Here is a 56,804-nt window from a genome sequence, read left to right on the forward strand (position 1 = left end):
CCCCCGCCGGTGCCGGACAACGCCCTGCCCCCTCGCGGCGGGACGGGGGCCACGGCGCCGGTTCCGGCAGGCGCGCCTCCCACGACGACGGGGGCCACGGCGCGTCCCGCGCCGGTGGCGTCGCGCTTCGGGCTGGCGGTGATCGCCGGGACGACGCGCGGCCAGCGCTACAAGCTCCCGGTGACGGGCTGCGTGGTGGGCCGCCAGCGCGGCGCCATCCTCTTCCCGGACGACGTCTTCGTGTCGCCGCTGCACGCCACCTTCCTCGTGAAGGACGGCGCCCTCTTCGTGCGCGACGAGTCGAGCGCGTCGGGCGTCTACGTCACCTTCGCCGGCACGGAGCCCCTGGCGCCGCGCGCCCTCTTCAGCGCCGGCCAGCGGCTGTTCCGCTTCACCGGCCGCGTGGAGGCCCCAGCGCCCGTGGCGGGCCGCCCCACCCCGTATGGTTCGCCCGTGCCGCTCGGCCAGGCGCTGTACGGCGTGGAGGAGGTGCACATGGGTGGCAGGGCGGGCCGCGCGGTGGTGACGGCCGCGGCGCTGCTCACCATCGGACAGGCCCACTGCGACCTCGCGTACCCGAACGACGAGGGGCTCGCCGGCCGTCACTGCGAGCTGAGCCCCACGGCGACGGGCGCGATGCTGCGCGACCTCTCCGGCGGCCTGGGCACCTTCGTGCGCATCCCGCCCGCGACGGAGCGGCAGTTGCGTCCGGGCGACCGCGTCCGCCTGGGCCAGCACGTCATGCAGGTGGAGACGCTGGGTTGACGGGAAGCGCCCCGCGCGTCTCCGAGCCGAGCCGAGCCGGGCCGGGTGCTACCGGCACTCAGGGCGACGAGGGACGCGCCACCGGGCTGCCGAGCCGGACCTCGATGTACGCACGCGCACGCGAGTCAGGCATGTCGGTCAGGTGGCGCACCCACCAGCCGCGGGCCTCGTCCGTGTTGTCGCGTTGCCAGTACAGCTCGCCCAGCTTGAGGGCCAGCTCCGCTTCCGGGTTGAAGTTGAAGGCTTCCTTGTAGCTGGAGGTCGCGCGGACCAGCTCCCCGGCCATCACGTCGCGGTCGCCGTCCTGCGTCAGCTTGCGCGCCTTGTCCACGTTGCGCGCGTTGCTGGGGATCTGCCGCAGGTAGTCCGGCTGATCCGACCCGGAGGTGAGCAGCCGGGGCGCGTTGGGCGGCGCCACGTACTGGTTCCCCTCGGAGCCGCTGCCCGCGCCAATGCCGAAGTAGTAGACGAAGAAGCCCACCGCCCCCAGCACCAGCACGGTGGTGAGCGCCTTGAAGAAGAGGATGATGCCCTCGCCGCCACCGGAGGCGGGCGCGACCACGGAGGTCTGCGTGCCCTCGGGCGCGAGCGTGGCCTCTTCGGAGATCGGCGTGCGCGAGTGGGGCAGGCCCTGCACGGTGGCTTCCACCGTCACGTCGTTCCAGGCCGTGTTGTTGCGCGCGGCGTTGTGGGCGGCCTGCGACTTGCGCGGGATGGGAGCCAGCACGCCGGAGGCCTGGGGACGGCGCCCGCCCGTGTCGTTGGCGGCGGCCCCTCCGCGACGGCGCTCCTTGTCGGCCGCGAGCAGCTCCGCCTTGAAGGCCGCGGCGTTGGCCGGCCGGTCATCCGGGTCCTTGGACAGGACGCGGAGGATCAGCCGCTCCATTCCCGGGGAGATGCGCGCGTCCGGACGGCGGCGCGTGGGCGGGGGCGGCTCCTCGGTGAGGTGCTTGGTGGCGAAGCCCACCGCCGAGTCGGACTCGAAGGGGAGCAGGCCCGTCATCAGCTGGTAGAGGATGACGCCCACCGCGTACAGGTCCGAGCGGTGATCCAGCACCGCGCCCCGCGCCTGCTCGGGCGACATGTACTCGGGGGTGCCGCACACGAAGCCCGCGCGCGTGAGGGCCGGGCCCTCGTCCTGGGAGTCGGTGATCTTCGCGATGCCGAAGTCCAGCACCTTCACGAAGTCCGGCTCGTTGCGGCGCTGCTCCACCATGATGTTCTCGGGCTTCAGGTCCCGGTGGATGACGCCCGCGCCGTGCGCATCCGACAGCGCGCTCAAAATCTGCAGGGCGATGCGCACCACGCGTGCCTCGCCCAGCGGCCACTCGCGGCTGAGGATCTGATGCAGGTCCTGCCCGGCCACGTACTCCATCGCGATGAAGAGCGCGCCGTCGTCCGCCTGACCGAAGTCCAGCACGCTGATGGAGTTGGGGTGGTTCAAGCGGCTGGCGGCCTTGGCCTCGCGCTGGAAGCGCGCCACGGTGCGCTCGTCCGACAGCAGCGTGTGGCGCAGCACCTTCAGCACCACCATCTTGTCCAGCGCGAGCTGACGGGCGCGGTACACCTTACCCATGCCGCCCTCGCCGATGAGGGCTTCCACCCGGTACTTGGAGGCAATCGTCTTGCCCACGTATTCGTCGCCGCCCTCCGCCGTGCGCAGGAGCGTCGCGCCGCAGGCGGGGCAGTAACGGGAGGAGTCTTCGGCGTCGGCGCCGCAGGAAGGGCAGTACACGTCAGCGTCCAGTCAGTGGGGCCGGGACTTCACCATGCCCCTCGGGTGGGAGCAAGCCGTGCGCTGTCGGGCCCCCCAACGCGGCGCGGGCCTGCTAGAAGGGACGCTCGCATGGACGCCGTGGACTATTGCCCCCGCTGTGACACCGAGAATTCCCGGGATGCCACTGTCTGCCGAGCTTGCGGCTCGGCGCTGCGCTCCGGGACCATGGTGATGGCCGTGGCGCACATCTCGTCGCGCCCCCAGGTGTCCATCCGCGTGGTGCGCGCGGACGGTGGCCCGGAGGCGCTCGTGCGCATGCAGCGCGACACCCTCACCTGCGGCCAGCAGGCGGACATCGCGCTCAACGACGACCCGTTCATCATGCCCGTGCAGGCGCGCTTCTTCTTCTCCGGCGCCCGCCTCGCCATTGAAGACGTGGGCGGTGCCAACGGCGTCTTCGTGCGCTTGCGCAACGAGCGCGAGCTGCCCGCCGGCGGCGAGCTGCGCCTGGGCCGTCAGCGCATGGTGCTGGAGCCCATCCCCGCCGCGGCGCTGGGGCCCGGCGGCACGCAGGTGTGGGGTTCGCCGGATCCCGGCTACCGGCTGCGGCTCATCCAGTTGCTGGAGGGCGGCCTGCGCGGCGCGGCCTTCCCGCTCAAGGACGGCGACAACCTGCTGGGTCGTGAGCAGGGCGACATCGCCTTCCCCACGGACGGCTTCGTGTCCGGGCGGCACGCGCTGCTACAAGTCAGGGGGGACCGGCTGATGGTGCGCGACGTGGGCTCGTCCAACGGCACCTTCATCCGCCTGGCGGGACCGACCTTCGTCGACAACGGCGATCACTTCCTCATCGGCCGTCAGCTGCTGCGGGTGGAGATCCAGCCCGCGGCGGCCTGAAGCGACGGTCCTTCGCTGGAGCAGCACGGACCGCACGGGAGCACCGTGCGGTCCGGTGAAGCCACGGCTTCAGCCGTAGGACTTCTCCTTCTTCTCCTGCTCTTCCTTGCAGCGGATGCAGAGCGTCGTCACCGGACGTGCATCCAGGCGCTTGGGGGAGATGTCCTCCTCGCAGCGCTCGCAGATGCCGAAGGTGCCGTCCTCCACGCGCTTGAGGGCGCCGTCGATCTTCTGCAAGAGGAACTTCTCGCGGTCCCGAAGACGGAAGACCATGGACTGGGTGTACTCGGAGGCGGCCTGGTCGATTTCGTCAGGCAGGTCGTCCGTGTCGAAGGACGATTCCTCCACCAGGGTCTTCTTCGCGCTTTCGAGCAGGCTCGCTTTGCTGTCCTCGAGCATCTTCTTGTAACGCTTGAGATCTTTCTGGTTCACAGCCTGCGGCTCCGTTGGACGGGTAGAGGGGGCCTGCCCCCGAAAAAAAGGGCCCGAAAGCTTTATTCATGCAGCTGCCAGTGTCAAGCTGACCTGCTCTAAAACGAAGGGTGCACGAGGGGCGCCTTGAGCGACAACACGAAGTTCGATCGGGAATTCTTGCGCTCGGCGCTCTCCCTGGCCGCCAAGAGCGAGGTCGACCACTTCCTCTACATCTGCGACACGCCCATTGCTCCGGAGGACCTCCGGGGTAAGCCCGCGCGCAAGAAGCTGGTGTACGCGGTGACATTGGAGCCGCTGGCGCAGGAGCTCCTGCGCAAGAAGCTGAGCGCGCTCGTCATCCCCGCGTACGACTACTCGCGCACGGAGAGAGTGAAGGTGGCGCTCGTGTCCGCGCTGTCCCAGGGCGCGTTCAAGGAAGGCGACCTGGTGCTCTGCATGACGGGCAAGGTGGGCCGCGCGCCGGACACGCTGATGCAGATGCGCATCGGCGGGTCGCTGGACGACCGGCTGGCCATCGAGGGCGTGAAGCTGGGCGAAGAGTTCAATTCGCAGGTGGTGGACGCGCTGATCCAGCTGGCGCTGCAGATTGGCCAGGAGGGCTTCGAGGGCCATCCCATCGGGACCATCATCACGATTGGTGACCACACGAGCGTGCTGGAGAAGAGCCGGCAGCTCACCATCAACCCGTTCCAGGGCCTGTCGGAGTCCGAGCGCAACGTGCTCGACCCGAAGATTCGCGACGCCATCAAGAACTTCTCCGTGCTGGACGGCGCGTTCGTCATCCGCGAGGACGGCGTGGTGCTGTCCGCGGGCCGCTACCTGTCCGCCAACGACGACACGGTGAAGATTCCCCTGGGCCTGGGAGCGCGCCACGCGGCCTCCGCGGGCATCACGTCGTCCACGCACTGCATCGCGCTCACGGTGAGCCAGACGTCCGGCGCGGTGCGGCTCTTCAAGGGCGGCAACATCGTGCTGGAGCTGCACCAGACGGCGCGGCGGACCTGAGAAGCGCCCTGCCCTACTTCACGCGCTCGGGCGCGGCGTGGGGCTGGTGCTCCTCGCGGTAGATGTCCGCCAGGGCGTGCGCCTTCTCCACCTCGTCGCGCGCCGCGTCCAGCGCCATCACCCGGTCGAAGCGCTCCACCTGCTCGCGCAGCGCTTCCGTGACGACGCCTCCCGCGGCCATGCGCGCGGACGCGCTCTCCCGCTCGATGCGCAGGTCCGCCACGCGCTCGCCCAGCTCGCCTGCCGCGCCGAGCAGCAGCTCCGAGTCCCGCTCCGCGCGTCGCAGCGACTCCCGCGTGGATTCCAACAGGCGCTCGGTCTGCACGCGGTCGCGCTCCAGCACGCCCACGCCCTTCGCGTCTCCCCGGTCATGCGCCGTCTGCCGCCGTCCGGCGATGTCGCCCAGGCGGGCGGTGTAGCGCGTCACGCCGCGGGAGAGCTCGCCCTTGAGGGCCAGCAGCGTGGCGGCGGACTTGCGCACCTCGGCCGCCTGACGCTCCAGGTCCTCGATGAGCCGGTCGAACGTGGCCAACGGGTCCACGGGCGCCGCGGGTGTCTTCTTGCGTTTGAGGAAGCCGAACATGGCGCGAGCCGAAGCCTACCCGAACGGGCGGCAGAGCAACCGCACGCGTTCCAATGCCTCGGCCACCGGGCGCCCGCCGCCGGACAGCACGGCCAGGTAGCGCGCGGGCGTAAGTCCGTAGACGGACAGCAGGTGCTGCAGGAGCACCACGCTCTCCGTCGCGCGCCGGTCCGCGGAGGCAAGCGACGCGGCCTCGCCCACCGCCTCCAGGATGTCCGTCACCCGCGCCACGAGTTCCGCGCCGGGCGCCTCCGGCACGGGGGACGCCGCGGGCGCGGCTGGGAAGAGCGCGTCGAAGGAGGCCTCCACCGCCACGCCCGACCCGGGAGCGCGGCCCGCCGCCACCGCCTCCAGCGCGTCCAGGTGCGGGGCCAGGGCCTCCAGGGCTTCCAGTGAGGCCGGCACGTCGCGAGGCAGGAGCGTGCGCCAGGGCGTGTCGAACTCCGTGCGGGCCCAGCGGATCTCCTCGTCGGAGAGCGGGTGGTAGAAGGCGCGGCCTCCAGCGGCGCGCTGCTCCAGCACCAGGGACTTGAGGTCCGGGTTCTCCTCGCCCAGCGAGATGAAGCTCAGCGCGATGTCCAGGGCGCCCATGGGCGCGCGCGTGCGGCGGATGAGGTCCAGGTCCACGCGGTCCTCGCCGTCGGTGATGAGCACCACCGTGGCGCGCGCGAGGTACGGGTCGCGCCCCTGCGCGGCGCGGATGGAGTCGAAGGCGGACAGCAGGGCCAGGGAGATGTCCGTCTGCCCTTCCGCGGGTGAGTCCCGGAAGAGCTTTTCAATCTGCCGGGTCGCCTCCGCGGCGGTGTCCACGCGGGCCAGCTCCGTGGGCACGTCGTTGAAGAAGCTGAAGTAGAGCGGGTCGAAGTTCTCTCCGCGCCGCGCCTTCACGCGCAGGTTGTTCAGCTCCGCGATGATCAGCGCGTCACGGAAGCGCGCCCGCGCGCCGTGCATGGAGCCGGAGGCGTCACAGACGTAGACGCGCACGGCGGTGCGCTTCACCTTGCGCGGCTTGGGGGGCGGCGCGTCGTCCAGGTACGTGCGCACGAGCTGCCGGTGCCCCGCGAGGTCCTGGAGCAGACGCCGGGGGTCCGTGATGACGAAGTGGTGGACCTCGTCCAGGCTGCCCGTCGTGGCGAACGACATCGTCTGCGTCGGATAGGGCACCTGCCGCGGGACGGCCCGCACGGCGGCGGCGTCCTTCTCGACGATCTCCTCCGACAGTGCGTCCTCCACGTCGAAAAAGCGCGCGCATCCCGCCGCCAGGTCGAACGTGGCCAGCTGTTCCGGCTTCAGGGAGAACGCCAGGTCCGCGAGCTGCTCGTCCGGCGAATCCTCCGCTTCGCGTCCGGACTCCGCCTCGGCATCCGCCTCTCCCAGCCACTGGAGCCGCGTGCCCGCCTCGGCCTCCTCCACCATCCGCGTCAGCCGGGACTCGGGGGGAAGCAGCGGCGTCAGCGCGCGCCGCGCCGCCGAGGCCAGCTCCGCGTCGCCCGCTTCGATGGCGCGCTCGTAGAGGCCCTGCAACGAACGGTAGGCGCCCCGGGGATCCTTCTGGGCAGTCTCCCGCACACCGCGCACCAGCGCCTCCAGGGAGCGCGTGGGTGGAACCTCGCGCACCCGCTCGCGCGCCTCCGCCACGTCGGTGCGCAGCGCCATGCTCCGCGCGCGGTCCGCGTCCGTGGTGCCCAGGCGCAGCAGCATCTCGTGGGCCAGGTCCAGGTCGCGCCGCTTCTGCACCAGGTCGATGACGTTGTCCCGCGCGCGAGCGGCCAACAGCTCCGCGACGGCCAGGCGCGCATTGGCTGGCGGCCGCTCCCGGGTCGTCCCAGGCGGGCGTTCGAAGATCTCGAACGGCGCGTCCTCACCGCCCTGCGCTTCCAGTGGACGGCTGAAGAGCTCCGCCACTTTCACCGCGCGGGCCAGCCGCACGAAGCCGCGGTCCAGCGCGGTGAGGGCCCCCGAAGGCATCTCCCCGGAGCGGTGCGCCTTCTCCACCAGGCGCAGGCACTCCTCGTACTCCTCCAGTGCCTGGTTCGCGCGCGTCGCGAGCCCCTGCGCGAGCGCCCCCGCCCTGCCCCGCTGGGTGCCCAGCGCGAGCAGGAGCCGGGCATCCGCGGCGGTGTGGATGCCCACGCGATCCAGCTCGCGGTCGAGCGCCACGAGCACCGGCAGGCCCAGGTCCTCCGGTCCCTTCAGCTTGCGGCCGAAGGGCCAGGACCACGCGCCACCACGGGCCACCACGGGCTGGCGGAGCGCATCCAGGCGCTGCCGCAGGGGAGTGAGCCGACGCGCCAGCACGTCTCAGCGCCGCCTTCCGGACAGGGCCCCCGCGCTCACGGCGCGGTCCGCCGCTCCAGCACCTGACGGCTGAAGCGTCCGAAGTCCTCGTCGATGCCGCGCAGCTGGGTGGACAGCTTGCGCGCGCGCTCTCCCAGCTCGCCCGGGAGCGTCTCCAGCATGCCCAGCGTGGCCTTGAGCCGCACCAGTTCACCCTCCTTGAGCGCGAGCTGGGGGAAGCGGCTGCGAACCAGCCGCTCGAAGGTGCGCTCCGCGTCCGCACGGCCGTTGAGCGCCTCGGGGGCGGGCAGCGCGGACAGCAGCTGCGTCAGCCAGCTGCGCAGGTACTTGATGCGCGAGAGTAGGAAGGACAGCTCCGCCTCGGCCACGGCCGCGCGGACCGTGTCGGAGAGGAACGCGGACGCGGACGGGGGACGCGCCGCCATCAGCTGTCCGTCCAGGCCCACGAGCGCGGTCAGCTCGCCGTCCGGGGCCTGCGCGGACAGCTCGCCCCGGTAGTAGGTGTACGCGTCGCCATTGAGCACGGCGTTGGGGGCCGGAGGCGGGCTGGCCACCTCGCGAGACAGCACGCTGGCATGCTCCCGGAGGCGGTTCTCCATCAGGTCGCGGCACTCGGCGAGCACCGGCTCCGCCGTCACGCCCTCGCGCCGCAGGTTCTCCGCAACCGCCTGCACCGCGCGGCCGTACTGCTCGATGCGCTCGAACGGGGTCGCTCCCAGCACCTCGCGCGCGTACGCCACGCTCAGCGGCCGGAGCAGCTCCTGCTTCAACCCCGCCTGGGACGGATCCAACGCCGTCAGGGCGTTCTCCAACTGGGTGAGCCGCCGCGAGTCCGCGGACAGCGCGTCCAGCGGATCCTTGCGGCCCCGGGGCGCCTGCGCAGGGAACGCCGCCGCCACCCGGCGCCGGAGCGCGGCCACCACCCGGTGGCGCGTGTTCCGGTCCGCGTCGCGCAGCCGCTCGTGGAGGGATGGCACCGCCTCGCTGAGCATCGCCGCCAGCGAGCCCATCACGCCCAGTTCCTCCTCCAGGTTCTCCGCGAGCCCGACCAGCCACTCCATCTTGACGGTGTCCTCGAACGCGAGCCCCTCCGCCGCGGACGCGCTCATCTCCAGCGCCTGCTCCAGGAACCGCGCGGCCGACTCGCACAGCGCGGGGTAGCCCGGCTTGAGCTCCGGCACCGACCGGCTCAGCTCCAGGACGTCCCGGATGGCGATCAGCAACGCCACGCCGCCGCGCCCCTCCCCCTGCCCCGCCGCCATGCCCCGCGACAACCGCTGCTCCAGGGCCGCCACCAGCGCACGCGCCGCCACCAGCAGCGGCGCCCGGTTCTGGCCATGGCGAGGCCCGGGCACCAGCTTGCCCAGCACGCCGCGCGCGGTGGTGGACACCACGCCCGCCTGCCAGTTGCGGCTCAGGCCCTCCGCGGCGTTCACGTCGTCGGCGGCCGCGAGCGTCGTCGCCTCGCGCTCCACGCCGCCGCCCAGCTCCTGCCGGACCTTGCCCAGCACCTCGTCGAAGGTGCGCTGCTCCAGCCGGACGATCTCCAGCTGCGCCCGCTCGCGAGGGTCCACCGCCGCCTTGAGCAGCGCGTCCGCCTCCGCCGCGGGAGGACCTCCCAGGAGGAAGAACCAGCGCAGCGCGTCCAGGTCCTCGACGGTCGCCTCGAGCGGCCGGTCCGGACGGCGGTAGATCTGATCGCGCACCACCGCCGCCTTCAGCGTCCAGAGCGCCTTCACCACCGAGCGCTGGGAGAAGTACTTCGTGGGCACGTAGTCCGGCAGCTTCGACACCTGCGCCACGAGCGCGCGCTCCAGCGCGTCCGTGAGCATCTCCACGCCCTCCAGCACGTGGCCGGGCACTTTCACCTGGGCCACCGCGTCCTGGAGCAGGTCCAGCTGCTGGAGCGTCAGCGTGGCGCGCAGGTCCGGCCGCGTCCCGTGCACGAAGCGGTGCAGCATGGCGGCCCGGCTCTCCCGCCGGGCGAAGGCCTTGGGCACGAAGCTGATGAAGCTCAACCGGTCCGCGAACGCCAGGAGCAGCTCCGGCGAGCGCGCCAGCACCTCCGTGAGGTACCGGTTGCTCGTCATCACCACGCACTCGGTGCGGCCGGCCGTCACCTTGCGGCCGTGCTTCAGCTCCCGCTCGTACATCACGTTGAGGATGGAGCGCAGCAACATGTCCCGGCCGTCGAAGACCTCGTCCAGGAACGCGTGCACCGCGCCCAGCATGCCCTCGTCGGTGAGGTACTCGGTGCGCCCCGTCTCCGTGAGCACCTTGAAGTCCACCGGACCGATGAGGTCCGTCTGCAGCGTCGTCTCCGCGATCTGCTTGGAGAACAGCGACGGCAGGCCGGACACCTCGTCCGTGATGCGCCCCAGGACAGCGCTGGCGACCGCGCTCTTCGCCGTCCCGGGCGGCCCCACCACCAGCACGTGCTCGCGGCAGAGCAGCGCCAGCTCAATCTGCGTGAACAGCGTTTCCCGCTCCAGGTACGTCTCCCGCAGCTCCCCGAAGAAGCGGCGAAAGGACTGGGCGGCCTGCAGGTTGGGAGGAGGCGAAGTCACGAAGGGGCCAGAGGAGGATGCGGGGAAGGCCGCATGCTACCCGCGCCCCTCCCTCTATTTGAAGTGCACCGCGCACGCCCCGTCGGGGCAGTTGCGACCCGCGATGCGGAAGCGGTAGCGGGCCACCACCCCATACACCGCGTCCGCCAGCTGCCGCAGTCCGGGGACGTAGTACACGTAGAGCAGCCGCCCCAACGGCCGCCGGCCCAGCGCGCGGACAATGGCCTCCGCTCCCTCCAGGACCCGGCCATCCGCCTGGATGAGCTGCATGGCCTTCTCACAGCGCTCGAAGCTCACCCCCGGGAAGGCGGCCAGGACGCCCTCGTCGCGGAACGAGAGCAGCTGCGTGCCCTGCCCTCCCACCAGCTTGCGCATCTCCCGCGCGGCGCCGCTGCAGACGCGGCAGTGGCTGTCGTAGAGCACCACGTCATGTCCCGGCGGTGTCGTCTGGAGCGTCGTCATGGGTCACCTCCCCCTTGCCCCCAGTATGTCAACGCGGCTTGAGCATCTCATGCAGTTGCCCGTGCACGCTGCGCCAGATGTCGTGCTGCCGTTCAATAGGATCCATCAGCGCCATGCCTACCGACGTCGCCGGGGAGCTGCCCTGGAAGGCCGAGTACTGTCGGATGCGCGTGCCGCCGCTGCCGTCGTCGTCGAAGACGAACTGGTTGGTGCCGCGCAGCGGGTGTCCGTCCAGGGTGGTGATGTGGACGACGCGCTCCGTCTCGTTGAGCTTCACGGTGATGGGCGCCCACACTGGAGGCGGGCCCTGCTCCTCCAGGAACAGCCGGGCGCCGTCCGTCAGCGCGCTCGCCGCCGGCCGCAGGGAGATGCCCGCCGCGCCGAAGAGCAGCTCCGGGTTGCTGACGAAGGCCTCGAAGGCGTCCCTCGCGGACACGCCGGGGATGGTGCTGGTGTAGTCGGTGAGCGCCGTGGGAGCGCCCGCGATGGGCGGGCTCGGGTCCAGGTGCCCCAGTTGCTTGCGCGCATAGGCATCCATCAAGGCGCCCTTGTCCAACGTCACGCTGAACGCGGCGGCCTGGGTCTGCTCCAAAAGCCGCGCTCCCTGCTTCAGCTGCTCCTGGATGGAGCCAGTGGGCTTCGGCGGGAACGCGCCCCCCACGCCGAAGTCGAAGCCGTTGCCCTCCCGCGCCCGGGGCGCCACCTGCGGCGCCCGCGCGGGAGCCGTGGCCTGCGCGCCGGTCCCCCGAAACACCTCCACGGAGTTGGCCGGAGCGGCCGGCGTCCGTGAAGGCGCCTCCGAGCGCGGGGCCAGGGGAAGCGCTACGCCTTCGGGCGCGGCGAGGTCGGGGAGGACGCCGGACAGCAGGGAGTCGATGCGGGACATGGCGGGACACCTTCGGAGTGGACAGCGAGGAACCCACCCGCCCCTTGCAGTGCCTCCGCCACGCGCGCCCGCGTGAATTCGCGGGGTTGCTCCCGGACCTCATCCCGCGTCCGGCACACCCGTCCACCGCCTCGGAAAAAAGAAGGCCGGCGCCCCTCGTCGGAGCACCGGCCCTTGGGACTTCAGCCCCCGCCGCGGGGCGGGTGGCTCACGGAGTTACGACTGGCGGAACTCGGCGTCCACCACGTCGTCCTTCGCGGACGGCTGGGCGCTGGAGCCCGGAGCCGCGGAGGGCTCGGCGCCCGGAGGAGGCGTGGCGCCCGGCGCGCCGCCGGTGGCCCGGTACATCTCCTCCGCCGCCTTGTAGCTGGCCTGCTGGAGCTTCTCGAGGGCCGCCTTGATGGCGTCCTTGTCCTGCCCCTCGCGGACGGAGTTCAGCTCCGCGACACCGTCCTCGACGGCCTTCGCCACCTCGGGGGTGAGCTTGTCCTTGTTCTCCTTGATCATCTTCTCCGCGGCGTAGGACTGGCTCTCCGCCTGGTTCTTCACCTCGACCAGCTCGCGGCGCGCCTTGTCCGCGGCCTCGTTGCTGCGCGCGTCGTCGACCATCTTGGTCACTTCGTCCTTCGACAGGCCGGACGAGTGGCTGATGGTGACCTTCTGCTCCTTGCCGGTCGCCTTGTCCTTCGCGTTGACGTTGAGGATGCCGTTCGCGTCGATGTCGAACGTCACCTCGATCTGCGGCACGCCGCGCGGCGCCGGGGGCATGCCGGTCAGGTGGAAGCGGCCGAGGCTGCGGTTGTCGCCCGCCATCTCGCGCTCACCCTGCAGCACGTGGATCTCCACCTGCGTCTGGCCGTCCGCCGCCGTGGAGAAGGTCTCCGACTTGCGCGTGGGGATGGTGGTGTTGCGCTCGATGAGCTTCGTCATCACGCCGCCCAGCGTCTCCACGCCCAGCGACAGCGGCGTCACGTCCAGCAGGAGGATGTCCTTCACCTCTCCGGAGAGCACGCCCGCCTGCACCGCGGCGCCCACCGCCACGACCTCGTCCGGGTTCACGGAGCGGTTGGGCTCCTTGCCGAACAGCCGCTTCACGGCCTCCTGCACCATGGGGATGCGCGTGGAGCCGCCCACCAGCACGACCTCGTTGAGCTCCTTGGGGTCCAGCCCCGCGTCCTTGAGGCACTTGCGGCACGGCTCCAGCGAACGCTCCACCAGCGGGCCAATCATCTGCTCGAACTTGGCGCGCGTGAGCTTCACGTTCAGGTGCTTCGGACCAGAAGCATCCGCCGTGAGGAACGGCAGGTTGATCTCCGTCTGCGTCGCGCTGGACAGCTCGATCTTGGCCTTCTCCGCCGCCTCCTTCAGGCGCTGGATGACCATCTTGTCCTTGCTGACGTCGAGCCCGGTGTCCTTCTTGAACTCGCTGATCAGCCAGTTCATGATCTCCAGGTCGATGTTGTCGCCGCCCAGGTGCGTGTCGCCGTTGGTCGCGAGCACGTCCACGACGCTCTCGCCCACCTCCAGGATGGACACGTCGAAGGTGCCGCCGCCGAAGTCGTAGACGGCGATCTTCTCATCCTTCTTCTTGTCCATGCCGTACGCGAGCGCGGCCGCGGTGGGCTCGTTCACGATGCGGCGCACGGTGAGGCCGGCGATCTCACCGGCGTCCTTCGTGGCCTGGCGCTGGGCGTCGTTGAAGTACGCCGGGACGGTGATGACCGCCTCCGTCACCTTCTCACCCAGGTAGTTCTCCGCGGCGCGCTTGAGCTTCAGGAGCACCTGCGCGCTGATCTCCGGCGCGCTGTACTGCTTGCCGGCGATGTCCACGCGCGCGTCGCCGTTGGGGCCCCGGCCCACCTTGTAGGGGACGAGCTTCGCTTCCTCGGTCGTCTCCTCGAAACGGCGGCCCATGAAGCGCTTCACCGAGTAGACGGTCTGCTCCGGGTTGGTGATGGCCTGGCGCTTCGCCACCTGACCGACCAGGCGCTCCCCGTCCTTCGTGAACGCGACCACCGAAGGCGTGGTGGGTGCTCCCTCTTCGTTGACGATGACCTTGGGCTCGCGACCCTCCATGATCGCCACCACGCTGTTCGTGGTGCCCAGGTCGATTCCGATAATCTTGCCCACGGTTCCCATCCTCTGGAAATGACTGCGTTTTTCCTGCGAAATCCCGATGTAAGCCCAACGTAACCACCCCCCCCGGCGTGTCAAACGCGAGGGCGGGTTTCCCCGTAGGCCCGGGCACCCAACGCAAAGGTGATGACGCCCGCTGCGTAGCGCAGTGCGCAGTCCGGGAAGGCGCTGCGTCACCAGAACGCCATCCGCGCGCCACGGGTGCGTAACGCGCTCTACACTGCCGTCACCCCGCGGTAGCAACCGGGCGGGCATTTTGGACACCAGCGGACCGTTCAACCCCTCGAAATCACATCAGGGCGCCCGGCTAACGCCGCGCGTCAGGGGTTGGCGAGAAAAGTGCACAGTCCGAACCGCGTCATCGCTGTCATACCGCTCCCCGCCCCTCTGGAGTCGTCCATGCTGGTTCAGCCCCTGCGTTCCACGGACTTCCGCCGCTCGCCCGCGGCGCTGCCGTCCGCCGAACCAAAGGTCGCGGTGCTGCTGAACGCGAACGCCCGCAAGGTGGACGCCCGGGTCGTCAAGCTGCTGTCGCACGTGGTGCCGGAAGAGGACCTGTTCCTGTCGCGCTCGCCGCTGGACGCGCGGCGCATCGCGCAGACGGTGCTGGAGCGGGGCTACCCCACCGTGTTCACCGGCGGCGGCGACGGCACCTTCATGGGCTTCGTCAACGAGGTGCTGCAGCAGGTGGGCCCGCGCGGGAAGTTCGCCGGCCAGGCCGCGCCGCGCTTCGGCATCCTCAAGCTGGGCACGGGCAACGGCATCGCGGCGTTCGTCAACGCGTCCAGCACCCGGGGCGACGGCATCCTCAATGACGTGGTGCGCGCCCGCGCGGCGGAGTTCCCCAGCGTGCGCACCATGGACCTGGTGCAGGTGGACGGCCAGCGCGCGCCCTTCGCGGGCCTGGGCGTGGATGGCAAGGTGCTCAACGACTACATCTCCGTGAAGGAGTCGCTGGGCAAGGGCATGTTCAAGCGGGTCATGTCCGGCGGTGGCGGCTACTTCTCCGCGGTGGCCTTCAAGACGGTGCCGCACTACCTCACCAGCTCCGTGCTGGTGGAGTGCGAGGTCGTCAACGGCCCGTCGGAGGCCTACCGCCTGGGCGCGGAGGGCCAGACGGTGGGCGCGCCGCTGGCGCCGGGCGCGGTGCTCTTCCGGGGCAAGCTGATGATGGCCGCCGCGGGCACCATGCCCTTCTACGGCTACGGCTTCCGCATGTTCCCCCACGCGAATGACCGCCGGGGCTTCCTGCAGCTGCGCCTGGGCCAGGTGTCGCCCACGCAGGTGCTGGCCAACCTCCCCCGCCTGTGGAACGGCCGCTGGGCTCCGGAAGGCCTGCACGACTTCCACGCCCGCGAGGTCACCATCCGCTTCGCGCGCCCCATGCCCTTCCAGGTCGGCGGCGACGCGGCCGGCTACCGCGAGCAGGTCACGCTGTCCGTGGCGCCCGAGTCCATCGAGCTGCTCGACTTCAACGGCGTGCAGTAGTCCCCTGGCGGTCGAAGGGCCCAGGCAGTCCGGGCCCTCCCCCACGCATCAAGGCTCCGACAGACTTCAGCCGCGGTCGCGCGACGCCGGGGGCTTCTCGCCCGGCTCCTTGCGCCGGCCCACGGCGAACGCGTAGCTGACGCCCGGCCGCTGGTTGTGCTCGCGGTGCAGGGCCAGCTCCTCGCGGAAGGTGGCGCTCTCCGGCGCGGCGCCTTCCGGCAGGTGCGCTTCCATGTCCTTGTAGAGCGCGTCCAGCTCCGTGTCGTGCAGCGACTCCACGGACTCCGGCTCGAAGCCGGCGGTCTCCAGCGCCTGGAGCAGCTCGCGCGGCAAGAGCAGCGGCGCGCCCAGGCGCTTCTCCCAGAAGTCCAGCACGGGCTTGGGCGTGAAGCGGCCCACCTTCGCCGGGAAGGTGAAGCCCACGCGGCCGCGCTTGCCCAACAGCGGGCGGAACGTGCGCAGCGACACGTCCAGCGGGTACTGCACGCGCCCCGGCACGAGGATGCCGTGGAAGGGGCCATCCAGCATGCCCAGTGCGTCCGGCGCCACGCGGCGGACTTCAATGCGATCCGCCAGGCCCTGGGCGCGCACGCGCTCGCGGACGGGGGACACCAGGGTCTCATCCGTGTCCACGGCCACCACGGAGCACTTGAGCTCCTGGGCCAGCAGCACGGCGGCGCCGCCCTCCGGACCACAGCCGAGCACCAGCACGCGAGAGCCCTGCTCGAGCTGGGCCACCTTGGCGAAGCGGCGCGTGGCGTCGTCGGATCCGAACGCGCGCTGCGCCCCCGGCGGGTGGTACAGCGGGAAGTGCTCGGCGGGACTCATTCCACCCTCATATACGCACCCCGGCCGGACTTCCAGCCGCCGGCGGCCTCCGGGCGCCCTGGGGCATCCGCCCGCGCACCGCCTGCCTCACAGGTAGTAGACGATGCGGGGATCCTGGTGCAGCTCCGCGTAGATGGCCCGGCGCTGCTCCTCGGACAACAGCAGCACGGACACGCTCAGGGACACGAACTTCCCCTTGCGGCTGTGCTGCACGTGGATGGAGTCCGGAGAGACCTCCGACCCCAGCTTCCGCCGGAAGAGCGAGCGCACGTGCTCCTCGAAGCCGGGCGTCTCCTCGACCGTCGCCTTGCCCATCACCTTGTACTCGTACACGGAGGGGTACTCGACGAGGGGCTTCTTCTCCTCGCCGGGGGTGTCGGGCTTGTCGGTGCCGTCCTGGGTCATGACACGTCTCTATCAGGCACGGGCCTTCGGCGCTCTACAGCAGGTTGGCCGCCAACTCGGCCAGCATGCTGCGCTCGCCCTTGGCCATGGTGATGTGGCCGGCGATCTTCTCGTTCTTGAAGCGGTTGACCACGTGCACGAGCCCGTTGTTCGTGGAGTCCACGTACGGGTTGTCGATCTGGAACGGGTCGCCGGTGAGGATGATCTTCGTGTTGTCGCCCACGCGGGTGAGGATTGTCTTCACCTCGTGCGGGGTGAGGTTCTGCGCCTCGTCCACGATGATGAACTGGTTGGGGATGCTGCGCCCGCGGATGTACGTGAGCGGTTCGATCTCCATCAGCCCCAGGTCGATGAGCTCATGGTGGCCGCGCCCGGCCTTCTTGTCCGCGCGGCTCAGGTTCATGAGGAACTCGACGTTGTCGAAGATGGGCTGCATCCAGGGGTTGAGCTTCTCCTCGACGCTGCCCGGCAGGTAGCCGATGTCCCGGCCCAGGGGGAAGATGGGACGGCTGACCAGCAGCTTGTGGTACAGCCCCTCCTCCGTCACCTTCTGCAGGCCCGCGGCGATGGCGAGCAGCGTCTTGCCCGTGCCCGCCTTGCCGACGATCGTGACGAGTTTGATCTCGTCATTGAGCAGCAGGTCCAGGCAGAAGGCCTGCTCCATGTTGCGCGGCCGGATGCCCCAGGTGCCTTCCTTGCTGTTGCGCGCGAGCGGCACCAGCCGCGCCTTGGCGCCGTTGAAGCGGGCCATGGCGGTGTGGGACGGGTTGAGCTCGTCCTTGAGCAGCACCAGCTGGTTGGGGAAGAGCCGGTCCTGGGCCGGCACCTCCACCTCGCCGCCGGGCTTGTAGAGCTGATCCACCATCTCCGTGGGGACGAGCAGCTCCGTGAAGCCGGTGTAGAGGTCGGTGATTTCGACGCGCTCGGTGTCGAAGTCCTGGGCGGACAGGCCCAGGGCGTCGGCGCGGATGCGCAGGTTGGTGTCCTTGGTGATGAAGACGGCCTGGGTCTCCGGCTCGGTCTCCATCAGGTCCAGGGCCACCGCGAGGATGCGGTTGTCCACCAGGTTGCTGTCCGCCATGGAGGACGGCAGCGAACGGTCGGTGAAGGCCACGCGGAGCATCCCGCCGTGCGGCAGCGGGACGCCCTCCTTCATGGAGCCTTCAGCGCGGAAGGAGTCCAGGTAGCGCGCCACCAGTCGCGCGTTGCGCCCCAGCTCGGAGAGATCGCGCTTGAACTGATCGATCTCCTCGATGACGTAGATGGGGATGATGACGTTGTTGTCCTTGAACCCGTAGATGCTGCGGGGGTCATGGAGGAGGACGTTCGTGTCGAGGATGAAGTTCTTTCGCATCGAGGGCTTCGCGACCTGACCTGGTTCGGGTGCGATTGCTGACGGCGAGCGACGACCGTGGAGGACCGACGCCTTCCAATATAGGCACCGAACGAGGGGCCACCAGCTGCATTCCCGTCTGAAAGCGCGAAGGTCCGTCCGAAACAGCACGGCCGTTCCCGACGGAACAGGGCGCTACAACGGCCCTCAGGACGTCGCGGCCGTGCGCAGCGCGGCGGGCGCGGGCTCGCCAGCGTCCTGGAACGGAGACGCGGGCGCCAGCGGATCATAACCCAGGACCTCCACTACCCTCTCGGGCGGGGGGCCGGGAGGCATGCGGGCCCAGGGGAAGCGCGCCTGCAGCAACTCTTCGTCCAGGGACAGCACCTGCTTCGCGTGGAAGCGCCAGGCCTTGTGCCAACCGTTCGTGTCGAGCCGCCGGGCCACCCGCCGCGACAGGGGGCTGATCATCGGCGTGGGCGTGAAGAGGGCCGCCTGTCCCTGCGCGTCCCGCATGCAGCCCAGCTCCACCGCCCACGCCACGAGCCAGCGGGGCCAGCCGCGGCCCGCGCGGCGAAGGGCGCTGAAGTGCCCCTGCGCGGCGCCATCCACGAAGGTGAAGCGCGGCTCGTAGACGCACGCGGCGGAGAAGGTCGCGGGCATCAGCGCCACGCCCTCCGCGCCGATGCGGCGGGCCATGAGGTGCAGAAGCTCCATCAGGTCGCGCGACAGGGAGAGCCCGGGATGGAGCTGTCCCGGGAGCGGCGGACGGTTCCAATCGAAGGGGCGCCCCGGGTGCTGCAGGAGGAGGCTGTCCACGTAGAGCAGCGGCGCCTCCGCGGCCGAGCGGGTGAAGCCGACCTCCGCGCCCATGGCCTGACGCAGGGACAGGTCCACGACGGCCGCGTGGTAGCGGCGGCTCAGGACGGTGATGCGCGGCTGGAACGGATCCTGGCAGGACAGGCGCACGTCGACGGGTCCCACCCGCTCCTCCAGGCGCTGCGCGAAGCCGTAGGCCTTCAGGGCGTGCTCCAGGCCCTCCTGGCTGTAGGTGCCGAACGCCAGGCCCACGCGGTCACCGCCGGACTCCAGGCCCAGGTCGTCCAGGGACAGGGACTCCTCCGCGGACGCGGCCAGGTCCGCGCTGCTCAGGCGCGAATAGGTGCGGCGAGCATGGGAGCTGAGCTCTGGCGTCCGGGGCATGGGAGCGTCCTAGTCGTAGCGGATGTCCACCAGGGTGAGTTCAATCTCACCCCGTGGGCGCCGCACCTCCACGGTGTCGCCCAGGGCCTTGCGAAGGAGCGCGCGGCCCATGGGTGACTCGACGCTGATGCGGCCTCCGGAGGCGTCGATCTCGTCCGAACCGACAATCTGGTACGTGCTGCGGATTCCGCCCTCGTCCTCCAGGGTAACGGTGGCGCCGAAGTAGACTTTCGAGCGATCGCCCTGTTCGGAAGGGGTGACGATGGTGGCGGTGTCCAGGCGCTTGGAGAGGAAGCGGATGCGCCGGTCGATCTCCCGGAGGCGCTTCTTGCCGTAGATGTATTCGGCGTTTTCTGAACGGTCGCCCTGGGCGGCGGCGGCGGAGACCTCGGCGGTGACCTTGGGGCGGGCCTCGTTGAGGAGCTGGAGCAGCTCGCGGTGCATGCGCTCGGCGCCCGCGCGGGTGAGGTAGCGGCGGAACGGGGCCTGCTCCCCTGCCTCTTCGTCCTCGGGGGTGTCGTCGGGCGGTTCGGGAGCTTCCTGGGACATGCCCCGTGTATAGCGCCGGACGCTGACGGGTGGAGGGCGACGGGCCGGGGGATGTTCACCGCGGGTCGGGACGGGGCGTGTCAGGAAGGGGCGCCTGCGATCGCCAGTGGAACTCCCCGGGCGCTGCTGGTAGGAAGCGCCTCGCGGGGCCGCTGGCGGATCCGCAGCCGGTGCCAAAAAAAGAATAGCGAGTCGCTAGCTCAGCTGGTAGAGCACCGGCCTTTTAAGCCGAGGGTCGGGGGTTCGAGCCCCCCGCGACTCAAGCAGTGACGACGTCCCCGTCGTCTAGAGGCCCAGGACGCTGGCCTTTCAAGCCGGTAACACGGGTTCGAATCCCGTCGGGGACACTGGAACAGCCCCGTAGGTACCCGGAAGCAACGGGTACCTACGGGGCTGAGCCTTTTCTGGGGATCGCTGGAGTCTGGTCGATGACGTACGGATTGCGTACGTCAATCCTCCTTGCGACTCGCCTCTCTCACCCATCGGCGTGCCCTCCAAAACTACGGGGCCTTGAGAGCTTCACGCAGTGCCGCATTCTCGGAGTCCAGCAACGCCGAGTAGAAGTGAAAGACCCGTGAACTGGGGGAGCACCTTGGAGGATGCGGTATGTTCCACCGCCGATGGCTCTCTCCCCTCCCCTGACTCCTCAGCAGCGGCGCTCCGCGCTTGAACGGCTCTCCCGTGACCGGCTCATCCGCCTCTCCGACCACTTCAAGTTAGATGTCGGCGACCGTCGAGTCGCAGAGAACCACATCAGCGCAATTATCGAGTCCAAGTCCGTGGACTTCGGAGAATTGCTCGGCCTGCTCAAGCGAGAGGAGCTTCAGGCTATCTGCGAGGCTTTGGGGTTGGACCGAGGTGGTCGAGAGAAGGATGTCCTCGTCCAGCGCATCTTGAACCTCGGCGTAACCACCGACGAAGTTGAGACTGCCGCCAATGCGTCCGTGGCTGCCCAGCCTCAATCCGGAGCGAGTAAACGTGCTCGCACTGAGAAGAGCGGCGGCGATCTCGGCTTCGAGGCCACCCTCTGGCAGGCGGCCGACAAGCTCCGAAACAACCTTGATGCCGCCGAGTACAAGCATGTGGTCCTCGGCCTGATCTTCCTCAAGTACGTCAGCGACGCCTTCGAGGAGCGCCGGGCCCAACTCCTGGCCGAAGCCGACCAAGGTGCAGACGCCGAGGATCCGGACGAGTACCGGGCTGAGAATATTTTCTGGGTCCCCAGAGAGGCCCGCTGGACTCAACTTCAGGCGGAGGCAAAGCAGCCGATCATTGGCAAGCTCGTGGACGACGCCATGGTCGCCGTCGAGCGTGATAACCCGAGCCTGAAGGGAGTCCTGCCGAAGGAGTACGCCCGCCCGGGACTGGACAAGCAGCGCCTCGGTGAGCTGATCGACCTCATTGGTAGCATCGGCCTCGGAGACCGGGAGAACCGCAGCAAGGACATTCTCGGCCGCGTCTACGAGTACTTCCTCTCGGAGTTCGCTAGCGCCGAGGGCAAGAAGGGGGGCCAGTTCTACACGCCGCGCTCTGTGGTGAAGCTGCTCGTGGAGATGCTGGCTCCGTACCGTGGCCGGGTCTTCGACCCCTGCTGCGGTAGCGGCGGCATGTTCATCCAGAGCGAGAAGTTTGTGGAGGCCCACGGCGGCAAGCTCGGGGACATCAGCGTCTTCGGACAGGAGTCGAACCCCACGACTTGGCGCTTGGCCAAGATGAACCTTGCGATCCGGGGCATTGACGCGAACCTCGGCGCGGAGAACGCCGACAGCTTCCACCGAAATCAGCACAAGGACCTCAAGGCCGACTATGTGCTGGCGAACCCGCCCTTCAACGACAGCGACTGGGGCGGGGATCGTCTGCGCGAGGATGTCCGGTGGAAATTCGGTGTCCCGCCGGCCGGCAATGCGAACTTCGCCTGGGTCCAGCACTTCATTCACCACCTGAGTCCAACCGGGACTGCCGGCTTCGTCCTGGCGAACGGTTCCATGTCCTCGAACCAGAGCGGCGAAGGAGCGATCCGGCAGGCGATCATCGAGGCCAACCTCGTGGACTGCATGGTCGCGCTTCCGGGCCAGCTCTTCTACTCGACGCAGATCCCGGTCTGCCTCTGGTTCCTGGCGCGGGACAAGAAGAACAACCGACTCCGGGACCGACGCGGCGAGACCCTCTTCATCGACGCTCGCAAACTCGGGCGCATGATTGACCGCACGCACCGCGAACTGACCGACGAGGACATCGCCCGGGTCGCCGGCACCTACCATGCTTGGCGCGGGGACAAGGGCGCAGGCAAGTACGAGGACGTGGCCGGCTTCTGCAAGGCCGCGCGCCTGGAGGAGATCAGCAGCCACGGCTTCGTGTTGACACCCGGCCGGTACGTTGGCGCCGAGGACGTGCAGGACGATGACGAGCCCTTCGCCGTTCGCTTCCAGCGCCTGACCTCGACCTTGGAGGCACAGTTCGCCGAGGGCGCACTGCTGGAGGCGGCGATCCGCGAGAACCTCGGGAGACTACGGTGAGACCGCTAGGATCCTTCGTGGATCTCCAGAGGGGGACCACATACAAGAGCGCTCTGCTCGACCGACCCGGCCCCGTGCTTCTGGGGCTTGCATCCATCTCGCGTGACGGCGGATTCAGGGGCGATTCGCTGCGGACGTACGGCGGAGAGTCTCCCGACAAGCTCCTCCTGTACCCTGGAGACCTGTACGTCTCTCTGAAGGACGTCACGCAGTCTGGTGACCTGCTTGGTGCTGTAGCCCGAGTCCCAGCCTGGGTATCGCAAGGACGACTGACGCAGGATACGGTCAAGCTCGTGCCCAGGCAGGGCGCGCCGCCTGCGGCCTATATCTACTGGATCCTCCGAACACCGGAGTACAGGAGCTACTGCCGTGGGCGGGCAATCGGCACAACGAACCTCTCGCTGGCGAGAGAGGACTTTCTTGCCTTTCAGGTGCCTGAAACCTCGGCGGACCGACTCCATCTCGTCCGGCTTCTCGAAGCGTTGGAGGAGAAGAGCGACCTGAACCGCCGCATGAACCGGACCCTGGAGGCTATGGCCCAGGCGCTGTTCCGGTCCTGGTTCGTGGACTTCGATCCGGTCCGAGCCAAGGCCGAGGGCCGCCGACCAGAGGGCATGGACGCGGAGGCGGCGGCGCTGTTCCCGAATCGGTTCGTGGAGAGCGAGCTGGGGGAGATTCCGGAGGGTTGGAGGGCTAGGAATTGGGGCGAGCTGGTGACGCTAGAGTACGGCAAGGCTCTTCGGGATTATCGCCTCGGCGACGTTCCGGTGTTCGGAACGAATGGTCGCATCGGCTCCCACGACACTGCGCTCTGTAAGCACGAGGGTGTGGTCGTGGGCAGGAAGGGAGCCTATCGGGGCATTCACTACTCAGATGAACCGTTCTTCGTCATCGACACGGCGTTCTTCGTCGAACCGCGCGAGGACTTGGAGATGCGCTGGGCCTACTACGAACTGCTTCAAGACGGGATCAACTCGCTCGATTCCGGCTCCGCGATCCCATCTACCAGCCGGTCAGACTTCTATGCCCTTCGCTGCGCATTTCCTCCGTATCGACTCCAGAGACGGTTCGTCGAGATTCTGGCACCGATGTGGCGGCGTCAGCGCCAATGCGAACAGGAGAACGCTGCCCTAACTGGGCTTCGGGACGCCCTCCTGCCCAAGCTACTCTCGGGCGAGATCCGGCTCCGCGACGCCGAAACCCGACTAGCTGCGAGCGCCTGACCATGGGCCCGACCCTCACCGAGTCCGTCGCAGAAGAGGAGGCGCTCCGGTACTTCGAGGAGTTGGAGTACTCGGTGGTCGTCGCCCAGAAGAACGAGCCGGGCCCGGACCGCGAGAGCTTGGGCGAGGTCATCCTGGCGAACCGGTTCAGGGCCACTGTGGAAAAGCTCAACAGGGGTGTGCCGGCGGCCGCGCTGGACGAGGCCATCCGGAAGGTCCTGCTCCAGGAGCATCCGTCGCTGGTTCAGGAGAACCGGCGCAACCACCGGCTCCTCGTCGATGGCGTGGAGGTCGAGTACCTTCGGGACGGCCGCGTCGTCGGGGATCGGGTGCGGCTGATCGATTTTGAGGACCCCGACAACAACGACTGGCTGGTGGTGAGCCAGTTCACAGTGGTCGAGGCGGGCCACAACCGCCGTCCCGACATCCTCGTCTTCCTCAACGGCATCCCCGTCGCCGTCATCGAGTTGAAGAACGCCGCCGCCGAGGATGCCACCATCTGGACGGCCTTCCACCAGCTCCAGACCTACAAGAAAGACATTCCGTCCCTCTTCCGCTTCAACGAGATCCTCGTCGTCAGCGATGGCCTGGAGGCGCGCATCGGCTCGCTCACGGGTAACCGTGAGCGGTTTGCCCCATGGCGGACCATCGAAGGCGAAGCACTTGCCCCCTCGAACCTGCTGGGGCTGGAGGTCCTCGTGCGGGGCGTCTTTGAGAAGCGTCGCCTCCTGGACTTCATCCTGCACTTCGTCGTCTTCGAGGAGGACGGCGCGGAGGTCGTGAAGAAGCTCGCCGGCTACCACCAGTTCCACGCAGTCCAACAGGCATTGGATGCCACCGTTCAAGCCGCGCGACCGGACGGAGATCGGCGCGTCGGCGTGGTCTGGCACACGCAAGGCAGCGGCAAGAGCCTCACCATGGCCTTCTACAGCGGCAAGGTCATCCTGCATCCAGCCATGCAGAACCCGACGCTGGTGGTTCTCACCGACCGGAACGATCTCGATGACCAGCTCTTCGCGACCTTCAGCCGCTGCTATGAACTACTCCGGCAGAAGCCGGTTCAGGCGGTAGACCGCGCGGACCTCCGGGACAAGCTGCGGGTCAACAGCGGCGGCGTGGTCTTCACGACCGTGCAGAAGTTCGCGCCGGAGGAGAAGGGCGACCGGTTCCCGCTGCTCTCGGACCGCCGGAATATCATCGTCGTCGCCGACGAAGCGCACCGGAGCCAATACGACTTCATCGACGGCTTCGCCCGGCACCTGCGGGACGCGCTGCCGCACGCCAGCTTCATCGGCTTTACTGGCACTCCCATCGAGACCACGGACAAGAACACCCGTGCGGTCTTCGGTGAGTACATCAGCGTCTACGACATTCAGCGGGCCGTCGAGGACGGCGCCACGGTGCCCATCTACTACGAGGGCCGGCTCGCCAGGCTGGAGCTGCTGGATTCAGAGCGACCGCAGATCGACTCCGAGTTCGAGGAGGTCACGGAGGGCGAGGAGGAGGTCCGCCGGGAGCGGCTCAAGAGCAAGTGGGCCCAGCTCGAAGCCATCGTTGGGACGGAGAAGCGGCTCGGGGTCGTCGCCAGGGATCTGGTGCAGCACCTGGAGCGGCGCCTGGAAGCCATGGACGGCAAGGCCATGGTGGTCTGCATGAGCCGGCGGATTTGCGTAGAGCTGTACCGCGAGCTGGTCCGGCTACGGCCCGAATGGCACAGCGACGACGACGAGAAAGGCGCCATCAAGGTCGTCATGACCGGCTCCGCCTCCGACCCCCTGGAGTGGCAGGGCCACATCCGCGGCAAGAGCCGCCGCGAGGCCCTGGCCAAGCGCTTCAAGGACCCGAAGGACGAGCTGAAGCTGGTCCTGGTCAGGGACATGTGGCTGACCGGCTTCGACGCGCCCTGTGTCCACACCATGTACGTGGACAAGCCGATGCGCGGCCACGGCCTCATGCAGGCCATCGCCCGGGTGAACCGCGTCTTCAAGAACAAGCCCGGCGGCTTGGTGGTGGACTACCTGGGGCTTGCCGATCAGCTTAAGTCCGCGCTGGCCACGTACACGGAAGCCGGTGGCAAGGGCGGCACGGCCATCGACCAGAATGAGGCCGTGGCGGCGATGCTGGCCCGCTTCGAGGTCTGCCAGGCCATGTTCCACGGGCTCGACTACCGACAGGCGGTCGGCGACCCGAAGCGGCTTCTGAACTTCCTGCCAACGGCGCAGGAGCACATCCTGAAGCAGGAGGAGGGCAAGGACCGCTTCGTCCAGACAGTCACGGAGCTGAGCCGGGCCTTCGCACTCGCGGTACCGCATGAGGATGCACTGAAGGTCCGGGACGAGGTGGCCTTCTTCCAGGCCGTGAAGGCGGCACTCGTCAAACGGACAGCGGTAGATGCACGGCCCGAGGAGGACCTCGATCAAGCCATCCGGCAGATCGTTAGCCGGGCGGTCGCCGCCAGCGAGGAGGTCATCGACATCTTCGCGGCTGCCGGCCTGAAGAAGCCGGATATCAGCATCCTCTCGGACGAGTTCCTTGCCGAAGTCCGGGGACTGCCGCAGCGGAACGTCGCCCTGGAGCTGCTTCGAAAGCTCCTCAACGACGAGCTGAAGCGCCGGTCCAGGACGAACCTGGTCCAGTCACGAACCTTCTCGGAGATGCTGGAGCGCGCCGTCCGGTCGTACCGGAATCGGGCCATCGAAACCGCGCAGGTCATCGAGGAGTTGATCAAGCTCGCCGAGGAGATGCGCGAGGCGCAGGCCCGGGGAGAGAAGCTCGGACTCTCGAATGATGAACTGGCCTTCTACGAGGCGCTCGGCCTGAACAATGCCGCGCTCCAATTCATGGGCGAGCCGGTGTTGAAGGCCATGGCCCGGGAGCTGACGGAAATCATCCGCAGAAACGTGACCATCGACTGGACGCAGCGGGAGGCGGCCCGGGCGAAGCTCAGAACCCTCGTGAAGCGGTTGCTCCGCAAGTACAAGTACCCGCCGGACCGGCAGGACGCCGCAACACAGACGGTGATGGAACAGGCTGAGCGGCTCTGTGAAACCTGGGCCGAGGATGGACTCCTGGAGGCGTCGGCGACTCCGCCCCCGGGCGCCTCTGCCAGTGTGCTCCAACTACCGGCGCAGGTGTATCAGCACGAGCCAGCGAAGCCACTGATGGCCGCTGAGCCTGACCCGAAACTGGATGTCCCACCGAAGCCCCGCCGCCGTCATTAGCTGGTGGGCTCCATCCAGCAGCAACGCGCAGCACGCGGAGGTGCGGCGCGTCGCGTGATCAGGATGGGCCATTCCTGACCTGTAGCTCCCTCCCGTAGTGGAAAGGCCGTGGTCATGCGTTCCAGGGCTTGCATCGCGCTTCTGCTCTTTCTTTCTGCCTGTGCTTCGTCGACGCCCTCTCCCAACGAGCGGGGAACGCGGAGCCAGCGACTTGCCAACCTCCAGCGAGCGGCGACGCTGCCGTGGACGGACGGGGGACGGTGCGTCGTCCGTGAGGCGTCGCAGCCTTGGCCCGCGCTGGTGGAGAGGTGCTATCGGACCCTCGACCATGACCGGCTCGAGTTCCACGACACCACGGGAAGATGCACGGTCGCCTCCGCTGACGCCGCTGTCGTGGGAATCGGGTTCTGCGTACTGGCGGCTCCTGAGATTGCCGTGGGAGCCGTGATCGTGCTTGGCGTGGTGGTGGTCGGCGTTGCCATCAAGGAAGCGCTGGACGCGTATGAACTGCGGCACGCATACCCCGAGGAAGCAGGGACCTCACGAGGAACGAAGGTGGCCTCCCGGGAAGCTGAAGCACAACGCAAGCCCAATCCCAAGCCCGAGCCAGCGGGGCAGGACTGGCAGCCTCCAGTGCCGCCTGTGCCCGTGGACCGGACGGGACGCGCCAGCTGCGAACCTGTTCCAGTGCCCCACGCGGGCGAGGACGACCCGCATAATGAGTGTGCCGACAAGTTCCCACCCAACCGTTATCCAGGGATGGACGTGCTCGTTGGCGGTGTACGATTCGATGCGTTGCAAGTCGGAGTACGCAAGCTTTGGGAAATCAAGACCCATCGCTTCGATTTGTACAATGACTTCGTCCGAGATCGAGAGATTGAAAAGGAAATCAAACAATTGGAGGCAGAACGAAGGGCCGCAGCGGCATGCGGATATCAATTTGTCGTTGGAGTAAGCACTCAAGTTCACAAAGATGCGCTGCTGCAAGCGGATCAGTCTTTGAGGGTTGTTGTCACGGGGTGTAGGCGATGACTACGCAAAAAAGACTTGCCATCATTGTCTATGCGCCTGCGCTCGTGGGTAAAGACCGCCGCACAGTCGATAGCGTTCATGGACTGGAGAAGGCGCTGCCCGACCTGCGTCTGGAGTGGCGACTCTCGAAGAGCGGGCGCCCCATCGCACTGCCGCAGCGCGACGCGTGGCTCATCGAAAGCATTGCGGAAGGCGGATTTCCTATCGTGTGCAACGGGGATCAGAGCTACCCCGTGACGGTGTGGGGAAGGGAAAGAGATGGACTCTTCAGCGCAGGCGGTCAATCCCAGTTTGAGGTTCACGCAAAACTGCCCTTGGACGAGCCGGTAATCGCGTCAGCGGCGGCTGTGCTTGAGGGCATGGCGGAAGGAGCACGGGCGCTATGGGGACGAGCGACGCCATACGAAGCAGCGGTGGACATCGCGTATCAGACCGCCCCCACGCTGGAAGGACCGCCGTCCCCACGCCGGGGCCTGCCAGCCCTCAAGCCCTTCGAGCACATCCGCTCGCCCGAGATTCCCTGCTACCTCGGGTGGATGAATTACTGGTCTGCCGCTGCTGCGAAGGCCATCGGATTCCCAGACCCGGCCCGCGACTCCGAATTGCTGTCGCGGGCACGGCGCACAACATCGGGTGGGTGGCTCGTACAGCTCACGGATACACCGCTCGACCTGGACAACCCCGCCCATCTGAACACGCTCAAGCGGACCTACGAACGCTTTCCGGAGATCGGCGGACGGGCAGCGCCTTGACGCGATTCAGGGGATTGGATGCCCCCCGTGGACTTCTGGACCGGGACAGGGCTTGGACGCGGGGGCGTGAGAGGGGGAGGCCGTGTCTCGGTATTCGCCAGCCGCTCGAGCGGGCGGAGGAGCGACATGACGCCATGGCCCAACACGGGCAAGGCCACGGAGGGCTGGAGAACCGCCTCCAGCCCCGCGTGCAGGTGCAGGATCCGGTAGAACTGGCGATGGACGTGTGCGTCGGTCGACGTGCGCTCCATCAGCCGCAGGATGTACCAGTGCAGCAAGCCCAGCCCGTAGGGCCGCTTCCCGACGGCCTGCGGATACAACAGGTCCATGCCCGTGCCCAACAGCCACGGGAGCCGGATGACTTCAGGCAGCCGCTCGCGGAAGCGCTGCGCCAGGCCCGAGAGCTCGCCTCGTTCGGCCTGCTCGCGAAGGCAGGTGTCCAGCAGCTCCGCGCCAAGCCCCGCCACCGACATGCCTTGCCCGTAGAGGGGGTTGAAGGCACATGCGGCATCTCCCAGGATGACCAGCCCCTCGGGAAAGCGGGGCAGCTTCTCGTAGTGCCGCCACCGGCAGTCCTTCACCTTGTGCTGGGAGATGGGCCCTATCGGCGTGGCCTCTTTCAGGTAGTTGTACAGGTCCGGACGCGTCAGTGAGCGCGCGTACTCGAGGAACCCCGCGTACTCGGTGGGCGCGTGCTCCCCGAAGTAGCCATTGAGGGTGACGAGCCACCGGCCTCCCTCGACGTGTGAGATGAAACCCGCGCGCCAGGCCTTGGGAGGACTTGGATAGAGGAAGAGCGCCTTCCAGTCCTTCTGGAAGTGGGGCGGCGGCTCGTGCAGGCACGTCGTGTAGGAAAGGTCCACGATGACCTGCTCTTCCTCCGGGCGCGCGTAGCCAATGGCCTCCAACCACTGAGGCATCCGCGAGCCCCGGCCACTGGCATCCACGACGAGGTCCGCCTCCCACGACTCCTCACCCTGGGGTGTCTTGACCCGGACGCCCGTGATGCGCCCCGTGCCCTTCTCGTCGCAGATGAGCCCTTCGATGGAGCAGCCCTCGCGCACCGCCACGTTGGGCCGCGCCTTCACCCGGCGCAGGACGTTCCACTCGAGCAGGGGCCGGGTGCACAGCAGCCCGGGGATGCCGCTGGTGCGGCGCAGCTTCCACACCCCGAAGTGGTGCCAGGCGAGGTCTCCACTCGAGTCGATGAGCTCGGCGCCCTGGACCTGGAGTTGCTCGAACAGGTCCGGGAAGTACGTGTCGAGGATGCGCCGGCCCGTGTCCAACAGCACGTGGATGTGCGGCCCTTGCGGAACACCCTTGCGCGCGGCGGGCCCCTCCCCCCGGACATCCCGCTCCACCAGCGTCACCTTGTCGAAGTGGTCCGCGAGCACCCGCGCGCTCAGGAGCCCCGCCATGCTGCCGCCGATGACCACGGCGCTTCCGAATCTGCGTCCAGGGGTGTCCACGTCCCAAGCCTCCGAGGTTTCATGTCGCGGCGCTGCTGCTCAGAGGGGTCCGCCTTCCCCAGAGCCGCTCGCCCCCGCCGGGGAGATTGCACCTCACCGGTCTGACATGCCCTCTCGGCTCCCCGTCCTGGAGACCTCCCAGGGTGCTTGGTTTGGCGCGCTCAGTCCTTGAGGCCCTTGAACTTGAAGCGGGCGGGCGTTTGCCAGGGGAACAGCGGGCGGTCCAGCGCCACGACCTTGGGGTCCATCAATCCCAACAGGTAATACATGGAGCGGACGCGTCCAATCTTGGTCTTGACCACGGCACCATAGGCCTCTTCATCCAGGTCCTTGTTGCGGACCAGGCCTCCTCCCTGTTGGGAGCCCCCGAGCGTATGGGACGTCGACTGCATGATGGCATTGTTGTCATCAAAGGCATCAAAACCGCCTCGCAGTGACAGCTTCTTCTTGGGCTCGCTTCCGGTATTGAGGGTCAGCTCCGTCAGCCAGGAGCCGCTCGACAGGCTTCCGTCCACGCCGCCGGTGTTCTTGGTGACGCTGCGGAACCCCAGCTCCACGGTCGCGCACCAGGGACAGGTTTCCTTGGGGCGGTTGCTGAACGGGCCTGCGTCGCTCAACCCCTCATAGGGGAAGCAGACTTCGACATCGCAGCCGTCTCCGAAATAGGACGACGCGCAGATCAACGCCGCGGGCTCGGCGCAGTTGAACGAATGCCAGAAGCAGATCCAGAGGTCCACGCCCGGCGTGGTGCGGGGCTGGAGGAGCGCGGCCTCCAGGTGTTTGCTGTCCTTGCTCTCCCGGAAGGAGACATAGCTCATGAGCGCCTGCCGCGAGGGCTTCCGCAGACGCAGCAGCTCGCGGGCGCGGTATTGGATGGCGCAGAGGTTGGTCCGCTGGAGCATGGTTTCGTAGTTCGTGACGAGCACCTTCTCGATGTCGAACTGGGTCTGCTCCGCCACCCTTCGGATGCCATCGGCCTCCATCAGCTCCTTCTTGCGCTTGTCGAGAACCTCCTTCTCCTTCTTGAGCGCGAGGTACGCCTCGGAGTCCTTCTTCACACCGGTCTTCTCCAGCTCGGACATCTCCGTGACCTTGTCCCGGACGGCCCTGGAGGCTGGACCGACGTCCTCATGCGCCGTGAACTCGAACCTCTGGGCGTAGGGCTCGAGGGAGAGGCTCGTGGGCAGTCCCAGGTGCCGGCAGGTCTTCTCGAAGAACCCCAGGTTGGGCTTCTGCTCGGTGACTCCCGACAGCCCCAGGACGGGGATGTAGAGGGTCTTGCCATTGCGTTCATGCCGGGTCCACGAGACGCAGATGCAGCCCACCGCGGAGGCCAGGGGGTCCTCCCCTTCCATCCGCTTCTTCCTGGGCATCAGCAGGCGGGTCAGCGCCTCGGGGGTGTCCCCCAGCAGCTCATACTTCTTCATCAAGGCGTCTGTGGTCTGCTTCGCGGTCGTGTCGAAGAAGGGGACGCCGGTGCCGTCAACCCAGTCCTTCTCCGGGAAGACGGCCCCCAGGGCCGTACCGCGAGGACTGACGATGAAGCCGTGATTCATCAACCGGTTCCGGATGGGCTCGTAGTACGCGAGCTTGGCCAGGTCCTTGAGCTGGGCCGACGTCCCCTTCCCTGTCGCGGTGTTGGCCTTGACCGTCTTGCGGACGTCCTTGGACACCTCGCCCTTGTCCACCGGGCCCGTGAGGTGCCAATCCATCTGCTCACACAGGGAGGCGATGGCCTCCTCCGCGTACTGGAGCTCCGTGGCCTGCATGTCCCTGAGGGTCTTGAGCGTGAAGCCCAGAACGTCCTTGGAGAGCGCGTACCCCTTCCCCACCTTCAGGACGTCGTACGCCAGCTTGTCGTCGATCTGGAGCTGGGACACCCGGAGCCCGTAGGCCTTCAGGTTTTCGATGGCGTCCTCGATGCTTCGGCAGGTCCGGTGGAACCGGGCGAAGTCCGCCAGGAACACGTCCTGCTGGCAGTCCCCGTAGGTCTTGTCCCGCCGCTTCAGGAAGTCGCTGAGCCGCTGGCCGTTGACGTGCTTGGGAACCTCCGTCGACGCCGTCCGAAGCCACTCGAGCAATGATTCCGGGTCGAGGGTGACGGTGCGGGTCTGATCTTCCAGCTGGACGGGCATGGGAGCAACGCTCGCATGCCCATCACAACCCTGTCAAAGCGCTGAAATCATTGAGGAAAGACAGAGCGGACCCCTCAGGTCGGGTGCCTGCTCACGGGGCGTGGGAGCGGTGGCCATCCGCTGCGAGCCGCAGGGGCGGCGTCACCGCTCGCCCGGCCGGGACTACGCCTTCCGGAGCCCCACGACCTCGCCGTAGCCGCCGGGGATGAAGAACTCGTGCGTCTCCATGCCCAGGATGCGCAGCGCGGTCGTCACCGCGTCCGCGGAGCGGGGCACGCGCTTCGAGGCCTGGCCGTTCTCCTCGATGATGTCCACCGGGACGCCGAGCCCGCGCGGGGTGTACGAGCCCACCTGCCGGTTCCCCGCCACGTTCCCGCCCGCGAAGCAGATGGACGTGTAGGGGTGGTGATCGTCCGGCAGGTAGTAGGTGCCGTCGCTGCTCCGCGAGGCCCAGCTCCGGCCGAACTCGCTCATCACCAGCACGAGCGTGTCGTCGAGCAGCGTCTTGCCGGGCTTGCCGGGCGCGGGCGCGGCCTTGAGCTCGCCGAGGAAGCGCGCGACGTTGTCCATCATCCCGCGGCCGTGCGCGCAGCTGTAGCCATGGCCCAGGCCGCTGTGCGTGTCGAAGTCCTGCTGCAGCGAGACGTGCACCGAGGTGCAGAGGTCCGCCTTGAGCAGGCGCAGCGCCATGTCCATGCGCGAGTCGAGCCCCGTGAGGTGGAAGTTCGCGAGGCCGAAGGTGTACGTGAACGACTGGTTGGACAGGTAGCTCGACAGGTACGCGGGGCGGTTCGAGGTCATCATCTCGATGCCCTGGGTCTTCTCCAGCACGGACACGACGTCCGTCGCGAGCACGCGCGACACCGACGACAGCGAGCCGTGCAACCCCTCCAGGTAGTTGTCCACCCTCGCCGTCGAGCGGCCCAGGAGCTGCTGGGCGCGCGTCAGCGAGAAGCGCTCGATGGCCGTCGTCTTCAGGGTGCCCCCGGTGGGCTTCCCGCGCACGTCCAGCTCGGGCGCCTCGGTGCGCGCGTCGAGCCCCGTCCACCACGGGTTGTCCGAGGGCTTCGCCGAGAGCATCGGCTTGAGCGCCTCGATGGACGGCACGCGCAGGGGCGAGGCGTGGGAGGGCAGCCCCATGCCCACCGGCGTGCCGCGCTCTCCGGTGACGACGACGAAGGGCAGCGGCCGGCTCTCGCGGTACTTCTCGTACAGGTGGTTCGCGATGACCGAGTGCACGGCGGGCGCCCGGTAGTCCGCGCCGGCGACACCGCACATCGAGGAGATGAACGCGCTCGAGTGGTCGTTGGTGCCCTGGTCGATGCCGTGCAACACGCTGAGCTGATCCGCCAGCGCGAAGTGCGTGTAGCCGTACATGAGCGGGCTGTAGTTGCCGCGCGCGGCCGGGTCGGCGGGGTTCCACGACTGCCACGTCCGCAGCGGCTTGTAGGAGCCGTTCGGAGGCGCGAGGTTCACCAGCTGGCTCGCCTGGAAGAAGACGGGCTCGCCGCTGTGGTTGGAGGGCGTGGGGACGCAGAGCGGGATGTCCGCGTCCTCCATCGGGGTGAAGTAGTACGCCGGCCGGTAGCCGCCGGGGATGTAGAGCACCACGAGGCGCGAGGGGACGTCGACGTCCGCGGCGTGCGCGGTGCTCGAACCGAGGAGCCCCGCGCGCTCGAGGAGCGCGAGCTGTCCCGCGCCGAGGGCCCACTTGAGCAGGGTGCGACGAGAGGTGTTCGGCATGGTGTCCTCGCTCAGTAGGTGATCCACATCGGGTGACGGATGAGCGCCGCGCAGACGCCAATCCAGGCGAGGCGCGTGTTCTGCGCCTCCAGCGGCAGGTAGACCTGCTCGTACAGCGCCTGGGCCTCCGCGTCCGAGGGCGGCTGGCCGAGCATGCGCAGGGAGAGCGAGCGCAGGTTCTTCTGCACCGCGTCCGGGTTGCTCTTGGAGGTGTCGGCGAGCGTCGCGTAGCGCAGCACCGCCGGGTTGTTCTTCTTGTCCACGGCGCGCGCGCACCATGCCTGGGACATCTGCACCAGCGTCTGCGCGGCGGACGGACCGAAGCTCACGTCCCGCTTGCGGTACAGGAGCGAATTGCCGCCGCCGAGCGCCTCGAAGCGCTCGACGCTGCGCGAGTCGGAGACGTACTCGCCCGAGATGCCGGGGGCCCAGTCCCCGGGCCAGATGAAGAACTTGCCGCCGTTCGCCACGTACGGCATGTCGCGCCAGTTGGGCTCGGTGGTGCGGACGAAGTCCTCGAGGGTGAGCCCGAGCTGATCCATCAGGCTGATGACCATCTCCTCGGCTGTGAGCCGGCGGACGCTGAACTCCTCGGCCACGGGGGCCTCCAGTTGCGCGGGCGTGGCCGGCAGGTTCCGGATCCAGTCCTCCACCTGCGCGATGGTCAGCGTGACGCGGCCGCTGCTGACGAGCTCGTTGTACGGCTGCCCGGGCGGCATCTGGGGATAGCTGCCGGGGGCCACGCCGTTCAGCAGCTGGATGAGCATGCTGTTCCCGGGGTCGCCGCGCTTCACGTACTTCTCGTTGTAGACGAGCCCGCTCTCGAAGGCGGTGAGCGAGGCGAAGAAGGGCTTGTTGCCGGTGAGGTGGCAGCCCTGGCACGCGGGCGCGAGCGCGAGACGGATCTCGTCGTTCTTGCTCACGGCCGCGCAGCTGTCGCCGCCCGGGTCCTCCGCGGAGTCACCGGGAGCGTCCCAGATCTTCCCGTCGCAGCTCGCGGCGAGGAGCACGACCGCGGCCAGCGCCGCGCCCATCAGGGTCGAACGCAACGTGTTCATCACAGACCCCTCCGCAGCTCGGGCTGTTCGAAGAGGTATCGGATGAAGGGTCTCAGCTTCCGGTCGCCCGCGACGAACTCCCGCGCGAGCTTGTCGATGAAGCCCTTCTCCGTGGCCGTGTTCAGGTCGCGGCCGATGAACATCGAATACATCTTGCGCGCGACGCAGCGGTCGAACTCGCCGGAGCGCACGACGAGCTTCCCGAAGCCGAGCGGGCCCATGGTGCCGTCGCCGTGCTCGCCGAGCAGCGTGTACGTGTCAGGCATCGTGTCGAGCAGCACCGCCTCGGGGTTGGCCTTCACCTGCTCGGGGGTGACGGGCGTGAGGAGGGTGTTGGGGACGAACGCGTTCTTCCAGCGGTAGCCCGGCGAGGTGCCGGTGTACGGGTACTGCCCGGACAGCCACTCCTTGGTGATGCGGTAGCGGCCCACGCCCGGCATGAAGGGCCACGGGACGTAGGAGCTCTGGGCAGGGTTGAAGTCCCAGCGCTTGAAGGAGATGGCCGCGGGGTCGAGCGTCCGGTGGCAGTGCAGGCACGTGCCGCCGGTGCCGGGGTCCACCTCCAGGGGCGGGAAGTGCACGTCCGCGGGCGGTGGCGAGAAGCTCTGGCAGGCGAACATCTCGAGGAAGCGCGCGGCCCGGACGCGCTCGCGCGGGAAGGACGACAGCGAGCCGATCATGGTGAGCACGCCCGCGGTGGGGAGGCCCTGGGGCGCGTCGGTCGTGGTGCGTGGGTCGAAGCGGTAGGTGCGGTCGATGCTGCCGGAGCGCGCCCGGTTCGGGGTGAGCGCGAGGTGGAAGGGCTCCAGGTCCTCGACCACGAACTCGCGCCACGCCTGCGGATCATCCGGCGTGGGGTGCAGCGGGTCGCGCGGCGCGTTGTCCGCGTCGGGACGCCACCACGTGGTGTTCTTGTCCAGCGCGCTGTTGCCCATCTGCCGGCCGAAGCGCACGTACAGCGCGCGCAGCCAGTTGGTGCCGACCGAGTAGTTCCCGAGGATGAGGTCCGAGAGCGGCCGGTCGTGCCACGCGAGGTGCGCGAAGAGGCGCGCGGGCTCCTCGTAGGGGTGCCGGCGCTGCACGCCGAAGTCGTAGTTGCTCTTGCTATGGAGGCCGTAGAGCGGGCTGCACCACACCAGGTTCGGGCCGCAGCCGCACGCGGGGGGCAGCATGGGGTCGTAGTAGCCGCCGGTCGCGAGGCCGCAGTCGACCGGCTGGCCCTTGCTGTCGGTGACCTGGGTGACGTCGGAGCCGGCCTTGCCGAGCACGGTGACGGTGGTGCCCGGCGCCCACCAGGGCTCCACCTGGTGCACCTCGGGCACGGCGGGGTCGCCGTTGGCGTCCTGGTCCAGGCACTGCTTGGCCGGGTCCTTATCGCCGAACTCGTGCACGGCGTAGTACGCGCCCGCGTGCGCGGTGTTGGCGTCGCACTTGAAGAGGTGGCCGGACATGTCGCCCTGGTAGGCGTCACCCGCCGCGCCGGTGGTGTATGCGCCCACCGCGAGCCACTCGTGGCCGAAGTTCACCATCCGCTCGTAGAACTTCGGCGAGCCGAGCGCGGCCTCGAGCGTGGAGCGCAGGATGGATTCCCGCGCCTCGGGCGTGGCCGCGGCCGCCATCGCCTCGTACTGCTCGACGGTGGGCGTCGTCCCCGTGAGACCGAGGACGAGGCGGCGCAAGACCCGCGTGCCGCTCATCTGGTCATTGAGAGGGACGGCGGGGGGAGGTGCTTCGGGGCCACATTGTTGTGCGTGCGCGTCGACTCCGGTGAGCCCGGACGCAGCGAAGAGCACAGCCAGCAGAGCCGCGCGCTTCAGGTGCAAGTGCCAATGCATATGCACGAACAATACACCAGGCGCATGACTCCATGACACGGAAGCACGATCCGGGCCCGGAACGTATCCAGCAGTGACACGGTGGCCGCATGGACCTGGAGCCAGGAGCGCAGGCGGTGGAAGTGATGGCCTCCGGGTGCGCCGCCGCACCTGCCGGCGAAGAAGGCGGGCGCGTACGGACGCCCCCGGACTCGTTTCGTCGACGACAGCGAACACCCTTCCATCACATCAGGGGTGTCCACGGAAGCGGGGGGGACTCTCAGCGCCCGGCTGGACGTGGCGCGTGGACACCGTCTATCGCGGGCCGAGGCTGAGCGTCGTTTAACTCTCCTTGTGTGAGTTTTCTGGGTCGCTTGAGCCGTGGGAGAAACGCTTTGATGTCCACGGAAATCCTGGACCACCTCAGTGTTTGTGTCGCCTTGCGCCCAAAACAATCATTGCCCCTGGGGATGACGCGGTGTGCAAGCCTGGACACCCAGACAGGCCAATGTGATGCTTGAACCCGAATCACCCACACAGGAGAAGTGATGAAGGCATTGAGCAAGTCCTTGGTCGCTCTGGCTGTCCTCTCTATCTCGGCCTTTGCGCCTGACGCGTTGGCGCGCCCCCCGGCCTGTGAAGATATCTGCGGCTGTTCCTGGGTGACGTGCGAGGACACCTGTTGGACCTATTCGAACCCGAATACCACCTGCGGTGAGTCCATGTACGGATGCCAGGAGAACCCGTTCACCTGCAAAATCAAACCGCCGGATGTGGACGAGGACACGAGCGAGGCGCAGTCGTCCTCCGATGATGCCTCGGCGCGGACGTGCGGTGAGTCGCGGCAGGAGACCGTGTTTTCTTCTCAGCCTGCCAGGAACTGATGGCCCTTCCCGCGGCGCGGCCTCCACCTGAGGGGCCGCGCCGCAGTCCCTGGGAGGCCCCCGCGGTCCGCGCGTGAGGCCATCGGCCAGCTGGTGGATGGCCACTTCTTCCAGCCGACGTAGGGCGGCGGAAGGTGAAGGAAGACGCTACTGCGGCCCCTCTTCGGCTTGCGCGGCAGCCGGCGCCGCCGACGGCGCTTCGACTGCCTTCAGCTCCTCTTTGCAGCTCACGGTCTGGCCGGCGGCGCTGCAGATGAAGCGGTGTCCACGGCATTCAGCGTTCCAGGGGGCCACCATCTCGCCAAGGCCATACGAGCTCTTCTCTCCGGTAATCACCAGCTCCTCGGCAGGGCAGCCAATGGCACCCGCGGAGAGGTCCGCATACTGCTTCTTGCTGACGGTGGCACAGCCGGTAACGGTGGAGAGAAGGACGAGAGCACAGAAGAGAGAGCGCATGGGCGGCTATCTACCGCAGGGCTCAGGCTGAATGGAATGCACCTCCAGTCGTTTTCCGGAGGTACACCGCGATGGGCAAACCCGCGGGGCGGCGGGCCCTGCCGTTGCGCATGCTCTCTCGGGAGGCCTACGACCGGGTGACCGCTCGGGTGGGTGAGGAGACGCGCATCACTCCCCGCCCCGACTCCTGGAACTGCACCTCCAAAGCGATGCCGACCTGCTCACTTCTTCGCCCGGGTCCACACTTGTTTGTAGATGAAGTTCCCTTCATCGAGCTCAAATCGATCGGGAAGGAGGGTCAGGACCGAGCCATTCGGCTTGTTCTCGAACGAGAGGATCCAGTATCCCTCCGCCCGTGACCCGTCACCGGGTGAGATGATGATCTTCGATTCGCTCAGCGACCACGTCCCGGTCTTCTGCTGCTGCGCATGGCCCGTGATCGACGACACCCCACCGAACTGACTGTCGTAGGTCATGTCGGCGCGCAGATCCCAGCTCTCACTGTAGGCCACGCTCTGGCTTCCCACATATCCGCCGGAACTGTTCACCCAGGTCAGCGCGCTGCCGGCACCGTGCATCCAGAGACCAATCAGATCCGCCGCGAAGATTTTGGTTTTCGTGGCGCTCGTGAAGGCTGTTGGCACCAGGATGGCTCCTAGCGCGCCAATGAGCCACTTGAGTTGTTCAAGCCGCATCCAATGCCCCTCCCTGGTGCGTGAACAACGGGCTGGGTTCGGGGCATCCAGGACACACGCTCAGCCCAGCGGCCGGGCGAAGCCTCGCAGGAGCGCCGCGAGCGCCGCGGGTTGATCCTCGGGCAGGATGTGTGCGGCGTCGGTGAGGCGCGCGGTCTCGAGGTGGTCGCACAGCGGCGCGATTTGACGCGCGAGTGCGTCGCCGACGACGCCCCCGGCGATCGCGAGCGTCGGGACGGTCAGGCGCTCGACCTTCGAAAGCAGCTGTGCGTTTTCGGGGAGCCCCGGAGGTCCGGTGCGATGACGTGGTGCTCGCTGGCGAGCGCTCCCATCACGTTCCTCCATACGAACCAGGTGTGCGGAAACCCGTGAAGGAAGAGGAGCGGCGACCCCCTGCCGGCCGATGCGACATGGATCGCGATCCCGTTGGCCTCGACGACTTCATGCTGGAAGTCGTTCATGGGACCCACCATGTGCCTGGGGTGGAGATCGAATCAACCACCGGGTCCCACCTCCTTCACAGGGACGCCTCGATGCGAGTCCCCACGCGAGGGCTGCTGAAGGGACGGCCCTTCCATCAATCCCAGACACGATGGCTTGGCACAGGAGGCGCGCAGGCCCAGGGAGCAGGGGGTGATGACTGCTCAGCCAGTCGGACCTGCAGCGCGTCGCCGCGTGGCCCGCTCACGCCGCTGGCGCTAAGATGGCAGGACACCATGCCCCCCTCTTCTATCGACTGGCAGTGGAAACGCTTCAGCGAGCTCACGCTCGAGGAACTGTACCGGCTGCTCGCGTTGCGCTCCGAAGTCTTCGTGGTGGAGCAGAAGAGCATCTATCTCGATGCGGACGGACTGGACGCCGAGTGCTTCCACCTGCTCGGGGGCGTCCCGGGCACGGGGCAGTTGGGCGCCTACCTGCGCGCACTGCCACCCGGCCTCAAGTTCCCCGAGGCGAGCCTTGGCCGCGTCGTCACCGCGCCAGCGCTGCGCGGGCAGCGGCAGGGCCGCGACCTGGTCGAGCGCGGCCTGCACTTCCTCTCCGAGCGCTTTCCGGGCGCGCCCGTGCGCATCGGGGCGCAGGCCTACCTGCAGCGCTTCTACGAGGGCTTCGGCTTCGTGGCCGTGAGCGACATCTACGACGAGGACGGCATCCCGCACCTCGACATGCGCAGGGGCTGACCCGGGAGCGGATTCGAACCCGAGGGACTCGAGCTCATCATCCGCGAGATGACCAGGGCCGCCAGCCGCTCGGCATTGATCTGGTCCTCCTCGCGAATGCGCTTCAGATGAGAGCGGAACCCTGGAACTCGCCACACCCTGCGGCTGTGCCTTTCTCTGTGTTTCGTTGCTTTTGGAAGTGTCCAGGCTCATGAGAGCCTCTCCCCGGGACAGGGGGGATTTGCCCACGAGCGTGGCGACGACCAGTGTCTGCGGCGCGCAGGGTGTGGCGAGTTCCTCGGAGGAGCTTCTCGCTTGCCGTCCTTGCACCCTGTGTCAGCCCCGGCTGGATCAATGCCTGGCGGCCTGCGTCGGGCGGCCGCCCGCAGAGGCGTGCGAGGTGAACTGCGAGTCCGAGTACGACATCTGCCAGACGTGTTGCTGGTGAGCCGCGCTCATTGATGAGAGCACCTGCCTGGGGCCGTGGTTGCCCGGGCAGGTGTCTGTCTTTTTCGTGGAGCCCTTGTCGAACGCGGGAGGCGGCGGAGCCTCACGCGAAACAGCGGGTGACCGCCGTCAGGTGGGTTCGGTTCGCGCCTCGTCACGCAGCAGCAGGCGGCCCCCCAGCATCGCGATGCGTTTGGCCGCGAGCCGCTCGCGGGCCTCCGGCTGGATGTCCCCGGGCGTCCAGCGGAGCTCCTTGTCGAACTCCACGCGCACCGCCGTGACACCTTCCACGGCGAGCAGGCGCTGCTCGATTTCACGCATGAAGTAGGCCGCCATCATGCACATGGGAGAGGTGATGTGCATCCGCACCGTCACCCTTCCATCCATGTGCTTCACGGACTCGATGAGGCCCATCTCCCCGATGCCCAGCGGCACCCCGGTAGCGCAACTGCACGGGTCCGGGATGTCCTGGATGCACTCCCGCAACGCCTGCTCAGTCATGGCGCCCCTCGTGGTAGCTGTACGGTTGGATGTCACCCCGGGCCTTCAGTCTGGAGAATTCGTCGTGGGCGATGCTCGCCTTCACGGCTGGGACGTCGATGCCCGCGTAGCGCGCGTAGTTGTCGCAGAGAATCATCCGCTTCACTTCCGGCGTCACCTGCATGCCCGCGACCTGCACCAGGTCGTCCGGCAGTTGGAAGTCGTTCCAGAACTTCAGCAGCGCTGGCTGCGGGTGGCTGAACACCGTCCCCGAGCCCCACATGATCTTCGCCGGGCCCGCCCACTTCAGCAGCGCCGCCAGCGACTCCGCGAACCAGCGCTCGCGCTTCACGATGAGCGCGCCCGTTACTTCCAGGTTCACATACACATTGGGGAACAGCGACAGTTGCATCCCCGTCTCGTCCAGGAATGCCATGCCGCCGTGGACGATCTCGAAATTCAGGTCTGGAAACACATCAGCCGCGCCGCCAATGTCATCCACCCTGTAGGCCCCAATGGGCACCGCGCCCATCGGCAGGCCCTTGTGGACGGCGATGTTCCGGATCCCCAGCTTCCGGGCGCGCTCGAAGAGCGGGAAGGCGATGCTCGGGTCGTCCATGCGCCAGCCTGTGTGGCGGAACGACTCCCCCAACCAGGCCGCCGGGTAGAGTTTCAGGCCGTGCGGCTTGAGCTCCTCGGCCTGCTGCTCCAGGTCCTCCAGGGCCGCCGTGCCACGCAGCGGATCTACGCCGGCGTAGACGAGGAAGCGGTTGGGGTAGCGCCTCTTGATCTCCAGCGACTTCTCATAGGAACAGAGGCCGTCATGGTAGAGCGTCCGCAGTGGCAGCACGTGGTGCACCGCCAGGTCGACGCCGCTCTCCACGAAGAGGATGTGGGCCAGCTCCCGCACCGACCAGTCCTTGAGGAAGCCTGCTTCCGTGGGGACGCGGTGGGTTTCACCCGACAGGCTGCTGTGCAACCCCCAGATGAGCTGCGCCAGGGACTCCGCATACCTGCCGGCGCGGAAGTTGGTGGGGTGAAGGTTGTACGCATGCGTGACCGCATCGATGACGAAGCCGTTGTCAATCATCAGGAAACTCCCTATCCGACGCCCACCGCCACTGCGCCGGTGGGCGGAAGCATCACCACCCTACGGATACGTATCCAGGTAGGCGTGTTGGCTATTCTATGGTGGAACCGCGGCGTGGAACCCGACGCCCCTGTCGATTCAACCGATGGTTGCCTGGGGCAAGTACTTTCCGGGGGCCCTGGAAAGCCAGACCTTGATTGGTTATGGATTTCCATTCCATAGCGCTTCCCTCGCTTCGTGCTCGGGCCCGGCCCTGTTCGACCGGTCCATGTGCCCATCCGGGGCGCTCGACGGCCTGGAGGCTTCGGGCGCGTACGAGGTGCGCCGTCTGGCTACCACCAGTCCCTATCCACTCGGTTTCACGCTGCGGCTGCCTTCGGATGGTGGCGTGGGCCAGAGCGATGGCACCCCACTGCTCTTCCAGGACGTAGGGGACGGGGCGAGGGGGAGGCCTCGGGCCTGAAGCTCGTCTCGGAGTCCGCCGTCCCACTGACCTTCCCGGTGGACATCTACGTCACGAAGGGCCACGCGAACGTGGTGGGCACCTTCGCGGGACGCACCATCGCGTTCGAGGGCGGTGAGCAGTTGAACGCGCACCTGCGCGTGCTGGACGTGTCCGTCCCGCCCCGGCCGCGCGAGGTGGCGTACTTCAACACGTACCAGAACACCCCGCCGCTCCGGACAGGCTCCGAGTTCTTCTCGAATGCCATTGGCATCCGCGTGCCCCGGGACGGGTTCATCTACGTGGTGGACACGAACCGGGGCCTGCTCATCCTCAAGGAGGAGTGAGCTGGACTGTCAGCTACGCCAGCCCCTAACGCAGGGCCTCCAGCCGCGGACGCAGGCGCTCCACCACCCGGGGAAGGTCATCCGGGGCCTTCACTGGTTCGAAGCGGCTCGTCGAGGGGTCCGTGCGCCCTACCTCGATGAAGGCGACCGACAGGAGCGGCTGGCCATCCGGTCGGGTGAGGCTGCTGGCCTCCGCCGTCACCTGCTCGAACTGGAGGACGGGCGCGCCGTCCACCTTCTTGGGCACCACCCGGTAGGGAATGGGCAGCGCTTCGTTCAGCATGGCCTCCAATTGGAAGGTGATGTTGTTGGTGGAGATGAAGGCATGTTGCGTGGGGTCCACCTTCTCCACGAGCTGGAGCTGGCCGCCCACGCGCACCGGCGCGGCGCCCGCGTCCAACGCGCCACTGGGGTTGGCTCGCGGCGTCACCTCCACCGTCATGTCGCAGCCCCGTTGCAGGTGCATCCCGATGACGACCGGGTCGAGCGTCGCCGCCAGGTTGTCCACGTTGGAGAAGTACATGCAGCGCACACCGCGCTGGCGCAGCGTCTGCCCCACCCCGCTCTCGCGCAGGGCGCGGAACACGTCCCCATGGCCAGAAGGGGCGAAGGACAGCCCCCCCTCCGCCTCCCGGAACAAGGCGCCCTGTGGCGTGAGCCGGGGAAGCATCCGCTGCCGGAAGAGGAACACGTCCCGCCCCAGTCCCCGGGCTTCCAGGTGCGCGGCGATGGCCTCGTGCGTGAGAAAGGAGGTCATCACCGCCACCGGCACCGGGCGGCCCAGCCGCTCGCCCAACCGGCGCGCCTCGGCGAGCTTGAGGTCCAGGAAGGTGTGTTCCCCCAGGACGGGGACCAGCCCCTTCACGCCCCCGCCAAAACGCGTCCCCGCTCCACCGGCCACCACCAGGGCGGCCACCGCGCCCTCGCGGAAGGCCTGCTCCCCCGCCGCACGGCAGGCTTCGTGGGCAGGGGTGCCCTCGCCCGGCAGCGGTTGGACATCCCCCGGCCGTGGCGGCTCGAGGGGGCCCGACAGGGACTGGGACTCCGTCAGCTCCCCGCGCTGGTAGCGGGCGAGCAGCGCCCGGAAGCTGGCCGCGTCGAAGCCGTCACGCGCGAGCCGGGGGTCATCAAGTTCTCCATCCACATCCGGGGTCTGGGTTTTCACGCGCGGGAGGATAGAGCGCCCTTCACCGAAACGCATGGTCCCCAGGGGCCGGGTCAGTACGCGGGCTTCAGCAGCCCTTCGATGGTGTGATGCTGCACCACCGGCGCGAGCGCATCGACCACGCGGCAGGTGAGGTGTTCTCTTACGCGAGGTGGCAGGGCCTCCAGGTAGCGCCGCGTCACCTGCAGGTCATGGTGGTTGGCGTTCGTCGCGTCTGGCGCATCCACGCCGACCACCAGCACCGGACGCGACTGGTCCGAGCGGTTGGCGGTGCCCCGGTGGATCGTCAGGGCGGAGCGGGCGGAGATGTCGCCCATGCGCGGCAGCTTCTGGACCGCGCGGGCGATGTAGCGCGGCCAGAGCTCGCGAGGCGGGAACATGCCCCTGGCGCAGCCCTCGAATTCATCCCACTGCGTTCCGGGCGCGACCTCGAACGGCCCCATCTCCGGGATCGTGTCCACGGCGGTCAGGTTGAAGGCCAGCGAGTTGAGGCGACGGCCCTTCGTCGTGGCCTCCGGCGCGGCGAAGTCGCGGTGCCAGGGCTGGTCGGCCGCGCCCGGGAAGGGAACGTCGAAGCCCACCTCGACGATGCGATAGTCGGGCCCGAGCACCGCCTCGCAGACGGCGACGAACCACGGGTGGGTGACGATGTCGACGAAGCCTCGGATGCGCTCCGGGTGCACCTCCACGTACCAGCGCTGCGGCCCGCGAGGCAGCGCACCGCCGGGGACCTGCCGGGCATCGGCGAAGAGCGTCTCGATGTCCTCGCGCATCCGCGCCGCCCAGTCGCGTGGGAAGGCGCCCTTCAGCCCGATGATGCCGTCGCCGTAGAGGCCGCGCAGGAGGTCAGCCGGCTCGTGGGTTTCTTGCGGTGCGTGCACGGTGCTCATGTTCCTTCTCCCAAGCGGGGGATGCTCACTTGCCGGTCAGCGACGGCGCGGCCACGGGGCCCGCCGAGGGCACCCCGCCCTCGACGCGCGGCCAGCCGTCCTTCCACGTGAGCCGGTCCATCAACATCGGGCGGCGCACCGAGCGGTCCTTTCCGATGACCTCCTCGACGTAGGGACGCCGGACGTCGATGGCGTGGTAGGCAATCCAGTCCTGTCCCGAGCGGTCGGTGAAGACGGAGTTGTGGCCCGGTGCAATCCACGCGTCGCTCCGGCGCAGCACGGCGCTGTCGGGCGCGCCCGTCGCCTGTGCCAGCGTCTCGAAGGGGCCGGTGGGCGTGCGGGAGCGCGCCACCAGGGCGGCGTACTTCACCTCCTGCAGCGGGCCGTGGCAGCAGTTCTCGCCTGAATAGAAGAGGTAGTAGTAGTCGTCGCGCTGGACGACCCACGCGCCTTCGACCAGGGTCTGGAACGGGACGGCCTTGTCCGCGCGCACCAGCTCCGTGGGAGCGCTCCCCTTCTTGAAGGACAGCCCGTCCGCCGCCAGCTCCTGCACGCGGATGGGTTGGAAGCCCGAACCCCAGTAGAGGTACTTGCGCCCCGTGCGCGCGTCATCGAAGGCCATCGGGTCGATGTTGACGAAGGACAGCCCGCACACGAGCGGACGCCCGCTGTCGCGGAACGGGCCCTCGGGCTTGGACGACGTGGCGACGCCCAGGCAGAAGACATCCTCCGGGCTGTCCACCGCGCCCCGTTCCTTCTTGAAGCTCGCCGCACGCTCGGGGTCCAGGGTGGCGGAGAAGTACAGGAAGAAGCTGCGCACGGTCCCCGGTCGCGTCCTCGGCCCCGGACACAACAGCGTCGTCGTCGGGCCGGACGGTCAGGACGTGATGGTGTACCACGCGTGGGACGTGGGCCAGATGGCGCGGCGGATGTGCATCGACCCCATCGTGTGGACGCCGGAAGGACCGCGGGTGCTCGGACCGACGGATGAGGAAGTCGAGTTGCCACGGCGGTAGGTGCCAGGGTCCAGCCGGTGCGCGACCTCCTGAAGAGGCCGCGCCCACGGCGAAGTCCGTGCACCAGGCCGCGCTCAAGGCAGCAGGGATTTGACAGGGACCCGCACCGGCACCGTCCCATCACCGAGCTGTCCATCGCCGTTGAAGCCCCAGGCCCAGACGGTGCCATCCCGGCGCAGCGCCAACGTGTGGGAGGAGCCCGAGCCCAGCGCGGTGACCTCCGTGAGCCCGGCCACCTGCACCGGCACAGCTCGGTCCGTGGTCGTTCCATCGCCCAGCTGGCCGTTCCCGTTGGAGCCCCAGGCCCAGAGAGTCCCATCCCCGCGCAGCGCCATGGATTGGCTCCCCCCCGCGGACAGGGCGGTGACCCCCGCCAGCCCGGAGACCTGCCCCGCCGCGAGCTGCTGCTGTGTGGTCCCGTTCCCCAGTTGGTTGAAACGGTTGTCGCCCCAGGCCCAGACGGTCCCATCGGCGCGCAGCGCCAACCCGTGGGCACCGCCCGCGGCGATGGCGGTGACCTCCGTGAGCCCGGCCACCCGCACCGGCACTGACCGATTTCCTGTCGTCCCATCGCCCAGTTGGCCGATCCCGTTGGAGCCCCAGGCCCAGACGGTCCCATCCCGGAGCAGTGCCATCATGAACACATTGCCTGCCGCCAGGGCGGTGACGTCCGTGAGCCCGGACACCCGCACCGGCGCAGCTCGGTCCGTGGTCGTCCCATCGCCCAGTTGGCCGTTCCCGTTGGAACCCCAGGCCCAGACGGTCCCATCCGCGCGCAGCGCCATCGAGCTGGCGCGGCCTGCCGCCAGCGCGGTGACGTCCGTGAGCCCCGACACCTGGACGGGCGTGAGTCGGGCCGTGACCGTCCCATCTCCCAGGTTGCCGCTTTCGTTGGAGCCCCAGGCCCAGACGGTCCCATCCGCGCGCAGCGCCAGGGTATGGGATTCGCCCGCGGCCACGGCGGTGCCCCCCGTGAGGCCGGACACCCGCACCGGTGCGGCTCGGTCGATGGTCGTCCCATCCCCCAGTTGACCCGCCGGGTTGACCCCCCAGGCCCAGAGAGTCCCATCTCCGCGCAGCGCCAATGAATGGTCACCGTTCGAGGCCAGGGCGGTCACGCCCGTGAGCCCGGACAGCTGCGCCGCCAGGGATCGGAGGGAGGTCGTCCCATCCCCTAGTTGGCCATGGCGGTTGTCGCCCCACGCTCGCAGGGCTCCATCGCCGCACAGGGCCACCCCATGCGAGGAGCCAGCCGTCAGGACGCTCACCCCCACGAGCCCGGACACCTGCACCGGGGTGACACGCTGGGTGGTCGTCCCATCCCCCAGCTGGCCAGATTGGTTGAGGCCCCAGGCCCAGACGGTCCCGTCCCCGCGCAGCGCCATGGAGCTGTAACTGCCCGCCGCCAGGGCAGTGACGTCCGTGAGTCCGGGCACCTGCCCTGGCGTTCGCTGCTCGGTGGTGGTCCCGTTCCCCATCTGGCCGCTCCCGTTGACGCCCCAACCCCAGACAGTCCCATCCGCGCGCAGCGCCAACGTGTGGTTGGGGGCCGCCGCCAGGGCAGTGACGCCCGTGAGCCCGGGCACCTGCCCTGGCGTTCCCTGGTCGGTGGTGGTCCCGTTCCCCATCTGGCCGCCCCCGTTGAAGCCCCAACCCCAGACAGTCCCATCCGCGCGCAGTGCCAACGCATAGCTACCGCCCGCGGCCACGGCGGTGATTCCCGTGAGCGAGGGCACCCGCACGGGCCGTGTCCGCGAGCGGGTCGTCCCATCCGCCAGTTGGCGATTCCCATTGGCGCCCCAGGCCCAGACGGTTCCATCGCCGCTCAGCGCCAGCGTGAAGCTGCTGCCGGCGCTCAGGGCCGTGATCCCCGTGAGCCCGGACACCATGACGGGCGTGGCCCGGGAGTTGAACGTCCCATCCCCCAGTTGGCCAGCGACGTTGTAACCCCAGGCCCAGACGGTCCCGTCGTTGCGCAGCGCCAAGGAGTGGCGGGCGCCCGCAGCCAGGGCAATCACGCTGGTCAGCCCGGAAACCCGCACCGGCGCAGCTCGGTCCGTGGTCGTCCCATCGCCCAGTTGGCCATTCCCGTTGAAGCCCCAGGCCCAGACAGTCCCATCCCCGCGCAGCGCCACCGTATGGGCACTGCCTGCGACGACGGTGGGCTTCGGGCACGCATTGGCGTCGACGGTGAAGGTTTTGGAAACGGACGCATCTCCGCTGTTCGCGACCGTGACCGTCACCGTCACGACGGTCCCCGTGGGCACACAGGAGGGAGAGGTCCAGATGACTTCACTGCTGGTGCCCGTATGGGAGGGGCTGCCCAGGGTCCCGACGTTGGCCGTCCAGGAGAAGCGCAGCTGGGGGGACTCCTCGTCGTGGGCCTTCACGCGAAAGGTGACCGGGCGCTGCACCAGCACCTGGGTGGCGGACTGCGAACTGTCGGTGAGGGTGGGAGGCGTCAAATCAGGCCCAGGGTCGCCTCCATCCGGTACACACTGAGAGGGATTGCGCTGGCAGGGGTCCGCGCCATCCGGGTCGGAACCCGCGCACGCCAGGACGCTGAACCAGACCACCGTGGTGAGCAAGGCCTGGAGCCGCCAGGCCATTGTCGTTCTTCTCATGTTTCCCCCCCCTGAATGGACAGCCTGTCCGACTCTACACGGCGCTCCCGAAGCAAGACATTCCACTCGCGGCAAGAGGGCAGATGCGCGGAAGCGGCGCATGGAATTGAACACTGTCCCACGACCAATCGCTTGCCCGACAGGCGTCGCTGGCCGGCGGAAAGCCTGCGTCGCGGCGGCAAGCGAAGCCTTCGCTGGCTCGGCTGTGCCTTCCCCTCGGGAAACAGACGCATGAGCATGAGAAGGACAGGAGCCCTATTGGGTGTGGAGCCATCCGTCCATGACAGACCGGGGACCGCTCGAGTCCTCCTCTCGAGCGCGCTCTGGGCCTTCCTCGCGCTGTCCAGCGCGGTGCTGTTCCTGGGAGCGCTCCTGCTGTGGGCGCTCACCCGCCCGTTCGACGCGAACGGGCGGGTGCTGCACCTGTACTCGTGCTTCTGGGCACAACTGTATTTCTACGTGAACCCGAGGTGGCACCTGCGGGTGGAGGGCCGCGAACGCCTGCCCTGGAGGGGCGCGGCGGTGCTGGTGTCCAACCACGAGTCGCTGGGGGACATCCTGGTCCTCTTCGGTCTCTACCGGCCGTTCAAGTGGGTCTCCAAGGCGGAGAATTTCAAGCTGCCACTCATTGGCTGGAACATGCGCCTCAACCGCTATGTACCGATCATCCGTGGAGACCGCGCCAGCGTCCTCCGGATGATGGCCGGGTGCGAGCGCTGGTTGTCACGCGGCGTCCCCATCCTGATGTTTCCCGAAGGCACCCGCTCCCGGGACGGCAAGGTGAAGGCCTTCAAGGACGGCGCCTTCACGCTCTCCGTCCAGCAGCGCTGCCCCATCATCCCCGTGGTCCTCACCGGCACCGCGCTGACCCTGCCGAAGCACGCGCTCGTCTTCCAGCAGACCGTCCACGCCCGGGTGCGAGTGCTGGAGCCCATCGACCCCGCGGACTTCGCGGGGGATGTGCACGCCCTGCGCGACCACGTGCGCAACGTCATGGTCCGCGAGAAGGCGCGCATGGAGGCCGAACGCCCGGCGGGGCGTGACAGCGACCTCAAGGCCGCACGGTGACGCGCAGGGTGAGCGGTACTCCACCGAGTGCGATCTCCGCACGGGTGTCCAGGGCGACTGGCATTGCCAACCCTCCTTCCGCACCGCGCCCGCCGCGGTTGACGGGCCGGGCAAGGGTCGGCACGCTCACAGGCCATGGAGGATTGGCGGGTCAGGGAGAAGGCATACAACGCGGCTCGACAGACCGTCGAATACCACCGCGAGCAGGCGGCACTCGATCCAGAGGCGCACGTGCCCGCGCTCATCGACAGTTTGATGGCGCAGAGTCGGTGTCTGCGAGAGCTCTACGCCACGGACGCGGCCATTGATTCCGCGACCGAGGCGGTGGACCTCCTGCGGAGCCTGGCGCAGGCAAGGCCCGACGCGTTCCTGCCCAGGTTGGCGACGGAACTGCACGACCTGGGCAGGATGCTGGGTGCGCACAGGAGCTCGGAAGCGGCGCTCGCTCCCACAGCCGAGGCGGTGGCCATCCTGCGGAAGCTCGTGGAGGTGAATCCCGACGCGTTCCTCCCCGAGCTGGCCGCGAGCCTGCGCCACCTGGGCACCCATCAACGCGTGCCCAACGAGCGGGAGGCGGGCCTTGCCTCCACGGCCGAGTCCGTGGCCATCTTTCGTCAGCTCGCGGCAGTGAAGCCGGACGCGTTCCTCCCCGAGCTGGTCAAGGGCTTGAGCTGGCTTGCCGACCATCAGTCCAAGCTTGGACAAGACAAGGAGCTGCGCGCCTCCAGGCTCGAGGAGGTGGCAGTCCTTCGCAAGCTGGCGGAGGCGAGGCCGGGCGAGTTCCGACCCGCTCTGGCCAAGACCCTGGGCTACATCGGTAGGTTCGAAGGGGGAGCGGGGTGGGAAGAGCCACTCGCATTCCTGACTGAGGCGGTGGCCATTGGTCGCCAGCTCGTGGCGGAGGGACTGGACACGTACGCCCCTACCCTGGCCCTGCATCTGAACGAACTCAGCCGGGCGCTGAGCTGGCCTGATCAGGTCGAGGCGTCGCTCGCGCTGGCGGAGGAAGCGTTCGCGGTCAGCTGGCAGCTCTCCCCGGCCAACCCGGCGGACTTCCACCGCCTCGTCGAGATGGTGCTCGACAACCTGCTCGACCTCCATCAGGTGCGCGGCAGCAAGCCCGAGGGAGCGGTTCTAGAGCGGATCAACGCATTCAAGGCCTGGCGTCCGGGAGAGCGCCCGCGGCCGGCGTGAGGCGTTCCCGACAGTGGCTCGTACCGTGAGCAGCCCCGCGCGCACCTCTGCGGCACGGACGGGAGAGGCGGGTTGGCGACGAATGACCCGCTCGGCCAGGGCGAGGCTGAAATCGTAGCCGTCGCCCAGGGACTGTGCGACGAGCGCCTCACGTGCACCCGCAAGCCGTTCTCGAGCGGCAGCTTGTCCTTCGGGATGTAACGGGTGTCGCCGTCACCAACGGAGCAGGCACCGGCGCCTCTCCGACGTCGCTCAACGACGGCGGCTGGCACCACGTCGCCTATACCCGCAGTGGCACGTCGCTCAAGATGTACGTTGACGGAGTGCTGGTCGGCTCTGGGACCAGCGCCGCGCCCCGGCGACGGTTGAGCCGGGGCGCGTTCGTCCATCGGAGAGCATAGGATGGACGTCTCCGACGTAGAGGAGGAGTGAATGTCGAGTCGAATCGTCTCCCGGAGGGCGTTGCTCCAAGGTGCATTGGTGGCAGTGGCATTCAATCCCATGAGCCGGAGTTGGGCCTCTACGCTGGAGGCTGGAGCAGTCCCCCTGCCGCCACTCGATGGCGAGTTGCTGATGGACACGGCGTCGCGGACCGCGTCCGCGGAGGACTTCGGTCACATCCTCCACCGCACGCCGTGGGCGGTGCTCGTTCCCGGCTCGGTGGAAGACATCGTGGCCATGGTCCGCTTCGCGCGGCGCCAGGGCATGAAGATCGCCGCCGCTCGGGGCCTCGGTGAGAGCCACAGCACCTTCGGCCAGTCCCAGGTGACGGCGGGCATCGTCATCGACATGTCCACGCTGTCGACCCTGCATGAGGTTGGCGGGGACAGCGCCTGGGTGGATGCAGGCGTCCGGTGGCACGAGCTGCTCCAGGCCTCGCTTCCCCTCGGCAAGAGTCCGCCGGTGCTGACCGACTACATCGAGCTGAGCATCGGTGGAACGCTGTCGGCGGGGGGCATCGGCGGACAGGCGTTTCGCTGGGGGCTCCAGGTGGACAACGTCCTGGAAATGGACGTCGTCACGGGTCGGGGTGAGCTCGTGCGGTGCTCGCGCTCGCGCGAGCGTCCCCTGTTCGACGCCGTGCGCTCGGGCCTGGGCCAGTTCGGCATCATCGTGCGAGCAAGGGTGCGGCTCGTCGAAGTGCCGCCCCGCGCCCGGTCGTACATCGCGCTGTACGACGACCTCCACCGCTTCATGGAGGACCAGCGGCGGCTCATCGAGGACGGCCGCTTCGACTACGTCGAGGGCTCCGTCGTCGCCTCCAACGGAGGGCGGGCGTATCAGCTCGAGGTGGTGAAGTACTTCACCCCGGGCTTGGAGCCGCACGATGCGAGACTGCTCGCGGGCCTGGGCTTCCAGCCGGGAACCCTCCAGGTGAGCGACGGCAGCTACTTCGACTTCGCCAACCGGCTCGCGCCGCTGGTCGAGCTGCTCAAGCAGCTCGGCGTCTGGGGTTTCCCCCATCCGTGGCTGGATATGTTCGTCCCCGCCCGGTCCGCCGAGTCCTTCGTCCAGGAGGTCCTCTCACAGACCACCGAGGCCGACATGGGCCAGGGGCCCATCCTCCTCTACCCCTTCCGCGCCTCGGAGCTGACCGCGCCCTTCCTGCGCACGCCCAACGACAGACACGTCTTCCTCTTCTCGCTGCTGCGCACCGCCATTCCACCGACGCCGGAGAACGTCGCATCCCTCGTGCGGAAGAATCGCGCCATCTTCAACCGGCTCACGGCCATCGGCGGGAAGATCTATCCCGTGGATGCCGTGCCATTGAGCCCCGCCGACTGGCGCCGCCACTTCCACCCCTCGTGGGAGCGGTTCGAGCACGCGAAGCGGCGCTACGACCCGGACCGCGTCCTCACGCCGGGACAGGGCATCTTCTGAACTCCCCGGGGGATTCTCCGCCAGCCCCCGAGTAGGAAATCACACGAGGCCAGGCTCAGCGGACCGCGAAGCCCCAGGTGTAGGGCACGCCGCGATACTTGCAGGTGGCACCATCACTCCACGCCCAGGTGTAGTCGAGTCGCGCGCCAGCGCAGTACTCACCCGCGTAGTCAGCAAGGTGCCCCTGGGCTCCTCCCTGGTTATCGGAGTCACAGGCGTACTCCGGATAGACACCACCGTAGTAGCCGTAGTTGACGCAGCCCATCATGATCTGCGAGCCGGCTGGGCCATAGACCCCCTGCTTGAAGGCTGTTCCCGCCCCCCCCCGAAGAACATGTTCGTCTGTGTGTAGCTCCACGGCGCAGGGCTGTAGCTCTGGGCAAAACTCTCCCCATAGGTGCGATTGAAAACCCTGACCTGGCTGAAGGAAACACATGACAGGTCCTTCGACCATTCCTCGCCGCCCAGGACCCCACGCGTCTCGATGCCCATGTGCGTCTTCGCATCGGCCGCCTGCCATCCCGCCACCGTCCATCCGCCTCCGTCGGATGTCATGTCGCAGTAATACGCGGACGCCTGGGTGTCGCATGGGTTCAGCGAATAGACGCCACTGCCGAGGGAGGGACAGTATTGGCGCAATTCCTGGCAAGAATGGAGCTGCGCGGAAGGGGCCTCCGGGCAGGGCTTGTCCGGCAGGGTGGGCCCGCCCGTCTCCGTCCCGGCCACGGGATTGCTCTGGACCGTGAAGACGACGTCGTTGAAGTCGTCGTCCACCTGCTCATGCGCACGGGAGAAGTCCTCGAAGCCCAGCACCCTGCGCTGCATTTCCTGATGGTACGCGGACATGACGTGCCGCCGCTGGTTCTCGGCGGTCTCCGGGTTCAGCGCCTCCACGGTGTAATAGGTGGGCCTTCCCAGGTCGAACCGCTCGCCATCCCATCCATCCGCGACCAGGAAGAAGCCCAGCCGCGTCCCTGCGGAGAACTGGCCCAGGTGGACACGATCTCCAGCTTGAAGTTCCCCAGTGGAGCCCCAGGCGGAGGCATTGGGGAAGATGACGACCTTCTCCACGTCCTCCACCGTCGTCGGCGGACTGCCTTCTGGATAGGTGAAATAGCCCAGCGTGTTGCGGAAGGTGGCGCCTTCAGACACGAAGGTCACCCAGACATCCGCGGTCGTCGTGACCAGGATGTTGGGCTTCCACGTCATCGTGCTCGAAGGACTCCAGCGCCCGGCGCCGGAACTCCGCGTACGTCACCGACGCATCCACCGCACGGGAGGCCTCACTTGCCTCTTCCGGCTTCGGCTCTGCCTCCGCTTGAGGAGCCGGTGACGTGCGGGACGGGCTGGTGGTGGCGCGCAGCCAGCCGGAGAAGGCGTTCCTCTCCGTCCTGAAGCCGCGCCCCTGAAGATACCTGACAGACCCTTGTCACCTCGGGTGGATAGGTCCTCCCCTTCCACCCGTGCTGTCCCGGAGGTCCGTCTTGAAGCTCTACTTCCACCCCCTGTCCGGAAACTCGCGCCGCGTGCTGCTCGTGGCCGCCCACCTCGACATTCCCCTCGAGCGCATCATGGTGGACCTCACCACGGGCAAGCAGCGCGAGGTGTCGTACCTGGGCATCAACCCCAACGGGCGCGTCCCCGTCCTGGACGACGGCGGCTTCGTGCTCTGGGAGTCGCGCGCCATCATGGTGTACCTCTCCGAGAAGACCCCGGGGCAGACCCTGTTCCCGACGGACGCGCAGGGCCGCGCCGACGTGAACCGCTGGCTGTTCTGGTGCTCGTCCCACATGGCCCCGGCGAACACCGTGCTCGTCCAGGAGAACTTCGTGAAGCAGCGCACCGGCCGCGGGCCGCCGGACCCCGTCGAGGTCGCGCGCGGCGAGGCCCTCTTCGCGCAGACCGCGCCCGTGCTGGACTCGCACCTGGCGGGCAGGACGTGGGTGTCTCAGGAGCGCCTGACGCTCGCGGACCTCTCGCTCGCCGCGTCGTTCGCCCTCGCGGGCCCGGCGCGCCTGCCCCTCGAAGGCTACGCGAACCTCCGAGCCTGGCTGGGGCGCGTGCAGGAGCTGGAGGCGTGGCAGCGCACCGCGCCCCCCATGCCGCCGCCGGCCGCCCGGAGCTGACGCGGACTTCAGGTCGTGGCGAGGAAGGCGTCCGCGTCACCGCCTTCGCACTTCCCATCGGAGTACACCCCGATGAGCCCGCAGGCGGGACAGAAGCAGGCGACGTAGAGTCAGCGGACGTCCTTCGTCCCTTCGTACAGCGCCACGCCCGACACGATCTGGGATGCCACCGCGCCACAAAGGCACTCCCTGCGTTGGAGTTTTGCGGCGGCGGGCCGCGGTTCGCGGCCTCCCAGGTCATTGGGGGCCCGCGGCCGGTTTGCTAAAACCCCCTGACGCCGCAGCCGCGCCAGGAGGCCACGCATGGAGGTCTACGACTCCGATGGAGGGACGCATGACACCCGGAACTCCGCCGCCTTCATCCAGTGGATCGACACGCTCCACACCCAGCGCGCCATCAGCGACCTGAAGATCATCACCAACTTCTTCCTGGAGAAGGAGCTGGCGGTCCGGCCGACCTTCGACGTCGCCATCGCGGCGAGCAAGGTCCGGAGCGTCCTGGACAAGCTGACGCCGCACGCTCCAGCACTGGGTGGCTCCCCCGTCACCCAGCTGCCGCGCGACCGGTGGTGGAAGCTCTTCATCGAGGGGCGCTACCACGGCAGCGGCAACAAGCACCGGGAGATGATCTTCGACCTGGAGCAGTCCCCGGGCTTCTACAACGCCATGATGAAGGCGTTCGACAAGTGGCTGAGCGCACGCCCATCACCGGCGGACAAGGTGGACTTCAAGCGCTACCACGCCATGCACGCGGCGGTGACGAGCTGCGTGTTCAAGCTCAATGACAAGGTCTCCGAGCGCGCCACCCGGCGCTTCATCCCGGTGCCCCACGAGCTCAGCCACTACACGAACTTCCCCATCGCGGTGACAGGACACGACATCTCCTGGGAGAGCCTCAAGGAGATGAACGACGACGGGGACATCGGGACCTACAAGACCCTGATGGCCAACCTGCACGCCCCCAAGGACGTGCTGGACCACTGGGTGGAGCGGGACGGGGCCACGTCCCTGCTCACCAGCACCCTGAGCAACCAGCTGCTCTGGGGCACCGCCTACGAACAGTCCGAGGTCAAGGGCAAGGTCAATGGCCTCTTCGAGCGCTACTACCGCGAGCGCGACCAGGCGCAGCAGCAGTCCGCGAAGAAGGCCCGGGAGGAGCTGAAGCTGCGAGCCATCCGGGGCCCCGCCGGGTACGTCTGTGACGGCAGGCTTTGCCAGCCGGAGCTCTGGGCCCTCAAGCCCCACGAGCCCCGCAGTGTCATCCCCCTCATGAATTGCCTCTGCGAGGCGTGCGCCTGACACTCCTGCGTCAAATGCATCGGGCGAAGAGAAGGCCTGTTGAGGGTGGGGGTGGGTGCCGAGGTGCCGTCTGGCCGCGCTCCCCACCTGCCGCAGGCGAATACGTCCAGCGCGAAACTCCTGCTTGAGCAACCCGGCCCCATCCCGCGGCGGCGTGCGCTCTTGGGTCGGAGCCTGCCTCGTCGCTGCTAAAGGCGGCTCACTTGCCTCTTCCGGCTTCGGCTCTGCCTCCGCTTGAGGGAGCGTTTAACCCCCTCGGTACATACGCCTGCCCAGGCCACCTACCCAGGACGGGGCAACGAGGCTGCACCTGTCGCGCCTCTCCCCAATGGCTTCCGTTATGATGCCCTGTACTCGGTAGGCCGCTCGCATTCTCGCTCCTCATCGCTGGCAGGTGAATGTCCATGCTCCGCCTCCCAATCGCTGGCTCCAACTTCTGGTCGCTCCTGGCAACGGAAACCGCACGTCGTAGTGGAGTGGCGCATTGCAACGACGGTGATCTCCAGTACGTGGCTGTTGGGGCGTCGTCCCAACTGCACATCGTTCGCAGGACGTCCGAGGAGCTTTTCTCCGCGACTGTTCAGAGGGAAAGTTTGGCATACAAACTCAAGGTTGTTGCCAACGGAAACCTCTGGGGGTTGACGAACTCCGGGTATACCGACGTCATCATGGGGCATGACCCGGTCCCATCGGACGAAACCACCATCGAAGGTCACATTATCCAGAATGGCATGCTACGGGCTGGCAAAGCCGAGCCAAACTTGTACTACATCGCCTTTGATCCTTCGAAAGCAGAGCGTTGTCATAAGGTTGCGGCAACGGAGACGTCTGAAATCATTCTCCGGCGCTACAACCTGAAGAGCTGGGATGAAATCCTGAGCAACCCGATTAATTTCGGCTTCAAAACGAAACGTACCAACAAGAAGACCAAAAAATTCGATCCGACCCTGATTCAGCCAGGAGACGAGTTCAAGGTACAGACACCGACGGAGGCATACTCCTTCGGCCGGGGCAATCCTCCGG

General features: G+C 68.0%; 49 protein-coding genes, 2 tRNA genes and 1 pseudogene (1 of these 52 running past the window's edge). 22 read left to right on the top strand and 30 right to left on the bottom strand.

From position 1 onward, the window contains the following. Positions 1-765, top strand: a 765-nt coding sequence (locus D7V80_RS12090) for an FHA domain-containing protein (protein ID WP_120588305.1), incomplete at its 5' end; no start/stop codon positions are given. 58 nt (positions 766-823) lie between these two features. On the opposite strand, the gene D7V80_RS12095 is transcribed toward D7V80_RS12090, so the two are convergent. Next, positions 824-2,500, bottom strand: a complete 1,677-nt coding sequence (locus D7V80_RS12095; protein ID WP_120588306.1) for a serine/threonine-protein kinase — start codon at positions 2,498-2,500, stop codon at positions 824-826. A 111-nt stretch (positions 2,501-2,611) separates the two neighbouring features. Between D7V80_RS12095 and D7V80_RS12100 the strand changes: the two genes are divergently transcribed. Further along, a complete protein-coding gene (locus D7V80_RS12100; RefSeq protein WP_014395768.1) occupies positions 2,612-3,379 on the top strand; it encodes an FHA domain-containing protein in 768 nt (255 codons plus the stop codon). Positions 3,380-3,448: 69 nt separating this feature from the next. Here D7V80_RS12100 and D7V80_RS12105 read toward each other — a convergent pair whose 3' ends face one another. Beyond that, complete coding sequence (locus tag D7V80_RS12105) at positions 3,449-3,811, bottom strand: TraR/DksA C4-type zinc finger protein (protein ID WP_014395767.1); 363 nt, start codon at positions 3,809-3,811, stop codon at positions 3,449-3,451. Positions 3,812-3,937: 126 nt separating this feature from the next. Between D7V80_RS12105 and D7V80_RS12110 the strand changes: the two genes are divergently transcribed. Then, positions 3,938-4,819, top strand: a complete 882-nt coding sequence (locus D7V80_RS12110; protein ID WP_014395766.1) for a diadenylate cyclase — start codon at positions 3,938-3,940, stop codon at positions 4,817-4,819. Between the two features lie 13 nt (positions 4,820-4,832). Here the strand turns inward: D7V80_RS12110 and D7V80_RS12115 are convergent, their stop codons facing one another. The 6 genes from D7V80_RS12115 to dnaK all read right to left on the bottom strand — a co-directional run bounded on the left by D7V80_RS12115 (position 4,833) and on the right by dnaK (position 13,745). After that, the gene (locus D7V80_RS12115; RefSeq protein ID WP_120588307.1) at positions 4,833-5,402 is read right to left on the bottom strand and encodes a PspA/IM30 family protein; all 570 of its coding nucleotides are present in this window, start codon (positions 5,400-5,402) and stop codon (positions 4,833-4,835) included. Between the two features lie 15 nt (positions 5,403-5,417). Next, complete coding sequence (locus tag D7V80_RS12120; protein WP_120588308.1) at positions 5,418-7,700, bottom strand: vWA domain-containing protein; 2,283 nt, start codon at positions 7,698-7,700, stop codon at positions 5,418-5,420. Between the two features lie 35 nt (positions 7,701-7,735). Then, positions 7,736-10,267 (bottom strand): AAA family ATPase, encoded by a 2,532-nt coding sequence (locus tag D7V80_RS12125; RefSeq protein ID WP_120588309.1) that lies wholly within the window; start codon positions 10,265-10,267, stop codon positions 7,736-7,738. 54 nt (positions 10,268-10,321) lie between these two features. Beyond that, entirely contained in the window at positions 10,322-10,729 is a 408-nt protein-coding gene (locus tag D7V80_RS12130) for a thiol-disulfide oxidoreductase DCC family protein (protein WP_120588310.1), read from the bottom strand. Positions 10,730-10,757: 28 nt separating this feature from the next. Then, positions 10,758-11,615 carry a hypothetical protein gene (locus D7V80_RS12135; protein ID WP_120588311.1) on the bottom strand — a complete coding sequence of 286 codons (858 nt, stop codon included), beginning with the start codon at positions 11,613-11,615 and terminating at the stop codon, positions 10,758-10,760. A 216-nt stretch (positions 11,616-11,831) separates the two neighbouring features. Beyond that, a complete protein-coding gene (gene dnaK, locus D7V80_RS12140) occupies positions 11,832-13,745 on the bottom strand; it encodes a molecular chaperone DnaK (protein WP_120588346.1) in 1,914 nt (637 codons plus the stop codon). Between the two features lie 405 nt (positions 13,746-14,150). Between dnaK and D7V80_RS12145 the strand changes: the two genes are divergently transcribed. Continuing rightward, positions 14,151-15,239 (top strand): diacylglycerol kinase family protein, encoded by a 1,089-nt coding sequence (locus tag D7V80_RS12145; RefSeq protein WP_120588312.1) that lies wholly within the window; start codon positions 14,151-14,153, stop codon positions 15,237-15,239. A 66-nt stretch (positions 15,240-15,305) separates the two neighbouring features. Here the strand turns inward: D7V80_RS12145 and D7V80_RS12150 are convergent, their stop codons facing one another. The 5 genes from D7V80_RS12150 to greB all read right to left on the bottom strand — a co-directional run bounded on the left by D7V80_RS12150 (position 15,306) and on the right by greB (position 19,557). After that, entirely contained in the window at positions 15,306-16,067 is a 762-nt protein-coding gene (locus tag D7V80_RS12150) for a cyclopropane-fatty-acyl-phospholipid synthase family protein (RefSeq protein WP_120588313.1), read from the bottom strand. 87 nt (positions 16,068-16,154) lie between these two features. Continuing rightward, the gene (locus D7V80_RS12155) at positions 16,155-16,472 is read right to left on the bottom strand and encodes a YbeD family protein (RefSeq protein WP_014395757.1); all 318 of its coding nucleotides are present in this window, start codon (positions 16,470-16,472) and stop codon (positions 16,155-16,157) included. Between the two features lie 34 nt (positions 16,473-16,506). Continuing rightward, positions 16,507-17,826 carry a PhoH family protein gene (locus tag D7V80_RS12160; RefSeq protein ID WP_120588314.1) on the bottom strand — a complete coding sequence of 440 codons (1,320 nt, stop codon included), beginning with the start codon at positions 17,824-17,826 and terminating at the stop codon, positions 16,507-16,509. A gap of 186 nt (positions 17,827-18,012) precedes the next feature. Then, positions 18,013-19,008 carry a deacetylase gene (locus D7V80_RS12165; RefSeq protein WP_120588315.1) on the bottom strand — a complete coding sequence of 332 codons (996 nt, stop codon included), beginning with the start codon at positions 19,006-19,008 and terminating at the stop codon, positions 18,013-18,015. 9 nt (positions 19,009-19,017) lie between these two features. Then, positions 19,018-19,557 (bottom strand): transcription elongation factor GreB, encoded by a 540-nt coding sequence (greB, locus tag D7V80_RS12170; RefSeq protein ID WP_014395754.1) that lies wholly within the window; start codon positions 19,555-19,557, stop codon positions 19,018-19,020. 189 nt (positions 19,558-19,746) lie between these two features. On the opposite strand from greB, the gene D7V80_RS12175 reads away from it, so the two are divergent. From D7V80_RS12175 to D7V80_RS12205, 7 genes are all read left to right on the top strand, one after another. Continuing rightward, positions 19,747-19,819 (top strand) — tRNA-Lys (locus D7V80_RS12175). A 12-nt stretch (positions 19,820-19,831) separates the two neighbouring features. Then, positions 19,832-19,904: transfer RNA gene (locus D7V80_RS12180), tRNA-Glu, on the top strand. A gap of 273 nt (positions 19,905-20,177) precedes the next feature. Then, positions 20,178-22,073 carry an N-6 DNA methylase gene (locus D7V80_RS12185; protein WP_120588316.1) on the top strand — a complete coding sequence of 632 codons (1,896 nt, stop codon included), beginning with the start codon at positions 20,178-20,180 and terminating at the stop codon, positions 22,071-22,073. A 17-nt stretch (positions 22,074-22,090) separates the two neighbouring features. Then, a complete protein-coding gene (locus tag D7V80_RS12190; RefSeq protein WP_147447070.1) occupies positions 22,091-23,296 on the top strand; it encodes a hypothetical protein in 1,206 nt (401 codons plus the stop codon). A gap of 2 nt (positions 23,297-23,298) precedes the next feature. After that, complete coding sequence (locus tag D7V80_RS12195; protein WP_120588318.1) at positions 23,299-26,517, top strand: type I restriction endonuclease subunit R; 3,219 nt, start codon at positions 23,299-23,301, stop codon at positions 26,515-26,517. Between the two features lie 114 nt (positions 26,518-26,631). Next, positions 26,632-27,549: a DUF6310 domain-containing protein gene (locus tag D7V80_RS12200; protein ID WP_120588319.1), complete on the top strand. Its 918-nt coding sequence runs from the start codon at positions 26,632-26,634 to the stop codon at positions 27,547-27,549. Continuing rightward, the gene (locus D7V80_RS12205; RefSeq protein WP_120588320.1) at positions 27,546-28,301 is read left to right on the top strand and encodes a DUF5953 family protein; all 756 of its coding nucleotides are present in this window, start codon (positions 27,546-27,548) and stop codon (positions 28,299-28,301) included. The genes D7V80_RS12200 and D7V80_RS12205 overlap by 4 nt, the downstream gene beginning before the upstream one ends. On the opposite strand, the gene D7V80_RS12210 is transcribed toward D7V80_RS12205, so the two are convergent. The 5 genes from D7V80_RS12210 to D7V80_RS12230 all read right to left on the bottom strand — a co-directional run bounded on the left by D7V80_RS12210 (position 28,259) and on the right by D7V80_RS12230 (position 36,385). Continuing rightward, positions 28,259-29,770: an NAD(P)/FAD-dependent oxidoreductase gene (locus D7V80_RS12210; RefSeq protein WP_233585273.1), complete on the bottom strand. Its 1,512-nt coding sequence runs from the start codon at positions 29,768-29,770 to the stop codon at positions 28,259-28,261. The two genes, D7V80_RS12205 and D7V80_RS12210, sit on opposite strands and share 43 nt — an antisense overlap. 161 nt (positions 29,771-29,931) lie before the next feature. Next, entirely contained in the window at positions 29,932-31,905 is a 1,974-nt protein-coding gene (locus D7V80_RS12215; protein WP_120588321.1) for a hypothetical protein, read from the bottom strand. A gap of 162 nt (positions 31,906-32,067) precedes the next feature. Continuing rightward, complete coding sequence (locus tag D7V80_RS12220) at positions 32,068-33,648, bottom strand: DUF1501 domain-containing protein (protein WP_199738533.1); 1,581 nt, start codon at positions 33,646-33,648, stop codon at positions 32,068-32,070. 11 nt (positions 33,649-33,659) lie between these two features. Then, positions 33,660-34,706 carry a hypothetical protein gene (locus D7V80_RS12225; protein WP_120588322.1) on the bottom strand — a complete coding sequence of 349 codons (1,047 nt, stop codon included), beginning with the start codon at positions 34,704-34,706 and terminating at the stop codon, positions 33,660-33,662. After that, positions 34,706-36,385, bottom strand: coding sequence for a hypothetical protein (locus D7V80_RS12230; RefSeq protein WP_233585274.1), 1,680 nt, complete (start codon positions 36,383-36,385; stop codon positions 34,706-34,708). Before D7V80_RS12230 ends, D7V80_RS12225 begins: the two co-directional genes overlap by 1 nt. Before the next feature lie 683 nt (positions 36,386-37,068). Here D7V80_RS12230 and D7V80_RS12235 point away from each other — a divergent pair. Next, on the top strand, positions 37,069-37,404 hold the full coding sequence (locus tag D7V80_RS12235; protein ID WP_120588324.1) for a hypothetical protein: 336 nt from the start codon (positions 37,069-37,071) through the stop codon (positions 37,402-37,404). A gap of 147 nt (positions 37,405-37,551) precedes the next feature. On the opposite strand, the gene D7V80_RS12240 is transcribed toward D7V80_RS12235, so the two are convergent. From D7V80_RS12240 to D7V80_RS43890, 4 genes are all read right to left on the bottom strand, one after another. Then, the gene (locus tag D7V80_RS12240) at positions 37,552-37,860 is read right to left on the bottom strand and encodes a hypothetical protein (RefSeq protein ID WP_120588325.1); all 309 of its coding nucleotides are present in this window, start codon (positions 37,858-37,860) and stop codon (positions 37,552-37,554) included. A 221-nt stretch (positions 37,861-38,081) separates the two neighbouring features. Beyond that, positions 38,082-38,555, bottom strand: a complete 474-nt coding sequence (locus D7V80_RS42205) for a hypothetical protein (protein WP_199738535.1) — start codon at positions 38,553-38,555, stop codon at positions 38,082-38,084. Positions 38,556-38,615: 60 nt separating this feature from the next. Beyond that, complete coding sequence (locus D7V80_RS41380) at positions 38,616-38,900, bottom strand: alpha/beta fold hydrolase (RefSeq protein WP_147447071.1); 285 nt, start codon at positions 38,898-38,900, stop codon at positions 38,616-38,618. Further along, positions 38,795-39,028 carry an alpha/beta fold hydrolase gene (locus D7V80_RS43890; RefSeq protein WP_370452484.1) on the bottom strand — a complete coding sequence of 78 codons (234 nt, stop codon included), beginning with the start codon at positions 39,026-39,028 and terminating at the stop codon, positions 38,795-38,797. Before D7V80_RS43890 ends, D7V80_RS41380 begins: the two co-directional genes overlap by 106 nt. A 243-nt stretch (positions 39,029-39,271) precedes the next feature. Between D7V80_RS43890 and D7V80_RS12255 the strand changes: the two genes are divergently transcribed. Next, complete coding sequence (locus tag D7V80_RS12255; protein WP_120588328.1) at positions 39,272-39,733, top strand: GNAT family N-acetyltransferase; 462 nt, start codon at positions 39,272-39,274, stop codon at positions 39,731-39,733. Between the two features lie 555 nt (positions 39,734-40,288). Here the strand turns inward: D7V80_RS12255 and D7V80_RS12260 are convergent. Beyond that, positions 40,289-40,660, bottom strand: coding sequence for a metal-sulfur cluster assembly factor (locus D7V80_RS12260; RefSeq protein WP_120588329.1), 372 nt, complete (start codon positions 40,658-40,660; stop codon positions 40,289-40,291). Then, positions 40,653-41,729, bottom strand: coding sequence for an amidohydrolase family protein (locus D7V80_RS12265; protein WP_120588330.1), 1,077 nt, complete (start codon positions 41,727-41,729; stop codon positions 40,653-40,655). Before D7V80_RS12265 ends, D7V80_RS12260 begins: the two co-directional genes overlap by 8 nt. 525 nt (positions 41,730-42,254) lie before the next feature. Here D7V80_RS12265 and D7V80_RS12275 point away from each other — a divergent pair. Next, positions 42,255-42,518, top strand: a pseudogene (locus D7V80_RS12275) (hypothetical protein); the annotation flags it as partial. 25 nt (positions 42,519-42,543) lie between these two features. Here D7V80_RS12275 and D7V80_RS12280 read toward each other — a convergent pair. The 3 genes from D7V80_RS12280 to D7V80_RS12290 are packed head-to-tail and all read right to left on the bottom strand — an operon-like array spanning position 42,544 to position 45,393. Next, positions 42,544-43,683, bottom strand: coding sequence for a UTP--glucose-1-phosphate uridylyltransferase (locus D7V80_RS12280; protein WP_120588333.1), 1,140 nt, complete (start codon positions 43,681-43,683; stop codon positions 42,544-42,546). A 53-nt stretch (positions 43,684-43,736) separates the two neighbouring features. Then, positions 43,737-44,573, bottom strand: coding sequence for a phytanoyl-CoA dioxygenase family protein (locus D7V80_RS12285; protein ID WP_120588334.1), 837 nt, complete (start codon positions 44,571-44,573; stop codon positions 43,737-43,739). 25 nt (positions 44,574-44,598) lie between these two features. Then, on the bottom strand, positions 44,599-45,393 hold the full coding sequence (locus tag D7V80_RS12290) for a family 43 glycosylhydrolase (RefSeq protein ID WP_233585275.1): 795 nt from the start codon (positions 45,391-45,393) through the stop codon (positions 44,599-44,601). Between D7V80_RS12290 and D7V80_RS12295 the strand changes: the two genes are divergently transcribed. Further along, positions 45,362-45,589 carry a family 43 glycosylhydrolase gene (locus tag D7V80_RS12295; RefSeq protein WP_233585276.1) on the top strand — a complete coding sequence of 76 codons (228 nt, stop codon included), beginning with the start codon at positions 45,362-45,364 and terminating at the stop codon, positions 45,587-45,589. The two genes, D7V80_RS12290 and D7V80_RS12295, sit on opposite strands and share 32 nt — an antisense overlap. A gap of 74 nt (positions 45,590-45,663) precedes the next feature. Here D7V80_RS12295 and D7V80_RS12300 read toward each other — a convergent pair whose 3' ends face one another. After that, the gene (locus D7V80_RS12300; RefSeq protein WP_233585277.1) at positions 45,664-48,213 is read right to left on the bottom strand and encodes an RCC1 domain-containing protein; all 2,550 of its coding nucleotides are present in this window, start codon (positions 48,211-48,213) and stop codon (positions 45,664-45,666) included. Positions 48,214-48,471: 258 nt separating this feature from the next. Between D7V80_RS12300 and D7V80_RS12305 the strand changes: the two genes are divergently transcribed. From D7V80_RS12305 to D7V80_RS12325, 4 genes are all read left to right on the top strand, one after another. After that, the gene (locus D7V80_RS12305) at positions 48,472-49,281 is read left to right on the top strand and encodes a 1-acyl-sn-glycerol-3-phosphate acyltransferase (protein ID WP_233585278.1); all 810 of its coding nucleotides are present in this window, start codon (positions 48,472-48,474) and stop codon (positions 49,279-49,281) included. A 135-nt stretch (positions 49,282-49,416) separates the two neighbouring features. After that, complete coding sequence (locus D7V80_RS12310; protein WP_120588336.1) at positions 49,417-50,475, top strand: hypothetical protein; 1,059 nt, start codon at positions 49,417-49,419, stop codon at positions 50,473-50,475. A 152-nt stretch (positions 50,476-50,627) separates the two neighbouring features. After that, the gene (locus tag D7V80_RS43895; protein WP_158616610.1) at positions 50,628-50,876 is read left to right on the top strand and encodes a LamG-like jellyroll fold domain-containing protein; all 249 of its coding nucleotides are present in this window, start codon (positions 50,628-50,630) and stop codon (positions 50,874-50,876) included. Positions 50,877-50,976: 100 nt separating this feature from the next. Continuing rightward, complete coding sequence (locus D7V80_RS12325) at positions 50,977-52,356, top strand: FAD-binding protein (protein ID WP_233585279.1); 1,380 nt, start codon at positions 50,977-50,979, stop codon at positions 52,354-52,356. Positions 52,357-52,411: 55 nt separating this feature from the next. Here the strand turns inward: D7V80_RS12325 and D7V80_RS12330 are convergent, their stop codons facing one another. Both D7V80_RS12330 and D7V80_RS12335 read right to left on the bottom strand, forming a co-directional pair. After that, a complete protein-coding gene (locus tag D7V80_RS12330) occupies positions 52,412-52,624 on the bottom strand; it encodes a hypothetical protein (RefSeq protein WP_147447072.1) in 213 nt (70 codons plus the stop codon). After that, positions 52,621-53,565, bottom strand: a complete 945-nt coding sequence (locus tag D7V80_RS12335) for a DUF4114 domain-containing protein (protein WP_120588340.1) — start codon at positions 53,563-53,565, stop codon at positions 52,621-52,623. The genes D7V80_RS12330 and D7V80_RS12335 overlap by 4 nt, the downstream gene beginning before the upstream one ends. A gap of 275 nt (positions 53,566-53,840) precedes the next feature. On the opposite strand from D7V80_RS12335, the gene D7V80_RS12340 reads away from it, so the two are divergent. From D7V80_RS12340 to D7V80_RS41385, 3 genes are all read left to right on the top strand, one after another. Next, positions 53,841-54,482, top strand: coding sequence for a glutathione S-transferase family protein (locus D7V80_RS12340; protein WP_120588341.1), 642 nt, complete (start codon positions 53,841-53,843; stop codon positions 54,480-54,482). Between the two features lie 303 nt (positions 54,483-54,785). Then, positions 54,786-55,781 (top strand): hypothetical protein, encoded by a 996-nt coding sequence (locus D7V80_RS12345; protein ID WP_120588342.1) that lies wholly within the window; start codon positions 54,786-54,788, stop codon positions 55,779-55,781. Between the two features lie 404 nt (positions 55,782-56,185). After that, positions 56,186-56,804, top strand: the 5' portion of a protein-coding gene (locus D7V80_RS41385) for a phosphodiester glycosidase family protein (protein ID WP_147447073.1). 446 nt of this gene lie beyond the right edge of the window; only the first 619 of its 1,065 coding nucleotides appear in the window; the start codon lies at positions 56,186-56,188; its stop codon lies beyond the right edge, outside the window.

The sequence above is a fragment of the Corallococcus sp. CA054B genome (assembly GCF_003611625.1).
GTDB classification, from domain to species: domain Bacteria; phylum Myxococcota; class Myxococcia; order Myxococcales; family Myxococcaceae; genus Corallococcus; species Corallococcus coralloides.

Excerpts from the sequence above, each read along its gene's own strand:
- D7V80_RS12300 (WP_233585277.1), bottom strand. The coding sequence starts at position 48,213 with ATGAGAAGAACGACAATGGCCTGGCGGCTCCAGGCCTTGCTCACCACG.
- D7V80_RS12215 (WP_120588321.1), bottom strand. The coding sequence starts at position 31,905 with ATGCCCGTCCAGCTGGAAGATCAGACCCGCACCGTCACCCTCGACCCG.
- D7V80_RS12195 (WP_120588318.1), top strand. The coding sequence starts at position 23,299 with ATGGGCCCGACCCTCACCGAGTCCGTCGCAGAAGAGGAGGCGCTCCGG.
- D7V80_RS12330 (WP_147447072.1), bottom strand. The coding sequence starts at position 52,624 with ATGATGGGCTGCGTCAACTACGGCTACTACGGTGGTGTCTATCCGGAG.
- D7V80_RS12155 (WP_014395757.1), bottom strand. The coding sequence starts at position 16,472 with ATGACCCAGGACGGCACCGACAAGCCCGACACCCCCGGCGAGGAGAAG.
- greB (WP_014395754.1), bottom strand. The coding sequence starts at position 19,557 with ATGTCCCAGGAAGCTCCCGAACCGCCCGACGACACCCCCGAGGACGAA.
- D7V80_RS12150 (WP_120588313.1), bottom strand. The coding sequence starts at position 16,067 with ATGAGTCCCGCCGAGCACTTCCCGCTGTACCACCCGCCGGGGGCGCAG.
- D7V80_RS43890 (WP_370452484.1), bottom strand. The coding sequence starts at position 39,028 with ATGGTGGGTCCCATGAACGACTTCCAGCATGAAGTCGTCGAGGCCAAC.
- D7V80_RS12240 (WP_120588325.1), bottom strand. The coding sequence starts at position 37,860 with ATGCGCTCTCTCTTCTGTGCTCTCGTCCTTCTCTCCACCGTTACCGGC.
- D7V80_RS12160 (WP_120588314.1), bottom strand. The coding sequence starts at position 17,826 with ATGCGAAAGAACTTCATCCTCGACACGAACGTCCTCCTCCATGACCCC.
- D7V80_RS12265 (WP_120588330.1), bottom strand. The coding sequence starts at position 41,729 with ATGATTGACAACGGCTTCGTCATCGATGCGGTCACGCATGCGTACAAC.
- D7V80_RS12310 (WP_120588336.1), top strand. The coding sequence starts at position 49,417 with ATGGAGGATTGGCGGGTCAGGGAGAAGGCATACAACGCGGCTCGACAG.
- D7V80_RS42205 (WP_199738535.1), bottom strand. The coding sequence starts at position 38,555 with ATGCGGCTTGAACAACTCAAGTGGCTCATTGGCGCGCTAGGAGCCATC.
- D7V80_RS12285 (WP_120588334.1), bottom strand. The coding sequence starts at position 44,573 with ATGAGCACCGTGCACGCACCGCAAGAAACCCACGAGCCGGCTGACCTC.
- D7V80_RS12205 (WP_120588320.1), top strand. The coding sequence starts at position 27,546 with ATGACTACGCAAAAAAGACTTGCCATCATTGTCTATGCGCCTGCGCTC.
- D7V80_RS12200 (WP_120588319.1), top strand. The coding sequence starts at position 26,632 with ATGCGTTCCAGGGCTTGCATCGCGCTTCTGCTCTTTCTTTCTGCCTGT.
- D7V80_RS12345 (WP_120588342.1), top strand. The coding sequence starts at position 54,786 with ATGGAGGTCTACGACTCCGATGGAGGGACGCATGACACCCGGAACTCC.
- D7V80_RS12225 (WP_120588322.1), bottom strand. The coding sequence starts at position 34,706 with ATGAACACGTTGCGTTCGACCCTGATGGGCGCGGCGCTGGCCGCGGTC.
- D7V80_RS12135 (WP_120588311.1), bottom strand. The coding sequence starts at position 11,615 with ATGTCCCGCATCGACTCCCTGCTGTCCGGCGTCCTCCCCGACCTCGCC.
- D7V80_RS12185 (WP_120588316.1), top strand. The coding sequence starts at position 20,178 with ATGGCTCTCTCCCCTCCCCTGACTCCTCAGCAGCGGCGCTCCGCGCTT.
- D7V80_RS12145 (WP_120588312.1), top strand. The coding sequence starts at position 14,151 with ATGCTGGTTCAGCCCCTGCGTTCCACGGACTTCCGCCGCTCGCCCGCG.
- D7V80_RS41380 (WP_147447071.1), bottom strand. The coding sequence starts at position 38,900 with ATGGAGGAACGTGATGGGAGCGCTCGCCAGCGAGCACCACGTCATCGC.
- D7V80_RS12325 (WP_233585279.1), top strand. The coding sequence starts at position 50,977 with ATGAGCCGGAGTTGGGCCTCTACGCTGGAGGCTGGAGCAGTCCCCCTG.
- D7V80_RS12260 (WP_120588329.1), bottom strand. The coding sequence starts at position 40,660 with ATGACTGAGCAGGCGTTGCGGGAGTGCATCCAGGACATCCCGGACCCG.
- D7V80_RS12115 (WP_120588307.1), bottom strand. The coding sequence starts at position 5,402 with ATGTTCGGCTTCCTCAAACGCAAGAAGACACCCGCGGCGCCCGTGGAC.
- D7V80_RS12220 (WP_199738533.1), bottom strand. The coding sequence starts at position 33,648 with ATGCCGAACACCTCTCGTCGCACCCTGCTCAAGTGGGCCCTCGGCGCG.
- D7V80_RS12335 (WP_120588340.1), bottom strand. The coding sequence starts at position 53,565 with ATGACGTGGAAGCCCAACATCCTGGTCACGACGACCGCGGATGTCTGG.
- D7V80_RS12255 (WP_120588328.1), top strand. The coding sequence starts at position 39,272 with ATGCCCCCCTCTTCTATCGACTGGCAGTGGAAACGCTTCAGCGAGCTC.
- D7V80_RS12130 (WP_120588310.1), bottom strand. The coding sequence starts at position 10,729 with ATGACGACGCTCCAGACGACACCGCCGGGACATGACGTGGTGCTCTAC.
- D7V80_RS12100 (WP_014395768.1), top strand. The coding sequence starts at position 2,612 with ATGGACGCCGTGGACTATTGCCCCCGCTGTGACACCGAGAATTCCCGG.
- D7V80_RS12235 (WP_120588324.1), top strand. The coding sequence starts at position 37,069 with ATGAAGGCATTGAGCAAGTCCTTGGTCGCTCTGGCTGTCCTCTCTATC.
- D7V80_RS12165 (WP_120588315.1), bottom strand. The coding sequence starts at position 19,008 with ATGCCCCGGACGCCAGAGCTCAGCTCCCATGCTCGCCGCACCTATTCG.